Genomic DNA, 55193 nt, shown 5'->3' on the forward strand with positions numbered 1-55193 from the left:
GCAAGGCCCGCCGTTTCCGTGTCCCCGGGCAGCACCGGGCGGGCCGGCCGTACCGCCCCGATCGCAAGGCCCGCCGTTTCCGTGTCCCCGGGCAGCACCGGGCGGGCCGGCCGTACCGCCCCGATCGCAAGGCCCGCCGTCCCCGTGTCCCCGCGTACCGCGGGCAGTGCCCACCGCGGGACCTCGAACGCCGGCGCCGCCGCTGCGGTGACCGGGCGCACCACCACCAGGCCCGCCGTCCCCCGGCCCGCGTGCTCCGCCGGGACGGCCGCTCCCATGACCTCCACCGGAAGGGCCACCGCCCCCGTGTCCCCGCGTACCACCGGGAGGGCCGCCGCATGACGGTGACCGCGCCCGACAAGAGCCCCGTCGCCGAGCTGCCCAAGGCCGGCGCCACCCGGCTGGTCGACCGCGTCTTCAAGATGCGCGAGCTGGCCATCCTGGTCGTCTTCCTGGTGATGATCGCCATCACCCAGGCCGGCAACAGCGAGTTCCTGTCCGAACAGGGCATCAAGGACCTGCTGCTCAACGCGACCATCCTGGTGCTGGTGGCCACCGGCCAGTCGCTGGTCGTCATCACCCGCAACGTCGACCTGTCGGTCGGCTCCACCCTCGGCATCAGCGCCTTCGCGGCCGGCACCTATCTGCAAGGCGGTGGCAACGCTGTCATCGCCGTCGTCCTCGCCGTCCTCATGGGCGTCGGCTTCGGCCTGCTCAACGGTCTGCTGGTCAGCCTCGGCCAGGTACCCGCGCTGGTCGTCACGCTCGGCACGCTGTACATCATCCGCGGCATCGACTCCATCTGGGTCGGCTCCCGCCAGATCACCGCGGCCGACCTGCCCGGCGGCTTCGTCGACTTCGGCGCCGGCGGCATCTCCGCGGTGCCCTACCTCGCGCTGATCGCCCTGGTGGTCGTGGTGGCAACGGCGTACTACCTCAAGCAGTTCGGCAGCGGACGCGAGCTGTACGCGCTCGGCTCCAACCCGGAGGCCGCCCGGCTGGCCGGCATCCCGGTGCGCAAGCGCATCCTGGCCGCCTACACCTTCTGCGGCGCCCTCGCGGGCCTCGCGGGCGCCCTGTACCTGGCCCGGTTCGGCAACGTCGACTCCGGCACCGGCAACGGCTACGAACTCACCGTGGTCAGCGCGGTCGTGGTCGGCGGCGTCGTCTTCACCGGCGGCTCCGGCAGCGTCTACGGCGCCGCCCTCGGCGCCCTGCTGCTGACCAGCATCAACAGCGTGCTGCCCGCCCTCGGGGTCAGCTCGGTCTGGGTGATGGCGATCAACGGCATCCTGCTCATCCTCGCCATCGCGGTCGACCGGATCGTCGCCCTGCGGGTGGCGACCGCCCTGAAGAAGAGGAACGCCCGCCATGGCTGACTCGTCCCTCACGCGCGCCGTCCGCTGGGACACCGTCGTCGGCGCCCTGCTCGTCGTGGTCGTCCTGCTGTCCTTCGGTTTCGTCGACGGCTTCGGCAACTCGCTGAACCTGTCGTTCCTGATCGGCAACACCCTGCCGATCGCCCTGATCGCGCTGCCGATGACGCTGCTCGTGGTGGCCGGCGAGATCGACCTCTCCGTCGCCTCCACGGCCGGGCTGTCCGGCGCGGTGATGGGCGCGCTGTGGAACCAGGGCCTGACCATCGAGACGATCATCCCGATCTGCCTGGTCCTCGGCGTGCTCTGCGGCCTGGTCAACGGCCTGCTGGTGACCCGGCTCGGGTTGCCGTCGCTGGCCGTCACCATCGGCACCATGGCCGCCTACCGGGGCATCGCGCAGATCGTGCTCGGCTCCGACGCGGTCACCGACTTCCCCTCCCAGTACCTGGACTTCGCGGCCGGCCGGATCGGCGACACCTTCATCCCGTACGCCCTGCTGCCCTTCCTGGTGCTGCTGGCCATCGCCGTGGTCGCGCTGCACGCCACCCCGTTCGGCCGGGCGCTGTTCGCCATCGGCGCCAGCGAGGAGGCCGCCCGGTTCGCCGGCATCCGGGTCAAGCGGCAGAAGCTGCTGCTGTTCACCCTCACCGGCCTGCTGTCCTCCCTCACCGGCATCTTCTGGGCCCTGCACTACGCCAGCGCCCGCTACGACAACGCCACCGGCCTGGAACTCTCCGTCGTCGCCGCCGTCCTGCTCGGCGGCATCGACTTCGACGGCGGCAAGGGCACTCTCGGCGGCGCGATCGCCGGTGTGTTCCTGCTCGGCGCGCTCCAGAACGTGATGAGCCTGAAGGACGTCTCCGCCCAGTCGCAGATCGTCGTCACCGGCGTCCTGCTCGTCCTGTCCGTACTCGGCCCCCGGGTCGCACGCCAGATCGCCGTCGCGCGGGCCGGACGCCGAGCCGCCTCGGCGCCACCCCTGTCGAAGACGCCAGCCCCCACGTCGTGAACACCCCCGTTCCAAGGACTAAGGACCCCGCCATGCGCAAGTCGTCGATCCGCCGTACCTGTGCGGCCCTGGCCGCCGTCACCTCCCTCGCCCTCGCGGTCACCGCCTGCGGCGGCACCACCAAGAAGGACGTCGCCGACGAGGGCGGCTCGGCCGCCGCGGCCGGCAAGGCCGACCCGAACGCCGCCACCAAGAAGGGCCTGACCGTCGGCTTCCTGCCCAAGCAGGTCAACAACCCCTACTTCACCGTCGCCGACAAGGGCGGCGAGAAGGCCCTGAAGGAGCTCGGCTCCAGCTACAAGGAGGTCGGCACCTCCAGCGGCACCGACACCGCCGGCCAGGTCTCCTACGTCAACACGCTCACCCAGCAGCAGGTCGACGCGATGGCCGTCTCCGCGCAGGACCCGGGCGCCCTGTGCACGGCGCTCAAGCAGGCCATGAAGAACGACATCAAGGTCGTCACCTACGACTCGGACGCCAACCCCGAGTGCCGCAACGCCTTCATCTCCCAGGCGTCCGCCGACGACCTCGGCCGCACCCAGGTGCAGCTGCTCGCCGACCAGATCGGGGGCAAGGGCGAGATCGCGATCCTGTCCGCCGCGCAGACCGCGACGAACCAGAACGCCTGGATCGAGATCATGAAGGACGAGCTGAAGGACCCGAAGTACAAGGACATCAAGCTGGTCAAGGTCGCCTACGGGGACGACGACGCGCAGAAGTCGTTCCAGCAGACCCAGGGCCTGCTCCAGGAGCACCCCGACATCAAGGGGATCATCTCCCCGACCACCGTCGGCATCAAGGCCGCCGCCCAGTACCTGTCCGGCTCCAAGTACAAGGGCAAGGTCAAGCTGACCGGCCTCGGCACCCCCAACGACATGCGCAAGTACGTCAAGAACGGCACCGTCGACGAGTTCGAGCTGTGGGACCCGGCGAAGCTCGGCGAGCTGGCCGCCCGCACCGCCGTCGCCCTGTCCTCGGGCCAGATCACCGGCAAGGAGGGCGAGACCTTCAAGGCAGGTGACATGGGCGAGTACACCATCGGCGCGGACGGCGTGATCAGCCTCGGCAAGCCGACCGTGTTCAACGCCGAGAACATCGACCAGTACAACTTCTGACAGCTCGTCAGTTCCGTTGGGAGGAGCGGTACTTCATGCAGCGCGTCTGTTTCCTGCTCAAGGTCCGCAAGGACAAGCTCGCCGAGTACCGCGAACGCCACGCCGCCGTGTGGCCGGAGATGCAGGACGCTCTCTCGGCCACCGGCTGGCACAACTACTCCCTCTTCCTGAGAGACGACGGCCTGCTGGTCGGCTATCTGGAGACCGAGGACTTCGCGGCCGCCCAGGCCGGTATGGAGGCCACCGAGGTCAACGCCCGCTGGCAGGCGGAGATGGCCCCGTTCTTCGAGTCCCTCGACGGCGCCCGCCCGGACGAGGCGATGCGCCCGCTCACCGAAGTGTTCCACCTCGCCTGACCCTCCCCCCCCACCCCCGGAGCCCCGCATGAGACGACGCACCCTGCTGGCCGGTGCCCTCGCGGCCCCCGTCCTCACCAGCACCGGAACCGCCCACGCAGCCACCCCCGGTCCCTCCGTCACCCGCACCGGCACCACCACACTCGACCCCCAGGCCCTCTACTTCGTCTCCTACGACGGCCTGGTCAACAACAACTCCTTCCAGAAGAACGCCCTGCTCACCTACAAGGGCCACCAGTACGCGGCCTGGTACACCGCCGACCGGAACGCGGTCGTCGCCCGCCGCGCCCTGCCCGGCGGCCCCTGGGAGACCGTCCGCATCGGCCACACCCTGCGCTACGACGACTCCCACAACGTCATCAGCATGGGTGTCTCCCGCACCGACGGCCGCCTCCACCTCAACCTGGACTCGCACAGCGACGGCTTCACCTACGTCAAGTCCGCCGCCGGACTCCTGGACGCCCCGGCCACCACCAGCTGGACCGCGAGCCGCTTCGGCACCCCGGGGTCCACCCTCGACGGCCTCGCCCTCACCAGCCAGTTCACCTACCCGCAGTTCGTCGCCACCCCCGAGGGCCGGCTCCAGCTCAGTTACCGGGCCGGCGTCTCCGGCAACGGCCGCAACGCGCTGGCCGAGTACGACGGCACCAAGTGGACCGCGCTGGGGGAGTGGAGCGCCTCGACCGGCACCTACACCAGCGAGCACGGCAGCTCCACCGCCCGCAACATGTACCTGCACGGCATCGACTACGACCGGCGCGGCCGGCTGCACGCCTTCTTCACCTGGCGCGAGCAGAACGCCGCCGTGATGTGCTCACCGGGCGGCCTCACCAACCACGACACCGGCTATGTGTACTCCGACGACCGGGGCCGCACCTGGCGCAACGACGCGGGGACGGTCGTCGGCACCACCGGCAGCGGCGACCTGGTCTCCGTCACCGACCCCGGCCTGGTCGTGGACCCGCTCAATCCCGACCACTCGCTGATGAACCAGGAGAGCCAGGCCACCGACTCGGCCGGCCGGCCGCACGCGGTCATCTCCTACGTGCCCGGCCGCTTCGGCCAGTGCACCACCGCCTACGCCGCCGACCGCGTTGCCCACGGCCGCGCCTTCCACCTGCGCAAAACCGCCGCCGGCAACTGGCAGAAGACCGAGATCCCGGTCCCGCTGAACTCCAGCCAGCGCACCCGGCTGCTCCTCGACCGCTACGACAACGCCTACGCGGTCCTCCCGTACGGCCGGATCGCCGCCACCTCCACGGCCTCCGGACACACCGACTGGCGACTCCTCTTCGACGGCGCGGACCTGAACGCCTTCGGCGAGGTCCTCGTCGACGAGACCCGGCTGACCCAGGACGGCGTGCTCTCCGTCCTCTACCAGGAGCGGTCCACCGGCACCACGCCCTCGCCGCTGCGCGTCGCCGACTTCCGGCTGCCCGTGTGACGTCCCGCCCGCCCGGGGCGGCGACGGTAGTGTGAAGGTCTTCCGGCCGCCGCCCCGCGTCCCCCGCGCGTTCCCCTAGTTCGACCCTGGAGGTCCCTCCCCGATGGCCCAGTCGGTGGGTATCAAGGACGTCGCCCGTGCCGCCGGAGTCTCCGTGGGCACGGTCTCGAACGTCATCAACCGCCCGGACACCGTCGCCACCGAGACCCGGGCGCGCGTGCTCTCGGCGATCGACCGGCTCGGCTACGTCCGCAGCGAGTCCGCGCGCCAACTGCGGGCCGGCCGCAGCCGCATCATGGGCCTGCTCGTCCTCGACATGGGCAACCCCTTCTTCGTCGACGTCGCCCGCGGCGCCGAACGCGCCGCCCGCGACGCCGGGCTCGGCGTGATGGTCTGCAACAGCGCCCAGAACCCCGGCGAGGAGGCCGAGTACCTCTCCCTCTTCGCCGAACAGCGGGTGCGCGGCGTGCTGCTCACCCCGGCCGAGGCCACCGGCCGCAACATCGACACCTTCCGGCGGCACAACATCCCCTTCGTCCTGGTCGACCGGGTCGCCGAGGGCACCACCGAGTGCTCCGTCTCGGTCGACGACATCGCGGGCGGCGCGCTGGCCGTGCGCCACCTCGCCGACGCCGGACACCGCTCCATCGCCTACGTCAGCGGTCCGCCCGGCCTCAACCAGGTCCGCGACCGCCGCACCGGCGCGCTGCGCGCCCTCACCGAGGCCGGTCTCGGCCCGGACGCGCTGCGCGAACTGCCCACCGAACGGCTCGACGTCGCCGCCGGGCGGGACGCCGGCGCCCGCCTGCTCGGCCTCGCCGACCGGCCCACCGCCGTGTTCTGCGCCAACGACCTGCTCGCCCTCGGCGTCCTGCAGGCCATGTACGCGGCGGGCGTCCAGGTCCCCGACGACCTCGCCATCGTCGGCTACGACGACATCGAGTTCGCCGCCGCCGCGGCCGTTCCCCTCACCTCGGTGCGGCAGCCCGCCCAGACCATGGGCGCCCTCGCCGCCGACCTGCTCCTGGAGGAGACCGAGGCGGCGGCGACCGGCGCGCCGCACCAGCACCGCAAGGTCGTCCTCCAGCCGGAACTGGTGGTGCGCCGCTCCAGCCTCGCCGCCCGCTGACCGTCCGCCGCGCGAGGATCTCCGTATCCCGGGGGCGGCGGCCGCAGGACCCTGTGCTCAACTGGGAACCGATCGTCAATCCGTATGCCCCAGCAGACCGGGAGTCCTCGTTGAGCGTCAGCTACCGCCAGCCCGGCGTCGTCCTCACCGACCGCCGCTTCACCGTCCCCCTCGACCACGCCGACCCCGGCGGGGAGACGATCGAGCTGTACGCCCGTGAGGTCGTCGCGAGCGACAAGGCGGACCGGGACCTGCCCTGGCTGCTCTACCTCCAGGGCGGCCCCGGCTTCGGGGCGAATCGTTTCATCGGCCGGCCCGCCTGGCTCGGCCGGGCCCTGAAGGAGTACCGCGTCCTCCTCCTCGACCAGCGCGGCACCGGCGCCTCCACCCCCGCCAACCGGCAGACCCTCCCGCTGCGCGGCGGCCCCGCCGCACAGGCCGACCACCTCACCCGCTTCCGTACCGACTCCATCGTCCGGGACTGCGAGGCGATCCGCCCCCAGGTCACCGGCGGCGCCCCCTGGACCGTCCTCGGCCAGAGCTTCGGCGGCTTCTGCACGGTCGCCTACCTGTCGCTGGCCCCCGAGGGCCTGGCCGCCGCCCTGATCACCGGCGGACTGCCGTCGCTCGACGCGCACGCCGACGACGTCTACCGGGCCGCCTACCCGCGCATCGAGCGCAAGGTCGCCGCCCACTACGCCCGCTACCCCCAGGACGTCGAACGCGCCCGCCGCATCGCCGACCACCTCCTCACCCACGACGTGGTGCTGCCCGGCGGCTACCGGTTCACCGTCGAGGCGTTCCAGTCGCTGGGCATCATGCTCGGCGGCGGCGAGGGCAGCCACCGCCTGCACTTCCTGCTGGAGGACGCCTTCGTCCCCACCCCCGGCGGCGCCGAACTCTCCGACGCCTTCCAGGAACAGGTCCAGGGCCTGCTGTCGTTCGCGGCCAACCCGCTGTACGCCGTGCTGCACGAGGTGATCTACGCCCAGGACGCCCGCCCCACGAACTGGTCCGCCGAGCGGGTCCGCGCCGAGTTCCCGCGCTTCGACGCGGCCAAGGCCCTCGCGGGCGACGAGCCGCTGATGTTCACCGGTGAGACCATCCACCCCTGGATGTTCGACTGCGACCCGGCCCTGCGCCCGCTGCGCGAGACCGCGGATCTGCTCGCCACCCGCACCGACTGGACGCCCCTCTACGACCCCGCCCGGCTCGCCGCCAATGAGGTGCCGGTCGCCGCCGCCGTCTACCACGACGACATGTACGTCGACACCGGCCACGCCCTGGCCACCGCGCGCGCCGTCCGCGGGCTGCGCACCTGGGTCACCGACGAGTTCGAGCACGACGGCGTCCGGGCCGGCGGCCCCCGCGTCCTGGACCGGCTGCTCGCCCTCGCCCGCGACGAGGCGTGATCCGCGACGAGGCGTGATCCGCGACGAGGCGTGATCCGGGGCGAGGAGTGCTCCGGGCGTGGTGTGCTCCGGGGGTGTGATCCGGGCAAGGCGCGATCCGGGGCGCGCTGTCAGTGGGCCCGGCTAGTCTGCGGAGCATGACCGAGCCGACGACGACTGACGCGCGACTGGAGCCCATGCCCGGCGACTGGCGGCGCGCCCTCGCCGTCGTGGCCCACCCGGACGACCTGGAGTACGGCTGCTCGGCGGCGATCGCCGCCTGGACCGACGCGGGCCGCGAGGTCGCCTATGTCCTCGCCACCCGCGGCGAGGCGGGCATCGACACCCTGCCGCCCGCCGAGTGCGCCCCGCTGCGCGAGCGCGAGCAGCGGGCCAGCGCCGCCGTGGTGGGCGTGACGGAGGTGGAGTTCCTCGACCACCGGGACGGCGTCGTCGAGTACGGCCCCGCGCTGCGCCGGGACATCGCCGCCGCGATCCGCCGGCACCGGCCCGAACTGGTCGTCACCCTCAACCACCACGAGGAGATCCTCGGCGGGACGTACTGGAACACCCCGGACCACGTGGCCGTCGGCCGGGCCACGCTGGACGCGGTGGCCGACGCCGGCAACCGCTGGATCTTCCCCGAGCTGACCGACGCGGGCCTGGAACCGTGGCAAGGGGTCCGCTGGATCGCCGTCGCCGGTTCCGACACCCCGACCCACGCGGTGGACGCCACGGACGGCCTGGAGCGCGCGGTCCGCTCCCTGCTCGAACACCGCACGTACATTGAGGCGTTGACCGACCAGGACCCGGAGGAATACGTGCGCGGATTCCTGCTGCCGTACGCGCGGGAGGTCGGACAGCGGTTCGGCGGCCGGCCGGCGGTCGCGTTCCAGGTGTTCGCCCGATGACCGGCGCGGACACCCCGGAGCACCTCGCCCGCCGGTTCGAGGAGCACCGCGGGCGGCTCGGCGCGGTGGCCTACCGCATGCTCGGCTCACTGGCCGAGGCGGAGGACGCCGTGCAAGAGACCTGGCTGCGCCTGGCCCGCACCGGCGCCGACGGCATCGGCAACCTGGGCGGCTGGCTGACCACCGTCACCGGCCGCGTCTGCCTGGACATGCTGCGCTCCCGCGCCGCCCGCCGCGAGGAGCCGATGGCCGAGGACGGCGGTGCGTTCGTGCCGGACCCGGTGCTCGGGCCGCTGCCGGCCGGCGACCCGGAGCAGCAGGCGCTGCACGCCGACTCGGTGGGCCTGGCGCTGCTGGTGGTCCTGGAGACCCTGGAGCCCGCCGAGCGGCTGGCGTTCGTGCTGCACGACATGTTCGCCGTGCCGTTCGACGACATCGCCGCGGTCGTCGAGCGCACCCCGGCCGCCACCCGGCAACTGGCCAGCCGGGCCCGCCGCCGGGCCCGGGCCGCGGCCCCCGGCGCCGACCCCGACCTCGGCCGGCAGCGCAAGGCGCTGGAGGCGTTCATGGCCGCCAGCCGGGCCGGGGACCTGGAGGCGCTGGTCGCCGTCCTGCATCCGGACGTCGTGCTGCGGGCGGACGCCGGCGCCTCCCTCTCCCGGCTGGTGCGCGGCGCCCGGACGGTGGCCGAACAGGCCAGGTCGTTCCGCCAGGACGCCCTTGAGACCCGTTTCCTGCTGGTCAACGGCGCGGTCGGAGTACTGGCCCGGCGGGCCGGACAGCCACTGTCGCTGCTGACCGTCACCGTCGTCGACGACCGGATCACCGAGCTGTACATCCTGGCCGACACCGACCGCCTCGACCGCCTGGAGCTGACCGCCGCATAATCCGACCGGCGTCGAACGAATGTTCCGTATGCTGGCCGCCATGCGGAACGACACGGCCGAGCGGCCGTCCCTCGGGGAACTGCGAGGCGACTGCGCCCGGTGCTTCGGCCTGTGCTGCGTCGCCCTGCCGTTCGCCGCCTCGGCCGACTTCGCCCTCGACAAGGAGGCCGGCCGGCCCTGCCCGAACCTCGCCGCCGACCACCGCTGCAGCATCCACGACCGGCTGCGGCAGCGCGGCTTCACCGGCTGCACGGTCTACGACTGCTTCGGTGCCGGGCAGCGGGTCTCCCAGGTCACCTTCGGCGCGGCGGACCGGCGCACCGCCGCGATGACCGAGGTGTTCCCGCTCGTGCGGCAACTGCACGAACTGCTCTGGTACCTGACCGAGGCGCTGACCCTGCCGGCCGCCCGCCCGCTCCACGACGACCTGCGCCGGATGCGGGACCGGACGGCGGAGCTGGCGGCCGGCACCCCGGCGGAGCTGGCGGCGCTCGACGTGGCGGCGCACCGCCGTGCGGTCGACCCGCTGCTCGACCGTGCCGGCCGGCTGACCCGGGCCAGACTCGCCCCGGGCCGGAAGCAGAACCGCCGGCGCGCCGACCTGCTGGGCGCCCGGCTGCGCGGCGCCGACCTGCGGGGTGCCGACCTGCGCGGCGCCTGCCTCATCGCCGCCGACCTGACCGGCGCCGACCTGCGCGGCGCGGATCTGATCGGCGCGGACATGAGGGACACCGACCTGACCGACGCGGACCTCACCGGCGCGTTCTTCCTGACCCAGCCTCAGACGAACGCGGCCCGGGGGAGTGCCGGCACCCGGCTGCCGGACTCGGTCACGCGCCCGGCACACTGGGCGGCGGACGCCTGACGCTCGCGGCCGGCCTCCGCCCGCCGGCGTCAGTCACCCACCCGATGCCGCACCGGACAGCGGGCCTCCGGCCCTTCCGGCCCTTCCGGTTCCCGGGCCGGCACGGGAACCGACGACATCTCGGACGCGGCGGACGCGGCGGACGTGGTGGACACGGCGGCCTGCGCGGTCCGGCGCTCGGGCCGCAGCCGCAAACCCGCCGGCATCAGGGTCAGCCGTTCCGTCACCCGCAGCCGGTACGCCGGGTCCGGCCGCAGGTCGTAGCGGCGCAGCAGCAGCCCGAGGACCAGCGTCGCCTCGTGCAGCGCGAACTGCCGCCCGACGCAGGCCCGCGCGCCGGTCCCGAACGGCTTGAAGGTGTGCGGCGCCCGGGAGCGCACCGCCGCCGCCTCGAAGCGGTCCGGGTCGAACCGCCCGGCGTCCGGCCCCCACACCTCGGGATCGCGGTGCAGCATCGGCGTGAGCACCAGGGCCCACGCGCCGCGCCGCATCGGATGGACCCCGCCGAGCACCGTGTCCGCGCGGGCCTCCCGGGCGAACGCGGGCGCCGTCGGCCACAGCCGCAGCGACTCGTCCAGCACCCGGCGGACGTACCGCAGTTTCGCCACCTGCTCGTAGCCCGGCGCCGCCGCGTCGCCCCACACCCGGTCCACCTCGGCCCGGGCCCGGTCGGCCACCTCGGGATTGCGGGAGAGGTAGTGCAGGGCGAAGGAGAGCGCGCCCGAGGTCGTCTCGTGCCCGGCGACCAGGAAGGTGATGACCTGACGGCGCACGTTCTCGGCCGACAGCCGCTCCCCGGTGTCGGGATGGGCGGTCTCCAGCATCCGGTCCAGCAGGTCCCCCGCGCCCGACCCGGACCGGCGGGCCCGCACCAGGTCGTCGACGGTGCGGTTGAGGTGGGCGATGTCGGCCGCGTTGCGGCGGCTCGCGCGGCGCAGCAGCCAGGGAGTGAGCGGGGCGGGCACCGTGTTGCGGCGCTGCGCGAAGGTGAGCGCGCCGACCATCGCGGTCACGAAGGGATGCGGCCGGGACCGCTCGAAGGACCCGAAGTCGTGCCCGAACCCGGTGCGCGCGATCGTCTCCAGCGTCAGCTTGGTCATGTCCCCGGGCACGTCGACCGTCCGGCCCGCCGCCCCGGCCCGGTCCCAGTGGGCGATCAGCCGGTCCGCCACGGCCAGCATCATCGGGTGGTAGCCCGCCATGGCCTCCCGGCTGAACCCCGGGGCCAGGACGTCGTGCGCGAGCTGCCAGTTGGGTTCGTGGTTGTACGCCGTGAACAGCCCGTCCCCGGCGACCGGACGCAGATTGGCCACCCCCAGGCCGACGTGCTTGGCGAACCGCGCGTCGTCCGCCAGATCGGCCGCGAGCGCCGCGCCCCACACGAACACGAACTCCTTGCCGAAGGCCCGCCGCCGGAAGATCGGCCCCAGCAGCTCCGCCTGGCGCATCGTGTCCTGGAGCGGAGTGCTCCGGCTCGCCCCGAGCACATCCCCGAGCAGCGGGACCCGGTGCGGCGGACCGGGTATTCGCCGCAGCTCGGGCCAGCCCAGCTCGGCACTGCGGAACCCTTTCGGCAGGCCGTCCCTCGTCTCCGCCATGACGCGATCTCCGTGGTGAGTGAGCGTGTTGTACTCCGGTTCAATAAGGCGCCGCCTCAGTCTCGACCCGTTGTTGAACCGGCGTCAAGTAAAGTGCGGGCATGGCCGCCGACCAGGGCACGCGCATCCGCCGCCGGCTCAGCACCGAGGAGCGCCGGGAGCAACTGCTGTCGGTGGGCGCCCGGTTGTTCTCCGAGAGCCCCTACGACGACGTGTGGATCGAGCGGGTCGCCGAGATCGCGGGCGTCTCCCGAGGGCTGCTCTACCACTACTTCCCGGCCAAACGGGACTTCTTCGCGGCGGTCGTCGAGCGGGAGAGCGCGCGGATGCTGCGGATGACGGCGGCGGTGCCCGGCGTCCCGGTGCGCGAACAGCTCGCGGCCGGCCTCGACGCCTATCTGCGCCACGTCGAGGAACACGCCCACGGCTACCGGGCCTTCCACCGCGCCGACGCCGCGGGCGACCCGGCCGTGCGCCGCGTCTACGGGCAGGCGCTGGACGCCCAGCGGCGGCAGATCCTGGCCGCGCTGGCCGCCGACCCCGGTTTCGGCGCGGCGTTCGCGGCGCGGCCCGACGTGCGGCTGGCGGTGCGCGGCTGGCTGGCGTTCACCACCGCGATCTGCCTGGAGTGGCTGCGCGAGGGCGAGCCGTCCCGGGAAGCGGTGCGCGACCTGTGCGCCCGCGCGCTGTTCGGCGCGCTCGCGCCCTGACACGGTACGCCGCGCGTCCTGAAGGTCTCGTAAAGATCACGCGCCGTGGTTGGCGCGCACCCCGATCTTCGGTAGGTTAGGTGAGGCTTACCTAAGAGGAGGTTGGGATGGCAGACAGCCAGACCTGGACCGCCGCGCCCGCGGCTGCCGAGCGTGCCCGGTCGATGCTCGCCGCCGCGTGGTCCTGCGCGGTGACCGCGGAGGGCGGACGCGAGGAGCTCGTCGGCGCGCACACCGTCGCGGACGACGGCCGGGTGCTGCTCCAGGTGCCCGAGGACAGCGCCCTGCTCGGCGCGGCGATCTGCGCGCCCCGGGGGGAGCCGTCGGCCGTCCTGGAGTTCGCCGACGTGGCGCCCGTCCCGGTCCGCGGCCGGATCCGGGCCCGGCTGTGGATGGCCGGCTGGATGGCCGTCGAGGAAGGCCAGCTGGCCTTCCACCCCACCCGCGTGGTGCTGCGCGAACCGGCCGGCTCCGCGGTGGTGGACCGGGACGAGTTCACCACCGCGAAACCGGACCCGCTGGCCACGGCCGAGGCCCGGCTGCTGACCCACCTCGCCGACTGTCACGGCGACGCGGTGGAGCGGCTCACCCGGCTCGTCGACCCGGACAGCCTGCACGGCGTCGTCCGGGTCCGGCCGCTCGCCGTCGACCGGCACGGACTGACCCTGCGCATCGAACGCGCCGGCGCCCACGGCGACGTACGCCTGCCGTTCCACGCCCCCGCCGACGACGTCTCGCAGCTCACCGAGCGGATGCACGCGCTGCTCACCCAGGCGAGCGCCACGGCCTGCCCGCGCGCCCTCCAGCGGCAGCGCACGGAGGGCGACGGGTGACACGGGGACGGGTGGCACGGCGACGGACGAGCCGGCGACGGACGAGTCGGCCGGCCGGTCCGCCGGTGACCTGAGCGCCGTAGCGCGGCCGTGGCTCAGGCGGAACGCCGGCCGGCGGCACCCCGCCGGCGCGCCGGTCGCCCGCGGCGCAGCCGGTCCCGCAGCCCGGTCAGCCGGGGCAGCCGTTCGCGCTGCTCCCGGGTGTGCCGGTCCAGTTCCTCCAGCAGCCGGCGCGACCGGTGCTCGGTGTCCATCTCGTCGATGATGCGGTTGACCTCGGTCAGCACCGCGCCGTGCAGCTGCCACTGCCGGGCGTCGCGCTGCACCTGGGCCAGCAGCAGATGGGCGAGCCGGTCCCGGGTCACCGCCGCCTGCCGCAGTTCGGCGGTCAGCCGCTCCTCCGCGGACTCGGCGTTCTCGCTGGCGCTCGTGGTCACCAGCACCGCGAAACTGACCACCGCGTCGCCGATCTCGGACAGCAACTGCTGCACGGTCCCGCCGGTCTCCGCCGGGAACAGCGGCTCGGGCTCGCGCTCCTTGGCCAGGTCGGTGAGCGTACGGGCCAGCACCCGCAGCACGACCGTGCAGATCTCCAGCGTGTCCAGTCCGGTGCGCAGCACCACCCGGTGCAGCAGCCCCTCGCGCACCCGCGGGTTGAACCGCAGACTGTCCTCCGCCTGCCGCAGGTCCTCGTCCACCTCGGAGATGTCGTGGTCGAGGTCGCGGGCCTCGTGCAGCCGCGCCGCCGCCTGAAGGAACGGGGTGTTGTCGGCGGCCTCCTCGCCCACCCGCAGCATCAGCTGCCGCAGCCGCCGCGCCAGATCCTCGATCGACGCGCCGGCCTGCTCCACCCACACCGGGGGAGCGAGCACCAGGTTGAACGCCAGCCCGACGATCGCCCCGATCAGCGTCTCCACCACCCGGGCCCAGGCCAGCGCCCCGTGCGCGGTCACCCCGAGCACCAGCATGGCGCTGATCGCCACCTCGGCGGTGAACTCGTGCGCCCGCACCAGATGCCCGACCCCCAGCGCCGCCACGATGATCAGCGCCAGACTCCACCAGCTCAGCCCCACCACCGAGCTGAAGACGATGGCGACGAGGACTCCCGCCACCACGGCGTTGACCCGTCGGATGCTCATCTTCAGCGTGGCGTACAGGGTCACCTGCACGACCAGCAGCGCGGTGAGGGGAGCGGTGAGCGGCGCCGGCTCGGGACTGAGCCGCACCGCGATCACATAGGCGATCGACGCCGCGGCCGCCGAACGGAACGCCTGCACCACCACGGGGTCCCGGTGCGCCGTCTTCAACGACCGGACCAGGGCCGCCGACCTCTCACGTACATCCAGCATGATCGGAAGGTAACCGCAGGCGCGCGACTCACTCCGCTCCCACGCGCCACGCGGGCCGCCCGTAATTTCCCGGCCGACTTAGTTCAGGATATGAATTAAGGTATCTTGCAGGTCGGGTACGAGATCTGCGGGGGGTCGGAGGGAGCCACATGGCGGGGCGGAACGGGCGCACGGTACGCGACCTCAGAAGGGCCAACCGGACGGCCGTCCTGCAACGGCTCTACTTCGACGGCCCGCTCAGCCGCTTCGAACTGGGCCCCGCGACCGGGCTCAGCTCCGGCTCGGTCAGCAACGTCGTCGCGGACCTGGTCGGCGACGGACTGGTCGAGGAGGCCGGCAGCGTCGACTCCGACGGCGGCCGCCCCCGCACCCTGCTGCGGGTGGCACCCGGCAGCGGCCACCTGATCGGCGTGGACGTCGGCGAGACCCGGGTCCGCGTCGAACTGTTCGACCTGACCCTCACCGAACTCGCCCGCGCCGAACGCCCGCTGACCCCGCAGCGCTACGACGTCGAGGTGGTGGTCGGCCACATCCGGGACGGCATCGCCGAGGTGCTCGGCGCCGCCGACCTGGAACCCGGGCGGCTGCTGGGCGCCGGGGTCGGCGTGCCCGGCATCGTCGAGCACACCCCCGACCGCGGCGCCGTGGTGCACGGCCAGACCATCGGCTGGGACGCGGTCCCGCTGGAGGCGCTGCTGCGGGCCGGCTCCCCGCTGCCCGACACCGTCCCCTACCTCATCGACAACGGGGCCAAGACCCTCGGCCAGGCCGAGATGTGGTTCGGCGCCGGACGCGGCGCCCGCACCGCGGTCGTGGTGCTCTTCGGCTCCGGCGTCGGCGCCAGCCTGGTCACCCCCGACGTGGAGCAGGGCCGGGCGGTGGAGTGGGGGCACCTGACGGTACGGGTCAGGGGGCGCCGCTGCCGGTGCGGCGCGCTGGGCTGCCTGGAGGCGTACGCGGGCGCCGAGTCGCTGCTCGCCCGCTGGCGCGAGGCGGGCGGCCGGGTCCCGCCGGCCGGCGCCACCGACGACGAGGAGACGGCGCTCACCGCGATGCTCGCCGCCGCCCGTCCGGCGGGACAGGACGCGGCGGACCCGGTCGCGCTCGCCGTCCTGGAGGAGACCGCCGAGTACCTGGGCGCCGGCCTGTCCGACCTGATCAACCTCTTCCAGCCGGAGCGGATCATCGTCGGCGGCTGGGCCGGCCTCCAGCTCGGCACCCGCTTCCTGCCCGCCGTCCGCCGCCACGCGCGCTCCTACGCGCTGCGCCACCCGGCCGGGAAGGTCACCATCGACCTGGGCCGGCTCGGGCCGGACGCGGTGACCGTCGGGGCCGCGATCCTGCCGCTGGCCGGCTTCTTCGCCCGCGGCGGCCGCCGCCCCGAACCGGTGCCGGAGTACCCCCTGCCGGCCTGGCGCACGGCGCTGAGCGAGCGGGCGCCGCGCTGAGGTTTCGCCGGCCGGCCCGGAGGTACCCGGCACCGCTCGTACCAGCACGGACGCCCGCGTGCGGAACGCGGACCGACCGGAGGGAGAGCGCCGTGACCGACCACCGTGCCGAGGGACCCGGCGAAAACGGTTCCCCCGTGCCGCGCGACATGCCGGACCAGCAGGCCGACGCGGGGGAGGACCCCTGGGAGGTCGCCCCCGGCCTCGCGGCCCGCGAGGACGCGGCGGCCGACGCCGGTGCCGCCGAGGACGGGGCGACCGGTGCCGACGGGGCCGCCGCCGACGTACCGGACACCGACGAGGCGGGCACCGGCCGGCAGGGCGCCCCGCACTCGGGAGCGGTCCACCCCGAACACCCCGTACCGGACGAGTCGTCCGGCTGAGAGGCGGGCGCCCACCCGGCAGGGTCAGCCGGCCCTGCGCCCCCGCAGCGGCGGCGTCGGACCACCGGCGCCCTCCCGGAAGCCGCGCAGGAACTCCGCCAGCACCTCGGGGGCCGTGCGCTCCGGGCGCCAGCCCAGTTCCGCGCGGGCCCGGGTGCAGTCGAGCAGCGGCAGCCGCAGTACCGCGTCGAACAGGTGCGGCGAGGCCGGCAGCAGCCGCAGCCCCCAGGCGGCGGCGATCGCGGACCGTGCCGCCGACCGGGGCAGCCGTACCCGGCGCGGGGTGCCGACCAGCTCGCCGAGCAGCTCCGCGTCGACCGGCGGGTCGGTCGCCAGGTTGAACGGCCCCCGGGCGTCGGGGGAGCGCACCGCGAGCCGGTAGGCGTTCGCGGCGTCGTCGGTGTGCAGCGCCTGCATCCGCAGGCCGGGGATGTCCGGCAGGAACGGCAGCAGGTCCGGGCGGGCCAGCGGGCCCGGCAGGTACCTGCCGCCGAAGATCCGGCGCTGTTCGCTCGCCGCCTGCCGCTTGAACAGGAACGCGGGCCGCATCCGGACCACCCGGATGCCGGGATGGTCGCGTTCGAAGACGTCCAGGGCCCGTTCCAGGTACGCCTTCTCCCGGCAGTACGCCGCGTCGGGCCAGCCGTGCGTGGGCCAGGACTCGGTCACCGCGCGGTCCTTCGGACCCGGCGAGTACGCGCCGACCGACGAGGCGTGCACCAGCGCCGGCACCCCGGCCGCCGCCACCGCCTCGAACACCCGCAGCGAGCCGAGGACGTTGGTGCGCCAGGTGGTGGCCGGGTCGTGGGTCGGCTGGAAGGCCCAGGCCAGATGGACCACCGCGGCGGCGCCCGCGAACAGGCCGGTCAGGTCGGCCCGCTCGGTGGCGAGGTCGACGGCGGCCCACTCCGTCTTCGCCGGTGACCAGTCGGGCACCCGCCGGGCCAGGCCCAGCACCGATTCGACCGCCGGATCCTCCGCGAGGAGCCGCACCACACTGGTGCCCACGTTGCCGGTGGCCCCCGTGACCACGATCCTGCTGCCCGTTTCGCCGTTCACCTTGCGCTCCTCTCGGCAGCCCGTCCGCCTGCGGAGGCCACCGGGTACCCGGCCCGCGCGCGCCCGATGCACGCGCCGCCCGCTGCCCGCCGCCCCGGCCGGGGCGGCTCAGGCGGCGAAGGCGTGCACGCCGGTCAGTTCCGCCGACAGCCGCCACAGCCGGGCGGCCTGCTCCGGGTCCACGGCCCAGTCCCGCACGCCGGAGCCCGCGCCGTCGGCCGGGGCCGGCTCGGCGATGTCGCAGTCCTCCAGGTAGACGCCGCCGAGCCCGGCCAGCCGCGGCGACGTCGCGGCCCACACCTGGGTCGCCGCGCCCTGCTGCGGTGTCTTGAAGGCGTCCGGGTCGGCCGGCCGGCCGTCCTCGTCGATCCAGCCGAGCGCCACCATCTCCGCCGTGGGCAGATGGCGCTGGAGCGGGGTGAGGATGCCGCCGGGGTGCAGCGCGAAGGCCCGTACCCCGCGGTCTCGGGCGAGCCGGTCGAGGTGCACGGCGAACAGCACGTTGGCGGTCTTCGCCTGTCCGTAGGCCCGCCACTTGTCGTACCCGGTGCGCCAGTGCACGTCGTCCCAGCGGATGCCCGAGGCGTGGTGGCCGCGCGAGGAGACCGAGACGACCCGGGCGCCGCCCGCCTCGAGGGCCGGCCACAGCCGGTTGACGAGCGCGAAGTGCCCGAGGTGGTTGGTGGCGAACTGCGCCTCCCAGCCGGGCCCGACCCGGGTCTGGGGGCAGGCCATGATCCCGGCGCTGTCGATGACCATGTCGACGGTCCGTCCGCCGGCGAGGAACCGCTCGGCGAAGGCGCGCACGCTGTCCAGATCCCCGAGATCCAGCTCGTCCACCTCGGCCCCGGCCAGGCCCGCCAGCGCCTCCCGCGCGGCGGCCGGGCGCCGCGCGGGCACCACGACCCGGGCGCCGGCCCCGGCCAGTGCCCGGGTGGTCTCCAGGCCGATGCCCGAGTAGCCGCCGGTGACGATCGCCAGCCGGCCGGTCAGGTCGAGGCCGGCGAGGACCTCGGCGGCGGTGCTGCGGGCCCCGAAGCCCGAACCGATCCGGTGCTGTGGGGTGTGCTGCGAAGTACTCATGCCCGGCACGCTACGAAGTGGAGTGCTCTCGAAGTCAAGCGGCGGCCCGGCAGGGGCGGCCGCCGGGCAGCGGAAAGCCCCGACCGGACGGGGGGATCACGGTCGGGGCGGTCTGAGGTGCGGGCACGGATGGCGGTCGCCTCTCGGCGGGGGGCTCCACAGGGCTTCAGCCGAACGATCTTCCCTGTGGGCGATGGGTGAGGCCCGGGGACACTGTTCCATCCGTACCCACGCTCTCTTCAACGGCGCGGCGCCCGGTGGTGTTCCGCGCTCTGTGCCGCTTTGGGGTGATCCGCGTCACCCGGTCCGGTGCCGTCCGCGGGCTCGCCGTCCGGCATCGTCCCGGCCCAGAGGTTCTCGGCCTGGAGCAGCAGGGTGCCCAGTACCGCCGCCGTCTGCGAGCTTCGCCGGGCGTGCTCCCGCAGCCCCTCCTGGAGCCGCCGGTGCAGGTCCTCCATCGCCTCCCGGGTGGGCTGCCCCGGACCGGAGGTCCCGTCGCCGCCGCCGAGCCGGTCGGCCTCCACCCGGCAGGCGTCGCCGATCAGCTCCAGCAGCCGGGCGTACAGCCGCAGCACCGGTCCCTCGGGCGGGGCGGGCGTGCGGTGCTCGTCGGCCGTCACCGCCAGTGTCCGGGTCAGCGCCGTGACGTTGTCGGCGAGGTGGCCCCACCGCCGGTCCTCGTCCTCGGGCGGCACGGCCGACGCCGGCGGCACCCGGTGCAGGGCCCGCAGCGGTCCGTAGGTCAGCCGCAGGCTCTCCCGGCTCCAGGCGCGGGCGGAGCGCAGCGCCTCGACCCGGTACCGCAGCCGGACGGCGGCGCCGGTCCAGTCGGCGGCGCTCTGCTCGTCCCACTCCTCGCACAGCCCCTCGGCGACGGTGTGCAGGACCTCGCCGGTCTCCCGGGCGAGCAGCGCGAGGTTCTCCCGCACGTCCCGCAGATGGACCGGCGGCAGTACCAGCGCGTTGACGGCGACGCCGATCACCGCGCCGAGCGCCGCCTGTCCCAGCCGGTGGGCGACCGCGTACTCCGAGACGGTCCCGGAGGCCAGGATGAACACGGCGGTGGTGGCGGTGTAGATGCCCTGGGCGCCCAGGCGCGGCCAGTTGGCGAGCAGCATCAGCGGCGGCAGCGAGACGGCGAGCGCCACCGTGGTGTTGTCGGTGAGCTCCTGCGCCCCCGACGCCACCAGGGTGCCGACGCAGATGGCCGCGAACTGCTGGCCGGCCTGGCGCACCGAGCTGTAGACGGTGGCCTGCACCAGCACCACGGCCACCCAGGGCGCCATCAGCGCCATCGGGTCGTCCATCCACACGCCCGCCACCAGCCAGGCCAGCAGCCCCGCCCCGGCCGCCTTCAGCGACTGTTTGACCAGGTCGCGTTCGCGGCCCGGCGCGCGCACCGCGGCCGCGCCGGTGCGGCCGGCGGCGGCCGCCTCCCGGCGCACCGCGTCCACGAACCGTACGGCTCCCTCCCTCGGCCCTGTCATGATCCACCGGCTGTCCGCGGGAACGGCACGCTCACCTCAGCGGACTTCCGGCCAGCTCCTTCAGCAGGGCGGCGGGACCGTCGTAGACCGCCTCCGCACCCGCCTGCACCAGGTCGGCGCGCGGGATGCCGCCGCTCAGCACGCCGACACAGCGCACCCCGGCCCGGCGGCCCGCGGTCATGTCCCAGACGGTGTCGCCGACGAAGACGGCCCGGTCGGCGGGGACCCCGGCCAGTTCCAGGGCGTGCCGCACCGGCTCGGGCGCGGGCTTGCCCGCGTCGACGTCGTCGGAACCGGCGGTCGCGGTGATCGCCTCGTCGGCGTCGATGGCCCGGCGCAGGGCGCCCAGCTCCGCGTCGCCCGCCGAGGTGGCCAGCACCACCCGCCAGCCGTCGCCGGCCAGCCGCCGCAGCAGTTCCCCGGCGCCGGGCAGCGCGGGCAGCCGGTCGAAGTACTGCCCGTACAGCGCCTTGTGCGCGGCGCTCAGCTCGGCGTCCTGGCCGGGGTCCCGGTCCGCGCCCAGCAGATGGGCGACGAGATCGGTGGACGGCAGGCCCACGGCGCGGTGCACGGCGTGCATGGGCACGTCGTGGCCCGCCTGCCGGAACGCCTCCCACCAGGTGACGACATGCAGGTGATTGGTGTCGGCGAGAGTGCCGTCCACGTCGAACACGGCCGCGCGTTCCATGCACCGGTCCCTTCCTCGGTAGCTGAATCGACCGGCGGGTACCACGTCAGCCGTCCGCCACGCCGGGCGGAACGCGGCCCTCGCGGGTCCAGGCCAGCAGGTCCGCCCGGGACCAGGTGGTCACCACCCGCTCCGGCGGCACCCCGCACTCCTCGGCCCGCGCGCAGCCGTGGATCTGCCAGTCCAGCTGGCCGGGGGCGTGCGCGTCGGTGTCGACGGAGAACAGCACGCCCGCCGCCACCGCCCGGCGCAGCAGCCGCCGGGGCGGGTCGAGCCGCTCCGGCCGGCTGTTGATCTCCACCGCCGTGCCGCTCTCGGCGCACGCCGCGAACACCGCGTCCGCGTCGAACTCCGACTCCGGCCGGCCCCGCCCGGTCAGCAGCCGCCCGGTGCAGTGCCCCAGGATGTCGGCGTGCGGATCGCGTACCGCGGCGACCATGCGGCGGGTCATCGACCGGGCGTCCATCCGCAGCTTGGAGTGGACGGAGACGACCACCACGTCCAGCCGGGCCAGCAGTTCCGGCTCCTGGTCGAGCGAGCCGTCGTCGAGGATGTCGCACTCGATGCCGGTCAGCAGCCGAAACGGCGCCCAGGTCTCGTTCAGCTCCGCCACCACGTCCAGCTGCTCGCGCAGCCGGTCCGCCGACAGGCCGCGCGCCACGGTCAGCCGGGGGGAGTGGTCGGTGAGCGCCGCCCACTCGTGCCCGAGGGCCGCCGCGGTGCGGCCCATCTCCTCGATCGGGCTGCCGCCGTCCGACCAGTCGGAGTGCAGATGGCAGTCGCCGCGCAGCAGCGCCCGCAGTCCCTCGCCGCCCTCGGCGAGCGGCGCGTCCGCCTCGCCCGCCAGCTGCTCCAGGTAACCGGGCACCCGTCCGGCCAGCGCCTCCCGCGCCACCTGCGCCGTCTTCGGCCCGACCCCCTTGAGCGACTCCAGCGAACCGGCGTCCGCCCGCTGCCGCACCTCGTCGGCGGGCAGCGCGGACAGCACCCGGGCCGCCGTGCGGAAGGCCCGGACGCGGTAGGTCGGCGCCTGGGACCGCTCCAGCAGGAACGCGATCCGCTCCAGCGCCTCGACGGGATCCATCGGGTCTGCCGCATCCATCGGACGAGCCACCTCCTCGCCCCCAGGGTTCCCCGGCGACGGGTGGCCCGCACGGCGGACCCGGCGGTTTGTCCGCACCCGGCCCGGGTACTGCGACGGCCCGTCGCTCCCGCCACCGAGGAGGCCGCCATGTCCCCTGCCACCCGCGTCGCCGTGATCACCGGCGCCGACTCCGGCATCGGCCGGGCCACCGCCGTACGCCTGGCGCGGGCGGGCCTGGACATCGGCATCACCTGGCACACCGACGAGCAGGGCGCCGAGCGCACCGCCGAGAAGGTCCGGGCGCTGGGCCGGCGGGCCGAGACCGCCCAGGTCGACCTGACCCGGCTGCCCGAAGCCGCGGACACGGTGGACGGGCTGTGCGAACGCCTCGGCCGGGTGGACGTCCTGGTCAACAACGCCGGTACGGGAACGGCGACGCCCTTCCTCGACCTGGGCCTGGACGACCTGCGGCAGGTCCTCGACGTCGACCTGGCCGGACCGTTCCTGTGCGGGCAGCGGGCGGCCCGGCGCATGATCCGGCAGGGCGGCGGCGGCCGGATCGTCAATGTGACGTCCGTGCACGAGCACCAGCCGCGGGTGGGCGCCGCGCCGTACTGCGCCGCCAAGGGCGGCCTCGGCCTGCTCACCCAGGTGATGGCGCTGGAACTGGCCGAGCACGGCATCACCGTCAACGCTGTCGCCCCCGGCGAGATAGCGACGCCGATGACCGGGCAGGAGGACACCGACCCGCACACCGAGCACCGTCCCGGCGTACCGCTGGGCCGGCCCGGTGACGCCCGGGAGGTCGCCGCCGTGATCGCCTTCCTCGCCGGGCCCGACGCCTCGTACGTCACCGGCGCGTCCTGGAGCGTGGACGGCGGCATGCTCCGGATGGGTCCGATGGCCGGGTCGCATCTGCCGAGCGACGCCTGGCGGCGGCCCTGACCAGGGCGAACGTCCCAGGGAGAGGCCCGGGGGAACGAACCGGCGGCCGGGAGGGCCCCGGCCGCCGGTTCGTTCTAGGCTCGATACATGACCGAAAGCGTGAGCCCGCACATCGCCCGGCCGCGGATCCTGGTCCTGGGCGTTCAGCCGGCCGTTCCGCCGTTCCGGATCGTGGAGATCGACGGGCAGGTCGTCGGTGAGGCGAGGGCCGTCACCGACGTCCTGCGGGCCGCCGCCGCGTACGGCATCACGGTCCACGACCTGGACGACCCGGAGGTGGTCCGCTGGGTCGGCGGCGACAAGTTCACCTGGACGACCCGTTAGGCGAGGTGTTCAGGAGGTCGTCACCGACACATGGTCGACCACCAGTCGCTGGGGGAAGACCGTGGAGCCGTCCGGGTCGCCGGGCCAGTAGCCGCCGACCGCCAGGTTCAGGATCAGGAAGAACGGCTTGTCGAACACCCACTGGTTGCCGCCCAGGTCGGCGGGGGTGCGGGTCTGGTAGACGGTGCCGTCCACCGACCAGGTGATCGAGCCGGGCGCCCAGTCGACGGCGAAGGTGTGGAAGCCGTCCGCGAACGCCGCGCCGCCCGGCAGGGTGTAGCCCGCGCCGATGCCCGCCGAGCCGGAGTAGCCGGGGCCGTGGAGGGTGCCGTGCACGGTCGAGGGCTCGAAGCCGACGTTCTCCATGACGTCGATCTCGCCGGAGGCCGGCCAGCCGACCTGGCCGAGGTCGTCGCCGAGCATCCAGAACGCGGGCCACATGCCCTGTCCGCGCGGCACTTGCATCCGGGCCTCGACGTGCCCGTACTGGGCGCTGAACTTCCCGGACGTGTTCAGCCGGGCCGAGGTGTACTCGCAGGTGCCGTACCAGCACTGGTAGCCGCCCGGGTTCTCGCGCCGGGCGGTGATCACCAGATGGCCCTGGCCGTCGAGGGCGGCGTTGGCGTTGCCGGCCGTGTAGTACTGCCGCTCGTGGTTGCTGACGTTGTCGCCGGTCTCGAGCTGCCACTTGGCGGAGTCGGCGGCCTGCCCGGCGGGGCCGTCGAAGGTGTCGGAGAAGGTCGCGGCGGCGGACGTGACGTCGGGGTCGTCCGCCCGCGCGGGTCCGGCCGTGAGGGCACCGGACAGCAGCGCGGCGCTGAGGGCGGTGAGGAGGCATCGGCGGAGTACACGTGGTGGGGTCACGGCTCTCCCTTTCCGAGCGTGGGGGATGAGTGCCTCCCGATCCAACGGGTGCGGCGCGAGCATGTCAATACGATGGTACGGACCATTCCGCTTCCCGCGCGCTTTCGCCGCGTTTCCCTCACGCGGGTGAGCGGCGCGCGTGCACCCGGCTCATCCGGCGCCCCAGCAGCAGGTAACCCAGCAGCGCGCCACTGGTGTTGAGGATGACGTCGTCGATGTCGAAGGCCCGTCCGGTCACCATCGAGCCCTGCGCGAACTCGACGAGCAGCATGACCACGGCGGTCAGCAGCAGCACCCGCAGCGGCCCGCGGGTGCGCGGGGCGACGACCGGCACCAGCACCCCGAACGGCACCCCGAGCAGGATGTTGCCGCCGATCTGCTTGACCGCGTCGCGCAGCGCGGGCTGCCCCAGGTACTGCCGCAGCGAGCTGCCCGGGTGCAGATTGGTGTGGGTCAGCGCCTCCGAGGCGGGCGAGGGGTGCAGGGTGAGCCGGGCCAGTACGACGGCGAAGGCCACCATGAAGACGAACGCGCACACCACCGCCAGCAGGCGCAGCGGCCAGGGCACCGCGTGCCGCCTGCGCGGGGCGGTCGCGGGTTCGTCCGGGGTCTTCGCGGCGCGGGGGCGCAGCGCGAAACGCGACCGTGGGGCGGCGGCGCGGGTCATGAGGTCCTCCGGTGTTCAGCGGGGCGGGGACGGTCGGGCGCTCACTGCGGGTAGGTGACCCGGACCTCCTTGAAGCCGAGCGAGCGCAGCAGGTTCTTGAGCATCTGGCTGGTGTTGGTCTCGGCGCGTTCGGTCAGCCCGCTCTCCTTCGCGGCGTCTGCGATGTGCCGCACCGCGAGCTTCTGGACGGCCTGTTCGCCGTTGGGGTTGTCGGAGAACAGGTCGCCGAGGCGGTCGAGCAGCCCGCGCTGCTTGGAGACGGCGTAGGAGCGCTCGGGGTCCAGGGCGGGCTTGCCGAGGGCGGCGTGCGGCAGCCGGAGGGTGGCGGACGTACGGTCCTCGTTCACCCGCACGTCGTCGTCGCCGACCTTGCCGAGGTCGACGTAGGCGTCGACCGAGCCGGCGCCGACGTACAGGGTGCGCGAGCCGCGGACCGCGTCCGGCAGGAACTTGGTGTCCTTCTCCAGGTCGACGACGACCTGGAAGTTGCCGGAGGCGGCCTCGAACCGGCTGATGTCCTGGATGGACTCCAGTAGCGCGGGGCCCGAGCGGTCGTGGGTCTCGGTGCCGAACAGGTCCTTCAGGCCCGGGAGCACGCTCAGCCGGAGCCCGGCGAACAGCACGACGAGCACCAGCGCGACGGCGCCGACGGCCTTGGCCCAGCCGGGTACGCGCCGAGGCAGGCTCCTGTTGGGAGTCGTCATGGCGACGGCCCTCCTTCCTACTCACCACATGCCCCCCACTTCCCTTGCCAGACCGGCGAGTTGGCGGACACCGGGAAGCACGGGGGCACGGACGGCGCGCAGGCGCCGCCGACCTGCGGTCGGGGCGGGAAGGGGCGCGGCGGCGCGGCCGGAACGGACCGCGCGGCAGCCGGCGCCGGGCGGCGTCAGCAGAGGGCCCGGCGGGCCGCGCCCGCCGTTACGGCAGCCGCGGTCCGTTCACCACGTCGTCCACCGTCGGCCGCGGCGGCAGCAGCCGGGCCAGGCCGGTGACGCGCAGGACGCGCAGGGTCAGGGCGTGGGTGCACACCAGGTGCAGTTCACCGCCGCGGTCGAGCACCCGCTGCCTGGCCCGGGCCAGCAGCCGCAGCCCCGAGCAGTCGAAGAACTCGATGCCGCCGAGGTCGAGCACGACCCGGGCCCCGGGGACACCGGTGACCCGGTCCAGGAGCGGGGCGATCTCCGTGGCCACGGCGATGTCGATCTCGCCGTGGAACTCCAGCACCGTGTGTCCCCGGTCGTCGTGGACGCGCAGTTGCCGGGTGAGCGGTGCGGGGTTCTGCCGCACGGTCACATCACCTCCCGCCTGCCTTCCATAGTTTCCCTCATTCGAAGGGATCTGAGCATGTTCGATTGACATATGTCATCGGTTTCTCATGCCCATCCGGTGAACGGCGGGCGGGCGGCGGCTCAGTCCACCACCAGGACCAGCTTGCCGGTGGTGCGGCCGCGTTCGCCGAGCGCGTGCGCCTCGGCCGCGGCGGCCAGCGGGAAGGTCCGCTCGACGGCGGCCCGCAGCGAGCCGGACTCGGCCAGCGCGGCGATCTCCCGCATCCCGCCCCGGTCGGCGTCGACCAGCATCCGCGCCGCCCGCACGCCGAGCCGCTCCGCCTCCCGGTACAGCTCGTCCGGCCCGACCGGCAGGATCGACACCACGATCCCGCCCGGCCGCAGCACCCCGAGCGAACGGGTCAGGGTGTCCCCGCCGATCGTGTCCAGGACCACGTCGACGTCCTTGACCGCCGCGGCGAAGTCGGTCTCCCGGTAGTCCAGCGGTTCGTCCACGCCGATCGACCGCAGGAAGTCGTGCTTGGCGGCGCTGGCCGTGCCGATCACGTGGGCGCCCCGGGCCTTGGCGATCTGCACCGCCACGTGCCCCACCCCGCCGGCCGCCGCGTGCACCAGCACCCGCTGCCCCGGCCGCACCTGCGCCCGCTCCACCAGCGCCTGCCACGCGGTCAGCGACACCAGCGGCAGCGCACCGGCCTGTACGTGGTCGATCCCGGCCGGCTTGTGCCAGAAGCCGCGGGCCGGGGCGGCGACGTACTCGGCGTGGGAGCCGTGGCCGTACGGGTACGACAGCATGCCGAAGACCTCGTCGCCCGGCCGGAACTCCGCGACGCCGATCCCCGCCGCCTCGACCGTGCCGGAGACGTCCCAGCCCAGGACGAACGGCGGCGCGCCGAGGAAGCCGCCGTTCGCGCGGTGCTTGAAGTCGGTGGGGTTGAGACCGGCGGCGCGGACCCGCACCAGGATCTCGTTGGGGCGGGGCGCGGGACGCTCCAGCCGTACTTCCGTCAGCACCTCGGGGCCGCCGAGGGCGTCCTGGCGGATGGCTCGCATGGTGGTCGCATCGGTGTTCACATCGCTCATGGTCACCCAGCCTGCCGCGCTCCGCCCGTCCGGGAAATGGCAAGATAGTCATTCTCCGTTAAGATCGTGCCATGTCGCACGCGCAGCGCCCGGAACGGGTCGTGGTCCTCGCCCTCGACGGCGTCTACCCCTTCGAACTGGGCATCCCCAGCCGCGTCCTCGGCGCCGCCGACGGCCGGTACGAGGTGCTGACCTGCACCGTCGACGGCCGCCCGGTGCGCACCGCGGCGGACTTCACGGTCACCGCCGCACACGGCCCCGAGGCGCTGGAGACGGCCGGCACGGTGGTGATCGCGGCCGTCACGCCGTCCCGGATCAGCGCCGCCCTCACCGACGCGGCCACCGCCGCCCTCGCGCGCGTCCCGCCCACCGCCCGTCTGCTCTCCATCTGCACCGGCGCCTTCGTGCTGGCCGCGGCCGGCCTCCTCGACGGCCGCCGGGCGACCACCCACTGGCAGCTCACCGACGTCTTCCGCCGCACATTCCCGCAGGTCACCCTCGACCCGGACGTGCTCTTCGTGCACGACGGCCGCATCCTCACCTCGGCCGGCGCGGCCTCCGGCGTCGACGTCTGCCTGCACCTGATCCGCGAGGACCACGGCAGCGAACTGGCCAACGCCGTCGCCCGGCGCTGCGTCGTCCCGCCGTTCCGGGACGGCGGCCAGGCGCAGTACATCGAACAGCCGGTGCCGCGGACCGGCGCGGCGAGCACCGCCGCCACCCGGGCCTGGGCGTTGGAACGGCTCGGCGAGCCGCTGACCCTCGCGGACCTCGCGGCGCACGCCGGGATGAGCCCGCGCACCTTCGCCCGCCGGTTCGACGACGAGGTGGGCATCAGCCCCGGCCGCTGGCTGATCCAGCAGCGCGTCGCCCGCGCCCGGCACCTGCTGGAGGCCAGCGACCTGCCGGTCGACCGGATCGCCGGCCAGGTCGGCTTCGCCACCGGCGCCTCGCTGCGCCAGCACCTGCACGCCTCGATCGGCGTCTCGCCGGGCGCCTACCGGCGCACGTTCCGCGCGGCCCGCTGACCGCCGGCCCGGCCGACTGAATCGGGCGGGCGCGGATATCAGCTAGGTACAGGGCGACGGGGCAGCACCGTCCCGCGCCCCGGACCTTCGGAGGAAGAAGATGACACTGGTGAATGCGGGCGTCGTGGTGCTCGACTGTGCCGAGCCCGAGACGCTCGCGGAGTTCTACAAGGAACTGCTCGGCGCACAAGAGACCGACATCGGCGCCAACCGGATCGAGATCGCGGCGGCCGACGGCTTCCGCATGGCGTTCCGCCGGGACGTCAACGCCACCCCACCGAGCTGGCCGCGCCCCGAGAACTCCCTCCAGGCCCATCTGGACTTCCTGGTCGACGATCTCGACGAGGTAGAACGGGCCATCGTCGGGCTCGGCGGGCGTCCCCTGGAGACGAAGGACGCGCCGGGTCCGCTGGAGGAGCGCGGCTTCTCCGACCCGGCGGGCCACTCCTTCACGCTGCGCCGCGCCACCTCCACGGCGCCCAAGCAGAACTGACCCCCCGCGTCAGTCCCGGCCGCCCGACCCCTGGACCGGCCAGACCCCGGTGGACCGTTCGATGGCCTTGGCCCCCGAGCGGTCCACCGCGCTGCGCACCGCCGCGAAGATGGCCCCCTGGATCGCGGCGGCCAGCAGGATCTCACCCCAGCCGCGGTCCGGGTCCAGGGCGTCGGGGGCGTCGTCCTCGTGCCGGATCAGCTTCCACGTCTTCTGGAACGCCATCCCGGCCAGCGTGCCGCCGGCCCAGCCCAGTACGAAGCCGACCGGCTTGTAGGCCAGGGGCAGCTTCTGCTTCTTCTTTCCCACGGTTCCTCCTCGTTGCAGGGATCGGGTACGCGGTTCAGGGCCTGCCGCGCGCCGGTACTTCCTCGCCCGCCGGGACCGGCCCCGGCGGGGTGCCGTCGCCGAACGGCCGGCCGCCCAGCTCCTCGCGGTGGTGCGGGGTGAGCCAGCCGGCCAGATCGGGGCCCAGCGGCACGATGCCGGTCGGATTGACGCCCGTGTGCACCTGGTAGTAGTGGCGTTTGATGTGGTCGAAGTCGACGGTGTCGCCGAAGCCCGGCGTCTGGAACAGGTCGCGGACGTAGGCCCACAGGACCGGATTCTCCGTCAGCTTCCAGCGGTTGCACTTGAAGTGGCCGTGGTAGACGGCGTCGAACCGGACCAGCGTGGTGAACAGCCGGATGTCCGCCTCCGTGATGGTGTCGCCGACCAGATAGCGCTGCCGCGCCAGGCGCGGCACCAGCAGCTCCAGCCGCCGGAACACGCCCGCGCAGGCGGCCTCGTACTCCTCCTGGCCGGTGGCGAAGCCCGCCCGGTACACACCGTTGTTGACGTCGTGGTAGACACCCGCCATCACCTCGTCGATCTCGTCCCGCAGTTTCCCGGGATACAGGTCGGGCGCGCCCGGCCGGTGCAGGGCGGTCCACTCGGTCGCCAGGTCCAGGGTGATCCGCTGGTAGTCGTTGGTGACCAGGGCGCCGCTCGGCACGTCCACGACCGCCGGCACGCTGACCCCGCCCGGATACCCCGTCTCCCGCTTGTCATAGGCCTCGCTGAGGAAGCGGATGCCGAGCACCGGGTCGCGGCCGTCCGGATCGAGGGTGAACCGCCAGCTGCGGTCGTCCTGGACCGGGTCGGCGACCGCCAGCGACAGGGCCCGCTCCAGGCCCAGCAGCCGCCGGGAGACCAGCGCCCGGCTCGCCCACGGGCAGGCCCGGCTGACCACCAGCCGGTACCGCCCGGCCGCCACCGGCCAGCCGCCTTCGCCGTCCGCGGTGATCCGGTCCGCGAAATGGCCGCGGGAGCGTTTGAACGCCTTCCTGCCGTACGCGCTGTTGCCGGGCTCCCCGGCGCCCTCGCTCATGGCCCTCTCCTGTCTGCCGCACGGATGCCCTGGTGGACTGCCCTGGTGGACGCGTTCCCAGTTTTCGCCTCCCGGCACGGGCGGGCCACCCGCGAGGGGGTGTGATCCGGGCCGGCCGGGGGCAGTCGGCGAAGGGTGACTGGGACAACTACGCAGCAGACGAGCACACCGCAGCCGACCGCCCGGCCGGGCGAGGGACGCGAACCGGAACACGGCCAGGCCGACCGGCGCACCCGGATCACCGTACTGGTGGCGCTGGCCGCCAACCTGGTGATCGCGGTGGCCAAGGCGGTCGGCGGCGTCATCGCCGGCTCACCGGCCCTGCTGTCGGAGGCGGCGCACTCCGTGGCCGACAGCCTGAACGAGGTGTTCCTGCTCGCCGCCCTGCGCCGCAGCCGCCGCCCGGCCGACCGCCGGCACCCCTTCGGCTACGGCAAGGAACGGTACTTCTGGTCGCTGCTCGCGGCCGTCGGCATCTTCGTCATGGGCGGCTGCTTCTCCGTCTTCCAGGGCATCGAGGCGCTGCGCACCGGCGCCGAGGAGGAACTGAGCGGATACGTCGCCGGTCTGATCGTGCTCGGCGTCGCCCTGCTGGCCGAGGGCGGCTCGCTGCTGCGCGCCCTGCACCAGGTGCGCCGGCAGGGCGGCGGGCTGAGCGACCCGGCGCTGCGCACGGTCGTCGCCGAGGACGGCACCGCGGTGCTCGGCGTGACCCTCGCCATGATCGGCATGGCGCTGCACATGGTCACCGGCCAGGTGGTGTGGGAGGCGTCCGCCTCGCTCGCCATCGGCGCGCTGCTCGGCTACGTCGCCTACCGGCTCGGCCGCGACGCCCGCGACCAGCTGATCGGCGAGGCCGCCGACCCCGAGGCCACCGGCCGGATCCGGGCGCTGCTTCAGGCCCAGCCGGAGATCGACAGCGTCGAGGCCCTGTTCACGATGAAGACCGGCCTGGACTCCACCCTGGTGGCCGCCCGGATCGACCTGGTGCCCGGCCTGGACAGCGAGCGGGTCGAGGAGGTCGCCGTCCGCATCAAGCGGTCCCTGGCCCACACCGTGCCGGAGGCGGGGCAGATCTTCCTGGACGTGACGGACGCCCAGGACGCCCAGGAGACACAGGACGCCCAGGAGGCCCAAAAGACGCGGGAGGCACACGAAAGCCCCGCCGCGACGGGGGAACGCGGCGGGGCCTGACCCACGGGTGCCCGGCGGCGGCCGGTTCATGCGCGGGCGCGGAAAAAAATTACCGGAGAGATTCCCGACCGGTACTCAGGAGCCGTCGGCCGGCTCCAGCACGAACACCGGAATCTCCCGGTCCGTCTTCCGCTGGTAGTCGGCGTAGTCCGGGAACGCCGCGACGGCGCGCTCCCACCACTCGGCCTTCTCCGCGCCGGTGATCTCCCGGGCCGTGAACTCCCGCTTCACCGGCCCGTCCTGGAGCTCCACGTGCGGGTCGGCCTTGATGTTGAAGTACCACACCGGGTGCTTCGGCGCCCCGCCCAGCGAGGCGACCACCGCGTACCGCCCGTCGTGCTCCACCCGCATCAGCGGCGTCTTGCGCAGCTTGCCGCTCTTCGCGCCCTTGGTGGTCAGCAGGATCACCGGCAGCCCGGTGTCCCGCAGGGTCGTGCCCTCGGTGCCGCCGGACCGCTCGTACAGCTCCACCTGCTCCCGCACCCACTGCGTCGGGCTGGGTTCGTACTCGCCCTCAAGAGGCATCTGCATCCGTCCCATCGTCGGTCGTACGGCTCACTGCGCCGAGGTCCAACACCACCCGGCACATGATTCATTTCTACCGCGTGCCGCACCCGATCCACGCGAGCCGATCTGGCCGGATGTCGCGTCGCCGCCCGGACCCCCCGGGCATCTAATGGTCTGTCATGCCGGACCCGACCGAACCCGTCGCCTTCCCCCAGGACCGGACCTGCCCCTGTCGCCCGCCGGCCGGCTACGACCGGCTGGCCGCCACCCGGCCGCTGGCCCGCGTCACCCTCTACGACGGCCGCCCGGTCTGGCTGGTCACCGGGCACGCCACCGCCCGTCGGCTGCTGGCCGACCAGCGGCTGTCCACCGACCGCACCCGCCCCGGCTTCCCCGCCACCTCCGCCCGGCTGGCCGGGACCGCCGCCCGCCGCAGCGCGCTGCTGGGCGTCGACGACCCCGAGCACCGGGCCCAACGCCACCAGGTGCTCCCCGAGTTCACCCTGCGGCGGGCCGCCGCCCTGCGCCCGCGCATCCAGCGGATCGTCGACGAGCACCTCGACGCGCTGACCGCCCAGGGCCCGCCCGCCGACCTGGTGACCGCGTTCGCGCTCCCGGTGCCGTCCCGGGTGATCTGCGCACTGCTCGGCGTCCCCTACGCCGACCACGACTTCTTCCAGGAGCAGTCCCGGCTGCTGCTGCGCGGTCCCACCGCAGCCGACGCCCTGGACGCCCGCGACCGCCTGGCGAAGTACCTCGGCGACCTGGTGGACCTGATGGCCCACCGGCCCGCCGACGCCGGCGGCACCGGCCTGCTGCACGCTCTGGCGCACCGCCCCGGCCGGGACGGCGCCGGCCGGGACGACCTCGTCGCCCTCGCGATCATCCTGCTGGTCGCCGGCCACGAGACGACCGCCAACCTGATCTCCCTGGGCACCTACACCCTGCTCCGCCACCCCGAGCGCCTCGCCGAACTGCGCGCCGACCCCGCCCTGCTGCCGGGCGCAGTCGAGGAACTGCTGCGCGCCCTGTCGATCACCGACGGCCTGCTGCGACTGGCCCTCGCGGACATCGAGACGGACGGCGAGACCATCCGGGCCGGCGACGGAGTCGTCTTCGCCCTCTCCCTCATCAACCGGGACCCGGCGCTCCGCCCCGACCCGGACACCCTCGACTGGCACCACCCGGCCCGCCACCACCTCTCCTTCGGCTCCGGCATCCACCAGTGCCTCGGCCAGCACCTGGCCCGCGCCGAACTGGAGATCGCCCTCGGCACCCTGGTCCGCCGGTTCCCCACGCTGCGGCTGGCCGCCCCGGCGGCGCAACCGCGCTGCAAACCCGGCGACACGATCCAGGGGATGCTGGAACTCCCCGTGGCCTGGTAGGAGGCTGTCGGACCATGCGCATCGACATCGACAAAGACGTCTGCATCGGCGCCGGGCAGTGCGCCCTGACCGCCCCCGACGTGTTCACCCAGGACGACGACGGCTACGGCACCGTCCGCCCCGGCCGCGAGCACGGCGCCGGCAGCCCGCTGGCCCGGGAGGCGGCCCGAGCCTGCCCGGTGAGCGCGGTCACCGTGACGGACCCGGTCTGAGGGAGGTCACCTCCCCGGCCGCCCGCTGAGTACGCTTCCCGGATGACCGAACCGGACCGGGAACCCTTCCTTTACGTGGTCGTCTGCGCCGCCGGGAGCGCCGCGGGCGTCGGTGCGCTGATCGGCGCGGCGCGGCGCCGGGGGTGGGCGGTCGGGGTGATCGCCACCCCGACCGCCGCGCACGACGGCTTCCTCGACCTCGCGGCCGTCGAGGCGCTGACCGGCCGCCCGGTGCGGGCCCGCGCGCGGCGCCCCGGCGAACCGCGCCCGTTCCCCGCGCCGGACGCCGTGCTCGTCGCGCCCGCCACCTTCAACACCCTCAACAAATGGGCCGCCGGCATCGCCGACACCCTGGCCCTGGGCGCCCTGTGCGAGGCGTACGGCCTGGGCGTGCCCATCGGCGTGCTGCCCTGCGTGGGCGACGCGCTGGCCGCCCACCCGGCCTACCGGGAGAGCCTTGCCCGGCTGCGCGCGATGGGCGTCCGCTTCGGCGAGCCCGGCACCGGCGAGGTCCCCTGGGAGCGGGCGCTGGACCTGGTGACGCGGCCGGCTCAGGACCGGTCGCAGCCCACCGCCGGCCCCACCAGCATCCCGCCGGTGAACACCTCCTGACCGCGCGGCATCCAGTACCCCAGCTTCGACACCACCGTCGAACAGGCCGCCTTCAGGGTGACCCGGACCCGCACGGTGGACGGCCGGCCCGGCTGGAGGTCGGTGAACGCGCAGTCCAGGGAGTGCCGCAGCCGCTCGGTCGACGGGTGCCGGCCCACCAGCGGGTTGACGCAGCGGGCGTCGTCGGTGGCCAGCTCCACCCCGGAGTGCGCCTCCCCGATCAGACCGAAGCGGGCACTGCCGTCGCCCGCGTCGCTGTCCCGGTGGACGGTGTAGGTGAGCGTGGTCGTGGCGCCCGGCCGCAGCACCCGGCGGTCGACCTCGACCCGGTGGGTGGGGACCGGCTCGGGCGCGGTCAGCCGGAGGGTGGCGCGCACCGTGCCGCGCAGGTCCACGCCCGCCGGCTCGGAACGCGCGTGCACCCGCGCGCTGATCTCGTACGTCCCCGGGCCCGGGTAGGCGGCGTCCGCGCCGGGCAGCGCACCCGAGGCGACCGTCGTCCCGCCCCGGCGCGCGGTCCAGGTGCCCGAGGTCAGACAGGCGTACCGGGTGCCGGTCCGGGAGCCGGCCGCGCAGGTGGCGGGGGCCGAGACGGACAGGCCGCGCGGGCCGCCGCCCGCGCACAGGCTGACCGCGACCCGCTGCCCGTGCTCGCCGCGCAGGGTGCCGGCCGGGGCGCACAGGGTCGCCGCCGACTCGGCTCCGGGGCGCGGCGCGGGGCCCGGCCGGCCCCAGGCGGACGGGACGAGGGACAGGCACAGCACGGCGGCACCGGCCAGGATCGGGACACTTCTCGGACGGGTCGGCACAACTTCCTCCGGTGGTGAAGCGACGGGATGCTGCGCCGAGGATGCGCGAGCCCGCCCGCACCCGGGCCGCTCCCACGCCGGACGGTCACCTCAAGGCCGTAGGCTCGGCGTGGAAGATCACTCGTCCTGAAGGCGGGAGCAGTACGGATGCAGTACGTGAAACTCGGTTCGACGGGCCTGGACGTCTCGCGGATCTGTCTGGGGTGCATGACCTACGGCGTGCCCGAGCGGGGCCCGCACGAGTGGACCCTCGACGAGGACGCGTCCCGCCCGCTGATCCGGCAGGCGCTGGAGGCCGGGATCACCTTCTTCGACACGGCCAACGTCTACTCCGACGGCACCAGCGAGGAGTTCGTCGGCCGGGCCCTGGCCGAGTTCGCCCGCCGGGACGAGATCGTGCTCGCCACCAAGGTGCACGGCCGGATGCGGCCCGGACCCAACGGCGGCGGCCTGTCCCGCAAGGCGATCATGACCGAGATCGACCACAGCCTGCGCCGCCTTGGCACCGACTACGTGGACCTGTACCAGATCCACCGCTGGGACCCGCACACGCCGGTCGAGGAGACGATGGAGGCGCTGCACGACCTGGTCAAGGCGGGCAAGGTGCGCTACCTCGGGGCCAGTTCGATGTACGCCTGGCAGTTCGCCAAGGCCCAGCACGCCGCCGAGCGGCACGGCTGGACCAGGTTCGTCAGCATGCAGAACCACTACAACCTGATCTACCGCGAGGAGGAGCGGGAGATGCTGCCGCTCTGCGCGGACCAGGGCGTCGGCGTACTGCCCTGGAGCCCGCTGGCCCGCGGTCGGCTCACCCGCGACTGGGGCACCGCCACCCGGCGCAGCGAGAGCGACAACTTCGGCGGCGCCCTCTACCAGGAGGGCGACCGCGCCGTCGTCGAGGCGGTCACCCGCATCGCCGGCGAGCGCGGCGTGCCGCGCGCCCAGGTGGCGCTGGCCTGGCTGCTGCGGCAGTCCGCGGTGACCGCGCCGATCGTCGGAGTGGGCCGGCCCGGTCACCTGGAGGACGCGGTCGCGGCGGTCGGACTGGAGCTGAGCGACAAGGAGGCCGAGGAACTGGAGCGGCCCTACACACCGCACCCGGTCGCCGGCCACTAGAGCGACCGCTCAGGGGCCGGTGCCGGGGGACAGGGCGCCGAGCGAGACCTCGGACTCGTTGCCGCTCACCGGGACCTCGCCGGCCTTCCAGGTCACCTCCAGGGCGTCCCGCTCGTCCGGCGGGGTGACCAGCAGGGTCGCCGGGGCGGCGGTGCGCGCCCCGCTGATGTCCGGGCTGGCGAACGACAGCGGGGCCCAGGCGCTTCTGCCCGGGGCCAGCGTGACGGTGCGCGGCGAGGCGGGGTCGCGCGCCGGGTCCGGGCCGAGCTGCTTGCCGGACGCGTCGGTGAACGCGGCGCCCGGATAGCCGTACAGCGTGCAGATGCGCGACGAGGTGTTGGTCAGGACCACCGGGAAGTTGCGCTGGCCGGCGCCCGGGTCGACGCGGCCCACCGAGGCCCGCAGCTCGGTGGTGCGGCAGCGGCCGTCGGTGCGCGAGGAGGCCGACGCGGACCCGGCGGTGTCACTCGGTACGGCGGTCGCCGACGGGCTGCCGGGAACCTCCGTGCCGGGCGACGCGGTAGTGGTCTCCCGCGCCGTCGTCGAGGCCGTCGTCGGGGCGGCCGTCGGGGCGGTCGGCGTCGACCCGTCCGGCGCCGTCCGCGTACCGCTGTCGCCGCCGCAGGCGGTCAGCGCGCCGAGCAGGGCGACCGCGCCCGCGAGCAGCGCCGTCCGGCGCACCGGCCGGTATGTGTTCGCCATCGCTGCCTCACACTCCTGGGGATTCGTCACGACCGGACCCGGGTTCGTTCCGTACGTCCTGTCTGTCCGGATGTCCCGTGCGCGGGGCGCGGAAACCGCCGATCACTCCTCGTCCAGCAGCGCCAGCTCCGCCCAGATCGTCTTGCCCTCGGTGGTGTGCCGGCTGCCCCAGCGCTGGGTGAGCTGGGCGACCAGCAGCAGGCCGCGGCCGCCCTCGTCCCAGGTCTTGGCGCGGCGCAGGTGCGGGGCGGTGTGGCTGGTGTCGGACACCTCGCAGATCAGCGTGGTCGCGTCGTGGATCAGCCGGAGCCGGATCGGCGGGGCGCCGTACCGGATGGCGTTGGTGACCAGTTCGCTCACCACCAGCTCGGCGGTGAACGACGCCTCCGTCAGCGACCAGGCGGCCAACTGGTCCAGGACCTGTTTGCGGACCGGGGCGACCAGCGCCGGGTCGGCGGGGATGTCCCAGGTCGCCACCCGGGACGGCGGCAGGCCCCGGGCGCGGGCCAGCAGCAGCGCCACGTCGTCGGCGGCGCCGCCGGCCGGCAGCAGGGTGCGCAGCACCCGGTCGCAGGTCTGGTCCAGGGTGCCGGACGCGGCCGCCAGGGTCTCGCACAGCAGCGCGATACCGGCGTCGCCGTCCCGCTCCCGGCTCTCGATCAGCCCGTCGGTGTAGAACGCCAGCACCGAGCCCTCGCTCAGGTCCAGCTCGGCCGACTCGAACGGCAGCCCGCCCAGGCCCAGCGGCGGCCCGGAGGGCAGCTCGACCTGCTGGGGCGGTCCGTCCGGCGGGACCAGGACGGGCGGCGGATGACCGGCCCGGGCCAGCGTGCAGCGCCGGGAGACCGGGTCGTAGACCGCGTACAGGCAGGTGGCGCCGACCTCGCCGGTGCCGTCGCCGCCGGACTCGTCGGACAGCCGGACGACCAGGTCGTCGAGGTGGGTCAGCAGTTCGTCGGGGGCCAGGTCGATGTCGGCGAGGGTGCGCACGGCGGTGCGCAGCCGGCCCATGGTCGCCGACGCCTGGATGCCGTGGCCGACCACGTCCCCGACCACCATCGCGACCCGCATCCCGGACAGCGGGATGACGTCGAACCAGTCGCCGCCCACGCCGGCCCGGGCGGCCGGCAGATAGCGGGAGGCGGCCTGCACCGCGGCGGTGGGCGGCAGATGGCGGGGGAGCAGGCTGCGCTGGAGGGTCAGCGTGGTCTCCCGCTCCCGGGAGTAGCGGCGGGCGTTGTCGATGCAGACGGCGGCCCGCGCGCTGACCTCCTCGGCCAGCAGCACGTCGTCGTGGGTGAAGGGCTCCGGGCGCCGGAAGCGGGCGAAGACCGCGACCCCGAGGGTGGTGCCGCGGGCCTGGAGGGGGACGGTCATCGTGGAGTGGATGCCGTATTCCTCCACCCGCTGGAAGCGGACCTCGTCCCAGGTCCGCCAGCGCTCGGTGTCCCCGGAGGGCACCGCGGCCACGATGGTGCGGCCGGTGACCAGGGACTCGGCCTGCGGGGAGCCGGCCGGGTAGTCGTCGAACCGGCCCGGCTCGGCCACCGCCTCCGGACAGCCGGGGGTGATCGACCGGTGGGCGGCCCGGCGCAGGGAGACCGGCGGGACCGGCTTGCCCGGCTGCTCGCCGCCGTGCTCCCCGGGGTCGAGCAGGTCGACGCTGACGAAGTCGGCCAGCGCCGGGACGCAGACCTGGGCCAGCTCCTGGGCGGTGCGGGTGACGTCGAGCGTGGTGCCGATGCGCACACTGGCCTCGTTGACCAGCTGGAGCCGCTCGCGGGCCAGGTGCTGCTCGGTGAAGTCGTGAACGCTCACGCAGATGCCGCGGACCCGGCCGTCGGGGCCGGTCAGCCGCGCGACGCGGGCCAGCCACGCCTGGGCGTGCTTCTTGCCGGCGACCCGCTGGAACGTCTCCACCTCGTGCTGCTGACCGGTGGCCAGTACCCGGCGGAGGTTCTCCTCGTACTTGAGGTACTCCGGCTCGCTGTCGATGTCGGTGAGCCGCAGCCCGATCAGGTGTTCGGGCGGCAGTATCATCAGGCGGGCCATCGCGTCGTTGACGCCGTACAGCCGCAGTTGTTCGTCGAAGACCAGCATGGCGCAGGGGGACTGGGTCAGCGCCAGGTTGACCAACGGGTCCTGTGCCGGGTCCGGCTGTCTTTCCAGGGCCGCGACCGCCAGCCAGCCGTCCGGGTGGCCGTCGTCCGGCCGCCGGCGGTGGGCGAGCACCCGGGTGGACACCAGGTGCCCGTCGCGGTGCCGCAACTTCAGCATGCCGTGCCAGCGTTCGTCGCGAGGGCCCGGCAGGGTGCCCTGGCCACCGCCGGCCAGCAGGTCGGCGGCGGGCCTGCCCACGACCCGTTCCGGCGGGTGGCCGAGCAGCCTGTGCGCCCCCTCGTTCCAGTGCAGTACCACGCCGGTGTCGTCGATGACAGCCCGGGCCGTGGCGGCATCGTCGTACGGGTTGACCGGGCTCATCGTCGCCACTCCATCGCGCACACTCACAGTGAACGGTGTGTCACTTGGGTTACAGAGTAGTGCGTCACAGGGCTCGTGCGGACCCGAACTGCTGCTGTGCGGCACCCGGTGGGCGCACGGGGCGTTCAACCGGCGCGACGCGTGCGGCAGGTGCGGCAGAAGTGCGCCTCCGCCCCCTTGACGGGCTGCTGTGACACATCGACAGAATCTGTTTGTTCACGATCAATTGTGAGTACTTCTGGGCCCTGATGAGGGAGAGCCATGACAGTCACACGCAGATCGGTCCTGCTCGCCTCCGCGGCGGCGCCGGCCGCCGGGACGCTGCTGGGCGCGCCCGCGGCCTGGGCGGCGGACGCGGCGGAAGACGCTCCCGGCCGCCGCGTGCTGGCCCTGCGCGACGGCTGGCGCTTCACCCTGGCCGATCCGGTGGGCGCCGCCGAACCCGACGCGGAGGCCGCGGCCCCCGGGTACGACGACTCCGCCTGGCGGGAGGTGGCCGTTCCGCACGACTGGAGCATCGAACAGGCGCCCACCACCGAGCACGGCACCACCAGCGGCACCGGCTTCCTGCCGGGCGGCCTCGGCTGGTACCGGCTGGCCTTCACGCTGCCGGCCGCGCTCACGGGCCGGCGGATCTCGGTGGAGTTCGACGGCGTCTACATGGACGCGTACGTGTACTGCAACGGCACCGAGGCGGGCCGGCACCCGTACGGGTACACCGGTTTCGCGCTCGACCTCACCGGCCTGGTGCACACCGACGGCGCGACCGAGAACGTCCTCGCGGTCCGGGTCCACAACCGGCTGCCCAGCAGCCGCTGGTACTCCGGCAGCGGCATCTACCGCGAGGCCCGGCTCGTCGTCACCGAACCGGTGCACGTCGGCCGCTGGGGCACCCGGGTCACCACCCCCGAGGTCACCGACGAGCGGGCCGTCGTCCGGGTGGCGACCACGGTGGCCAACGCGTCCGGCGCGGCCCGCGAGGTGGAGGTCCGGTCGGCGGTCCTGGACCCGGACGGCCGTACCGTGGCCCGCGCCGCGACCACGGTCACCGTCGGCGCCGACGGGCGCACCGAGACCCACGAACTGACCGTCGCCCGGCCCCGCCGCTGGGACTTCGCCACCCCCGACCGGCACACCCTGCGCACCGAACTGCGGGTCGGCGGCCGGACGGTGGACACCTACGACACCGGGTTCGGCGTCCGCACCGTCCGGATCGATCCCGAGGAGGGCTTCCACCTCAACGGCGTCCACACCAAGCTGAGGGGCGTCGACCTGCACCACGACCTGGGCGCGCTCGGCGCCGCGGTCAGCGCCGACGCGGTCCGCCGACAGCTGGAGATCATGAAGTCGATGGGCGTCAACGCCCTGCGCACCTCGCACAATCCGCCCGACCCGGCGGTGATCGACGGCTGCGAGGAACTCGGCATCGTCCTGCTGGTCGAGGCGTTCGACTGCTGGCGCACCGGCAAGAACCGCTGGGACTACGGCCGGTTCTTCGACGAGTGGTGCGAGCGGGACGCCGGCGAGATGGTGCTCGCCGCCCGCAACTCGCCCGCCGTGGTGATGTGGTCGATCGGCAACGAGGTGCCCGACTCCACCGCCACCGCCGGTCTGGCCATGGCCGACCGGATCATCGGCGCCATGAGGGCCGCGGACGACACCCGGCCGCTGGTCATCGGTTCCGACAAGTACCGCTCGCTGCCCGCGCGGGGCTCGGCGGCCGACCTGATGCTGGCCAAGCTGGACGGGCTCGGCCTCAACTACAACACCGCCAAGTCGGTCGACGCGCTGCACGCCGCCTACCCGCACCTGTTCCTCTTCGAGTCCGAGTCGTCCTCGGAGACCTCCACCCGCGGCACCTACCAGGAGCCCGAGCACCTCAACACCGGCGAGAACCACACCCCCGGCGGACGGGCCACCTCGTCCTACGACAACAACCTGGCGTCCTGGACCATGAGCGGCGAGTACGGCCACAAGAAGGACCGGGACCGCAAGTGGTTCACCGGGCAGTTCCTGTGGTCCGGCATCGACTACATAGGGGAGCCGACGCCGTACGACGTCTTCCCGGTGAAGGCGTCCTTCTTCGGCGCCGTCGACACGGCGGGCTTCCCGAAGGACATGTACCACCTGTTCCGCAGTCAGTGGACCGGTGAGCCGATGGTCCACCTGCTGCCGGCGACCTGGAACCACGCGGCGGGCGACACCGTCGAGGTGTGGGCCTACGCCAACGTGGACACCGTCGAGCTGTTCCTCAACGGCCGCTCGCTCGGCGTCCGGGAGTTCGACCGCAAGAAGACCGTCGACGGCCGCTCCTACCTGGAGACCACCGAGGCCACCGGCGACGACAAGACCTTCACCGCCGGCCCCTACCCCGGCAGTTACACCAGTCCCAACGGCAGCGCGGGCAAGCTCCACCTGGCCTGGCGGGTGCCCTACGCGCCGGGCGAGCTGAAGGCCGTCGCCCGCCGGGGCGGGAAGACGGTCGCCACCGATGTGCTGCGCACGGCCGGCGAGCCGACCGCGGTCCGGCTGACGCCCGACCGGAAGTCCCTGGCGGCGGACGGCCGTTCGCTGGTCTTCGTCACCGCCGACGTGGTCGACCGGCACGGCACGGTGGTACCCGGCGCCGAGCACCTGATCACCTTCGACGTGGCCGGCGGGTCGATCGCCGGACTCGACAACGGCCGCCAGGAGAGCGCCGAGCGCTACCAGGCGAGCACCCGCACCGCCTTCCACGGCAAGGCGCTCGCCATCGTCCGGGCCGGCACCCGCGCCGGGACGCTGACGGTGACCGCCCGCGCCGAGGGCCTGCGCACCGGCACGGCCGCCGTGCGGGCCGAGCGGGCCGCCGACCGCGCCGCCACGCCCGCGCCCGGGTTCGCCGCCGAGCACCCGGCGCCCGTGGCGTACCCGCACGCGGACGCCAGTTACTCCGGCCGCCCCGACACCCTCCCGGCCGCCGTGCTCGACGGGGACCCCGCGACCGGCTGGTCCAACGGCTTCGTCAAGGCGGCCACCGCCCTGCTGCCCGCCTTCACCGGCGCCCGTCCCGAGGACTGGATCTCGGTCGACTTCGGCCGCACCCGCCGCTTCGACCGGATCGAGGTCTCCTTCACCACCGACGCCACGCACGGCCTGCCCGCCGCCGTCGCGGCCGAGGTGTGGAACGGCCGGGCCTGGCGGCCGGTCCAGGACGCCCGCACCGACTGGGCCACCGCCTCCGACACGCCCACGGCCGTCACCTTCGCGCCGGTCCGCGGCTCCCGGGTCCGGCTCACCCTGACCAGCCGGTACCCCGGTGAGGCCCGGGGCGCGGTCCGGATCAGCCGGCTGGCGGCGCCGGCCGCCTGACCGGCCTCCGGCACCGGCAACACTGCCACGGTACCGTCCGGCGACCAGCCTGACCTGGTGCTATTTACGGGTCAGTACCCGAGCGGTACCGTGGAGGCATGCCAGCCTTGAACGTGGAGTTCAGTGACCGCGAACTCGAGGACCTGCGTCAGATCGCCAAGGAGCGCGGTACGTCGATGAAGGCCCTGGTCCGCGAAGCCGCCGCCGCCGACATCGCGCGGCACCGGGCGCTCCAGGAAGGGGCGGAGGCGTTCCGCCGCTTCTTCCAGGGACACGCCGCGGAGTTCGCCGCCGCCTTCCCCGACGACGAGCCGCCGGCCCGGGGCGAGGGGCGGGCCGCCTGACACATGGCATCCGTCCTCCACATCGACGTGCCCTGGCTGCTCCAGCGCCACGAGGAAGTGCTGCCGGACCAGCCCGTCATCAACGACTTCTCCGCACTGGTGGCCGCCGTCGCCCGGCACCGGGTCGACCCGCCCCGGCTCGGGGTGGACTCCGACCCGGCCTGGCGGGCCGCCGCCCTGCTGCACACCCTCGCCGTGCTCAGACCGCTGCCGTCGGCCAACGCCCGGTTCGCCTGCGCGACCGCCGTGGCCTACATGTTCGTCAGCGGCGCGGGCATCGATCCGCCCTACGGCGCGCTGGTCGACCTGGCCCGCGACCTGATGTCCGGCACGGCCGACGTCTACCGCGCGGCCGACCGGCTGCGGTCCTGGCAGATCTGACCCGACCCGGACCTGACTTTTCTTCAAGTGTGCAGGTTTCGCAAGTAACTTGTTGGCCTCAGGTGTTCGTGCCAGAGTGATGCCCCCGTGCGGGGGGTGACGGCCGGGTGACGCACGCGCCCTGATGGTCCGGGTCCGCTTCACCGTCGGTGCGCGCTCCCCGCTGTGGCTGTCGCCCGCGCGTGGGAAGGAAAACCCCTCAGTGCCCACCCCCCACCCCCCTCGTCCGCTCCGGCCCCCGTCCGGCGGGGACCCGGGGGAGTCCGACGACGCGCTCGCCGCCCGGCTGCGGGAGCGTCCGGAGAGCGTGGCCGCCCCGGCCGCCGCGCTGCTCACCGCGCGGCACTGGCGGCCGGCGCACGACTACGCCGCCATCTGCCTCGCCACCCCGGCGGACCTCGCCGCCATGGTCACCGCCGCCGCCTTCCGCAAGATCCTGGACCGGCTCGCGCAAGGCGACCCGGCCGGAGCGCTGCGCCCCCGGCTGCTGGTGGCCGTACGCGACACGGTCCGGCAGTGGTCCGCCGACGAGGCGATCACCGCGGCCCTGCCGGACCTGCTCAAACCGGCGGGCGGACGCGGCATGCGGGCCGCCAGGTCGCCGACCCCGGAGAGCCGGACGCTGGCCGCGCGGGCCTTCGAGTCGCTCCCGGCGACCGCCCGCTGTCTGCTGTGGCACACCGAGGTCGAGGCCGAACCGGTGCGCGTCCCGGCCGGGCTGCTCGGCCTGGACCCCGAAACGGCCGCCGTCGCGCTCACCCAGGCGCGGGAGACGTTCCGGGAGGCGTGCGTGCACGCCCATCTGCAGTTCGCGCCCACCCCGGACTGCCGGTTCCACAACCGTCTCCTCGACGTCCCGATCCGCCGCGGCACCACACTGCTCCCCGACGTCCGTGAACACCTGGAACACTGCCGGCACTGCCGGCACGCGGCCGAACAGCTCGCCCTGGTCGAGAAGGGACCGGCCACCCTCATCGCCGAGGCGGTACTCGGCTGGGGCGCCCGCCGCTACCTCGACTCCCGGCCCGGCCGCGCCGCCCCGGGCCCGCGCGCCGGGGACCCGGCACGGCACCGCGGCCGGCGCACCGGCCTGCTGGCCCGGATCCCGGTGCCCGGCCCGCTGCGCCGGCCGGGCTCGGTCCGGTCGGTGCTCCGCGGCGTCGGCGCCGCCTCGGCGGGCGTCCTGGTGACCGCGCTGGTGGTCAACAGCTGGTCCTACGACGGCAGCGGCGCCGGCCCGGCCGCCTCCACCGGCACCGCCGACCGCGACACCTCCGCCGCCGCGCCCGCGCCCACCGGGGCCGCCGGACCGCCGGACGGTCCGGTCGCCACCCGGCTGCGCAACGAGGCCGCCGGCCTGTGCCTGGACGTCCCCGGCGGACCGCGGGCCGGCGCGGGCGCCCGGCTGACGCCCTGCACCTCGCAGGAGACCCAGCAGTGGACGTACGAGGACGACGGCCTGCTGCGCTCGGTGGCCGACCCCGGGCTGTGCCTGGACTCGCGGGCGGACGCCGGCGTGGTCGTCCTGGGTACCTGCGCCGACGAGGGCACCGCCCGCGGCAACGACGTGCGCTACGCGCTGACCACGGACGACGAACTGGTGCCGCGCCGGGACCCGCAGCTGGCGCTCGCCGTCACCGCCGCCGCGTCCGGCGCGGACATCGTGGTCAAGCTGCGCGACAGCTCCACCGGGCAGCGCTGGCGCACCGACCCGGCCCCGACCTCCCCGACGTTCTCCGGGTCGGTGTCGATCGCCGGGCGGGAGGATCCGGCGGCGCGTTCGGTCGGACTGGCCGGGCGGTGATCAGCCGGCCCCCGCCGTGCCGTCGACGAGGTCGGCGGGGCCGGGGCCGGCCGCGCAGGCGTGTCCGGACAGGGCGAGGGTGAGGTCCAGTTCGGCGAGCAGGCACCGGATGACGTGCTCGACGCCCGCCTGCCCGTCCAGCCCCAGGCCGTAGACGTACGGGCGGCCCAGGAGGACGGCCCGGGCGCCGAGCGCGAGGGCCTTGAAGACGTCGTCGCCGGAGCGGATGCCGCTGTCGAACAGCACGGTGAGCCGGTCCCCGACGGCGTCCGCCACCCGCGGCAGCGCGTCCGCCGCGGCGACGGACCCGGCCACCTGCCGGCCGCCGTGGTTGGACACCACCACGCCGTCCACCCCGGCGTCGGCGGCGAGCCGGGCGTCGTCCGGGTGCAGTACGCCCTTCAGCACGATCGGGCCGTCCCAGTGCTCGCGCAGGAAGGCCAGGTCCGGCCAGGTCTTGGCGGGGTCGGCGAACATGGAGACGAAGTGCAGCACCGCCGCGTTCGGGTCCTCGTGCACCGGCTTGGCCAGACCCGCCTGGAACGCCGGGTCGGAGAAGTAGTTGGCGGTGCCCACGCCGTGCAGGAACGGCAGATACGCCTGGTCCAGGTCGCGCGGGCGCCAGGACAGCAGCGGGGTGTCCAGCGTGACGAACAGCGCGGTGAACCCGGCCGCCCTCGCCCGGGCCAGGAAACTGCGGGCGACCTCGCGGTCTTTCGGCCAGTACAGCTGGAACCAGCGCTCGGCGTCGCCCATCGCCGCGGCGACCTGTTCCATCGGCGTGCTGGACGCGGAGGAGAGGACGAACGGCACCCCGTGCGCGGCGGCGCCCCGGGCGGCGGCGGACTCCGCCTCCGGATGCATGATCGACAGCACCCCGACCGGGGCGAGTGCCAGCGGGGCGGGCAGCTCGCGGCCCAGTACCCGCACCGACAGGTCCCGCTCGTGCACGTCCCGCAGCATCCGCGGCACGATCCGGCGCCGGGCGAGCGCGGCGCGGTTGGCGCGGGCGGTGGAGCCGTCGCCCGCGTTGCCCGCCACGTAGCCGACCGGGCCCGGGCCCAGGCGCTGCTCGGTGAGCGCCTCGAGGCGGGTCAGATCGGTGGGCAGCCGGGGCACGGCGCCGGTCATCCCGTTCAGGTAGATCTCGTACTGGAAGTCCGCCCAGTGCTTCGCCATCCGTACGTCCGCCTCTCGTCGTCACCGCTGGGGCGGCCCGACGATACTCGCCAGTAACGAAAAGGTCTTCACCGCCGGGACCGGTGGCTGGTGTCGCACCACGGGAAGCGGCGGCTGCGGCGGCAGGTGCACAGGGCGACCCGGAACCGGTCGGAGGACACCGTCGTACCGTCCTCCAGTTCGATCTCCACCGGCCCCTCGACCAGCAGCGGGCCCGTGCGCTGGACGGTGATCCGGCGCGGCGCGTCAGACGGGGAGTTCGGCACGGACGACCACCAGCTCTTCCTCGTTGTCGGTCGGGGACAGCAGACCGCGCCGGCGCAGCCAGGCCTCCCGGCCGCGCACCACGGGCCCGAAGGCGATCCGGCGCCGCCGGGTCACCGCGGTCTTGAGACCGGCGGCCCGCAACTGCCCGATGGTGCCCTCGGGGTCGCTGAACGCCGACTGCACCAGCAGCAGCACCCCGCCGGGCCGCAGCCGCGCGGGCGCCTGCCGGCAGATCCGGTCCAGCAGCAGCCGGCCGTCGTGGCCCGCGTCCCAGGCCCGGGCCGCGCCGCGCGGCCGCCGGGGCCCGCCGGGCGCCGGCACGTACGGCGGGTTGGCCAGGATCAGGTCGAAGGTCTCGCCCGGCACGGGCGTGAACAGGTTCCCGTGCCGGACCCGGAGCGGCACTTGGGCCCGCGCGGCGTTCACCCGGGCCGTGCACACCGCCCGCCAGGACACGTCGACCGCGGTGACCCGGGCACCCCGGCGCGCGGCGGCCAGCGCCAGCGCCCCGGTCCCGGTGCACACGTCGAGCACCGTCGCGCCGGCGGCGAGCGGCTCGTCGGTCAGCGCGTCGCACAACAGCTCAGTGTCTTCTTGCGGGGCGTACACACCCGGCAGCACCAGAGGACTCACGCGTCCCCAGTACCCCGCTGGTCAGGAAGTATGGGCCGGGCCTTCGTCCAGCGAGGCGCGCAGCGAGGAGCGGCCCGCCCGCCACTCGGTGAGCAGCCGGGCGGCGAGCAGGTCCTCGACGTGTCCGGTGGCGTCGATGCCGAAGACCACGTCGGCGGCGAGCTGCGGCTCCTCCTCCAGCAGGCCGCCGATCACCTCGTGCCGCACGACCTGCTCGTGCACCGCGTCGGCCTCGACGTGCTCGTCGTAGAAGTGCTCGGCGGCCGGTCCGGCGCCGGTGCGGCGCATCGCCTCGGCCAGCCGCCGCGAGCCCGGCGAGGAGGTGATCTCGACCGCCGCGAAGTGGCCCACCAGGGCGCCGCGCAGCGACCGGTGCAGTCCGAACAGGGACATCATGTTCACGGTGGCCAGCGTCTCCGCGGCCGCCGCGTCCAGATAGTGCCCGTACGTGGTGTCCAGGCCGAGGTCGGTCATCAGGTCGGCGAACAGGCGGGCGTGCACCCGGTCGGCGCGGCCGCCGCCGTACTCGTCGAACTCCACCGCCGCCATCCCGGCCTTCGCCCGGCCCCACAGCCGGGGCAGCACCCAGGCGTGCGGGTCGGCCTCCTTCAGGTGGTACAGGGAGCGCTGGGCGGCGTACTCGCGCAGGTGCCACAGCTCGCCCTTGTCGCGCAGGAAGTGGCTGACGCCGGTGCCGTCGACGGGTTCCACCAGCAGGTCGGCGACGGCGTCCTCGACGGTGTCGTGGACCTGGGTGCCGGCTCGCAGGGCGGCCAGGAAGCGGTCCTCCAGGGCGGCGCGGAAGCGGAGGAGACCGGGGTCCCACTCCTTCTCGGGGTCGACCTCGGCGAAGCCCCGGTAGTGCAGTTCGTAGCACTGGTACAGGGCGAGCTGGAGGTCGTCGCCCCAGGCCGGGACGGACTCCACGGCCTCGGCGCGGGGGAGGGGATGGCCGGTGCCCCGCAGGTGGTCGCGGACGGCCGCGGAGAGGGGGCCTCGGGGGGACGGCAGGGACGGTTCTTCGCGGTCGGTGTGCATGGGGTGCGGGTACCCAGGGGGGTGGGTGGCATCCGTATCAGGGGTGGGTGCGGGTTCGTCGTGGCTGGTCGTGCAGTTCCCCGCGCCCCTTACGGCACTGCAGCGCCGCTTTCAAGGGGCGCGACCAGCCCCCGCCGGCCCGCATCCGCCGTACGACGATCAGGCCCCCTCTTCGTCGCGCCCCGACTGCTCCTGCGCCCCCACGTTGGGCGAGGTCGCGTCACCGGCCTCGCCCCGGTGCCGCCGCTCCGACGCCGCCTCCGGGTCCCGCGTCTCCGCCTCCTCGATCTCCCGCATGACCTCTTCCAGCGCCGTCTCGGGCTTCTCGTGCTCGTCGTCCTTCGCCATGGAGGGGCTCCTTTCTCGGACTGCTTGCGTCAGTGCGTGCCGGCCGCGATGCGCAACGGCACCGGCCCCGGGGGCGCGGCCCCCTCGTCGTCGCTGTGCCGGACGACCTGCGCCCACCAGGACGGGCCGTCCTCGATGTGCCGCAGCAGCACCCCCTCGCGGATCGCCCACGGGCAGATGGTCACCGTGTCCAGGCCGGTCAGCTTCATCGCCGTGTGCGCGATCACCGCGCCGGCCAGGCTCTGCGCGGCGCGCGGCGCGGAGATGCCGGGCAGCCGGGCCCGCTCGGCGGCCGGCAGCGCGGCCAGCCGGTCGATCGCCGTCCGCAGCTCCGGACAGTGCAACTGCCGTTCCACGAACGGCCCCTGGCGGCCGGGCGCGGCACCGCACAGCCGGCCCAGCTGCTGGAAGGTCCGGGAGGTGGCCACGGCGGTGCGCGGTCCCTCCCAGCGGATCCGGGCCGCCGCGTCCCGCAACTGGTGGCGCACCCGGCGCCGCAGCGCCCGTATCCGCTCCGGGTCCGGCGGGTCCTGCTCGCCGAAGAACTCGTGGGTCAGCCGGTTCGCGCCCAGCGGCAGCGAGGCCACGAAGTCGGGCAGCCGGCCGCGGCCGAAGGCGACCTCCAGGGAGCCGCCGCCGATGTCGAGCAGCGCCAGCGGTCCGGACCGCCAGCCCATCCAGCGCCGCGCGCCGAGGAAGGTCAGCTCGCCCTCCACCTCGCCCGGCAGGGTGCACAGGGCGACGCCGGTGCGGGCGCGCACGGTGCGCAGCACCTCCTGCCGGTTGGGCGCGGCCCGGACCACCGCGGTCGCGAACGCCAGCGGGTCGGCCGCGCCCCAGCGGGACGCGGTCCGGCTCGCCGCGGCGACCGCCTCGACCAGTCGCTCGACCGCCTCCTCGGGGATCGGACCCCCTGGTCTCACCTGCTCCGACAGGCGCAGCCGCCACTTGGCGGTGTGCACCGGCAGCGGTATCCCGTCCTGGGCGTCCGCCACCACCAGCCGGACCGTCTTGGACCCCACGTCCACCACGCTGATTCGCATGCTGCCGCAGGTACCCAGTTACGGAGCGGATCAACGTCGGTCACCCGGAGTTGGCCTGCTGCACACCCCTCGACGGCCGGTCCGGTCAGGCCAGCTGGCGCCGCACCAGTTCGCGCAGCCGGCCGCCGGTGTCCGCGAGCAGCACGGACGGCGGTCCCTGCTGGACCACCCTGCCGTCCTCCATGACGATCACCCGGTCGGCGTCCAGCACGGTGGACAGGCGGTGCGCGATGACGATCCGGGTGGCGTCCAGCGCCTTGGTGGACTCGATCACCGTGCGCTGGGTGGCGTTGTCCAGGGCGCTGGTCGCCTCGTCGAAGAAGAGGAGCCGCGGCCGCCGGATCAGCGCCTGGGCGATCATCAGCCGCTGCCGCTGCCCGCCGGAGACCGACCCGGCGCCGGAGACGATGGTGTGCAGGCCCATCGGCATCCGCCGGATGTCGTCGGCGAGCCCGGCCAGCTCGGCCGCCGCCATCGCCTCCTCGGGGGTGTACGGCTCGGTGCCGCAGATGACGTCCAGGATCGACCCGGTGAACGGCTGGGCGTGCTGGAGCACCACCCCGCACTGCCGCCGCACCGCCGACTGGTCCAGCGCGGCCAGGTCCTGACCGTCGTAGAGGACACTGCCGGACAGCGGGCGGTCGAAGCCGATCAGGAGTCTGAGCAGGGTCGACTTGCCGCAGCCGCTGGGGCCGACGACCGCCACGAACTCGCCGGGCCGCACCGCGAAGGACACGTCGTCCAGGACCAGCGGACCGTCGTCGGTGTACCGGAACGACAGCCGGCGCGCCTCGATCGCCCCGGTCAGCGGCCCCGGCCGGGTGCTCGCGGTACGCACCTCGGGGGCCGCCGCCAGCACCGGCCTGATCTCCTCGAACAGCGGCAGCGCGGCCACCGCCGACACGAAGGCGCCGGTCAGCTGGGTGACCGAGGTCAGCAGCATGGTCACCGAGGTGCTGAAGGTCAGGAACTCGGCCGCCGACATGGAGCCGCGCGCCGGGCCCGCCAGCAGCATGAACATCAGCAGCGTGCACAGCGGCAGATAGACCGCGCCGAGCACCGCGTTGAGGTTCTTGATCTGCCCGGCCCGCCGCTGGAGCTCGCGGCTGCGCGCGAACTGCCCGGCCCAGGCGGCGTACGCGTAGTTCTCGGCCGCCGCCACCCGCAGCTTGGGCAGGCCGCGCAGGGTCTGGAACGCCTGGTTGTTCAGCTTGTTGCCGAGCACCACGAGGCGCCGCTGCCAGCGCACCTGCCACAGCCCGAGCCCCAGGAAGACCGCCGCGACGACGACCAGCATGCCGAGCGCCGCCAGCGCCATCGGCACGCTGTACCAGAGCAGCAGCCCGAGGTTCATCGCGCCGACGGTCACCGACTGGGCCACCGTCGGGCCGACCCCGGCGAGCAGCCGGCGGATCTGGCTGATGCCCATGGCGGCACTGGCCAGTTCGCCGGTGGAACGCTCGGTGAAGAACTTCGTCGGCAGCCGCAGCAGCCGGTCCCACACGGCCGGCTGGAGGGTGGCCTCGATCCGGCCCTCCAGCCGCAGCACGGTCAGGTTCTGGAGCAGGGTGAAGGCCGCCGCCACCACCCCGCTCAGCAGCACCGCCAGACAGACCTGCGCGATCAGGTCCGTCCGCGCCCTGGGCACGTACTCGCCGAGCACCTTGCCGGTGGCGACCGGCACCAGCGCCCCGATCGCCACCGTGACCAGCCCGGCGAGCAGCAGCCGCAGCAGATCGCCGCGGGTGCCCCGCAGACAGAACCGCAGCAGCCGCAGCGGACCGGGCCGGCGCTCCGGCAGCGGCCGGTAGAACATCACCGCGCGCGGCTCGAACTCCCCGGCGTTCACCTTCTCCACCGGTGTCTCCCGGCCGGTCGCCGGATGCACGGCCACATAGCCGCCGCGCCGCCACAGCAGCGCCACCGGCGCCCCGGACAGCGCCCGGCGCCCCACCAGCGGCCCGACGTCCTCCCGCCACCAGCGCCCCGCCAGCCGGACCGCCCGGGTCCGGATCCGGGCGGCCAGCGCGATCCGCTCCACCTCGTCGAGCCGGTCGCCCCCGGTGCCGCCGGACGCGGGTCCGGCCAGCGCGATCCCGGCGGCCCGGGCGACCAGTTCGCAGGCCGCGTACGCGGCGTCCGCGTCGGCGGCCGTCGCGCGCCGCCCGGAGCGCTTGCCGAGAGCGGCGAGCAGGGTGCGGTCGGCCCGGACCCGCACCGCCTCGCCGGCCTCGATACCGGCGGCGGTGCGGGTCTCGTGAGTGTGCTCCAGCTGCTCGATCCAGCGGTCCAGCGTGGCCAGCAGCCGGTACTGCTGGTCCACCAGGGACTGCCACAGCGCCGGGTCCATCAGCAGGTCGGCGGCCGCCTGCGCGCCGTACGCGGCGCCGTAGCGCACGCTGCCCGGCGGGACCTGCATCCAGAACACGTCGTCGTCGCCGACCGCAGCCGCCCCGTCGCCGGCCAGCGGCGCCTGGAAGAGGACGGACAGGCCGCGGCCGACGCCCAGGGCGAGGGCGTACTCCAGCGGACTCGTCGTCGGCGGCACGTACTGCGGGGTGCCGCAGGCGTCGTAGGACCAGGTCTGGGGGCCGGCCGGCTGGTACAGCTCGCGCAGGCCGACGCGGCGTACCACGCAGTCGCGCAGCGGGCGGGCGACGAGGGTGTGCCGCGGGCCCGCGACCGGGCCGAGCAGCAGGGAGCCCGCCGCCAGCCGGCCGAGGTGGTGCCAGGTGCCCTGCTGCTCGGCGTCCACCGCGAACAGGTCCACCGCGCCCGCCGCGACCAGCCACAGCACCTGCGGCCCTTCCAGGTCCAGGCGGCCGGACCCGGCGCGGTCCACCGGCGTGCCCAGCGTGCCGAGCGCGCCCAGGACGACATCGCCGCCGTGTACGTCGGTCATCTCACCGCTCCCCGACCAGCGCCGCGTACGTGCCGCCGCGCGCCACCAGTTCCTCGTGCCGGCCGCGCTCCACGACCGTGCCCCGCGTCAGGACGACGATCTCGTCGCTGTCCCGCACCGTGCTCAGCCGGTGCGCGATCACCACACAGGCACAGCCCCGGCGGCGCAGGTTGTCCATCACCACCAGCTCGGTCTCCGCGTCCAGCGCGCTGGTCACCTCGTCGAGCACCAGGATGCTGGGCCGGCGCACCAGGGCCCGCGCGATCTCCAGCCGCTGGCGCTGTCCGCCGGAGAAGTTCCGGCCGTCCTGCTCGACCCGGCTGCGGATGCCGCCCGGCCGGCGCATGACGACGTCGTACAGCGCCGCGTCCTTCAGCGCCGCCACCACCGCGTCGTCCGGCACCGACGGGTCCCACAGCGCCACGTTGTCCCGCACGGTGCCCTCGAAGAGGAACACGTCCTGGTCGACGAAGGAGACGGAGGCCGCCAGCGCGCCGCGCGGGATGTCCGCGAGGCGCCGCCCGTCGATGCGGATCACGCCCTCCCACGGGGTGTACAGGCCCGAGATCAGCCGGGACACCGTGGACTTGCCGCTGCCGGAGCCGCCGACCAGCGCCACCTGCTGCCCCGGGCCGACGGTCAGGTCGAAGCCGGTGAGCAGCGGTTTGTCGAGCGGGCTGTAGCCGAAGGAGACGTTCTCCAGCTCGATGTGGCCGCGCAGCCGGCGCGTCGACTCGCCGGCGCCCGGACGGCCGTAAAGCGGGTCGGCGTCGAAGTTCTCCACGTCCTTGAGGCGGGCCACGTCGGCCGCGAAGTCCTGGATGCGGCCGGCCACGCCGTTCAGCCGGGTCAGCGGCGCGGTGAAGCGGGTGACCAGTGCCTGGAAGGCGACCAGCAGCCCCACCGAGAGATGGCCCTCCACCGCGCGCAGCCCGCCGATCCACAGGATGAGCGCGCTGTTGCAGGTGGCCAGGGCCGGCGCCACCACGCCCAGCCAGGCGCCCGGCACCCCGAGCCGCTGCTGCTCCTCCAACGTGGTGGCGTGCTGCCCGGCCCACTTGCGGAAGTAGCCGTCCTCGCCGCCGGTCGCCTTCATCGTCTCGATCAGCTGAAGACCGGTGTACGCGGTGTTGGTCAGCCGGGCGGTGTCCGCGCGCAGCTTCGCCGTACGGGTCGCGCGCAGCTTGACCACCACCCGCAGCGCCACGATGTTCAGCAGTGCCACGCCGACGCCGACGAAGGTGAGCTGCGGGTCGTAGGTGTACAGCAGCAGCGCGTACAGGACGACCACCACCGCGTCCACGCCGGCCGCCGCCAGGTCCCGGGACAGGGTCTCGGCGACCGCGTCGTTGGACTGGAGCCGCTGCACCAGGTCGGCCGGGCCGCGCTGGGCGAAGAACGTCACCGGCAGCCGCAGCAGATGCCGCAGGAAGCGGGCGCTGGAGAGGGTCGAGGAGATCAGCCGCCCGCGCAGCAGATTGCCCTGTTGCAGCCAGGTCAGCACCACGGTGAGCAGCACGCACGCCGCCATCGACGCGAACAGCACGCCGAGCAGCGAGGTCCGGCCGCCGATCAGGAACATGTCGACATAGGTCCGGCTGAGCGCGGGCACCGCCGCGCCGACCAGCACCAGCAGCAGACTCGCCAGCACCGCGGCCGGCAGGGTGCCCGCGGTGCCGCGCAGCCGGGCCGGCATCGCCCCGAGGACGCCGGGTCGCCGGCCGCCGGTGCGGAAGCCGGGGCCGGGCTCCATGGTCAGGACCACGCCGGTGAAGGAGCCGTCGAACTCCTCCAGGGTGACGAACCGGCGGCCCTTGCCGGGGTCGTTGATGTGCACGCCGCGGCGGCCGAAGCGGCGGCCCGTGCCGTCGTAGACGACGTAGTGGTTGAACTCCCAGAACAGCACCGCCGGGGCGGTGACCTCGGCGAGCGCGGCCAGGTCCATCTGCATGCCCTTGGCGGTCAGGCCGTAACTCCGCGCCGCCTTCAGCAGATTGCTGGCGCGCGAGCCGTCGCGGGAGACGCCGCAGGCGATGCGCAGCTCCTCCAGCGGGACGTACCGGCCGTAGTGGCCGAGCACCATGGCCAGGGAGGCGGCGCCGCACTCCACGGCCTCCATCTGGAGCACGGTGGGCGTACGCACCGTCCGCGCCCGGCTTTTGGGCACCCGGCGTTTCGGCGGGGCGGCGCGGCGCCGGCCCCGGTGCCCGGTTGTGGTGCTCATGGCAGCAGCCAGTCGACGGGGTGCTGGCCGGCCAGCCGGACCGAGCCGGTGCCCAGGGTCAGCGAGGACAGCGCGAACGGCGGTCCGTCCTCGGACGACCAGGCGTACCCGCTCTCGGTGGCGGCGGACCGGTCGAGGCTGACGGTCACGGCGACCGGCCTGCCGTCCTGGGTGAACTGCTCGCCGAGCCGGCTGTCGCCGAGGAAGGCGGAGATCTGCTGCGCGGACTGCGCGGCCCGGTCCACGGCGGTCACCCGGCCGCGCAGCACGCCGTACTGCTGGGCCGGCACCGACTGGAGGGTCAGGTCGACGGCGGCGTGCGCGGGGATCGCGGCGGCGTTCTCGGCGGGGACGTACACCGTGGCGTAGAGCGGGTCGTCGGCGTGCG

The 55193-nt window shown here is 74.2% G+C and carries 54 protein-coding genes and 1 pseudogene (1 of these 55 running past the window's edge); 27 read left to right on the top strand and 28 right to left on the bottom strand.

The genetic code is table 11. The features are described from left to right. On the bottom strand, nucleotides 1–278 hold a 278-nt coding region (locus ACTT8P_RS10920), incomplete at its 3' end, for a hypothetical protein (RefSeq protein ID WP_442831370.1). A gap of 60 nt (nucleotides 279–338) precedes the next feature. On the opposite strand from ACTT8P_RS10920, the gene ACTT8P_RS10925 reads away from it, so the two are divergent. The 10 genes from ACTT8P_RS10925 (at nucleotide 339) to ACTT8P_RS10970 (ending at nucleotide 10486) form a co-directional block, all read left to right on the top strand. Further along, entirely contained in the window at nucleotides 339–1379 is a 1041-nt protein-coding gene (locus tag ACTT8P_RS10925) for an ABC transporter permease (protein ID WP_442831371.1), read from the top strand. After that, entirely contained in the window at nucleotides 1372–2388 is a 1017-nt protein-coding gene (locus tag ACTT8P_RS10930; RefSeq protein ID WP_442831372.1) for an ABC transporter permease, read from the top strand. Before ACTT8P_RS10925 ends, ACTT8P_RS10930 begins: the two co-directional genes overlap by 8 nt. 32 nt (nucleotides 2389–2420) lie before the next feature. After that, nucleotides 2421–3503 carry a rhamnose ABC transporter substrate-binding protein gene (gene rhaS / locus ACTT8P_RS10935; protein WP_442831373.1) on the top strand — a complete coding sequence of 361 codons (1083 nt, stop codon included), beginning with the start codon at nucleotides 2421–2423 and terminating at the stop codon, nucleotides 3501–3503. A gap of 35 nt (nucleotides 3504–3538) precedes the next feature. Continuing rightward, a complete protein-coding gene (locus tag ACTT8P_RS10940) occupies nucleotides 3539–3859 on the top strand; it encodes an L-rhamnose mutarotase (protein WP_442831374.1) in 321 nt (106 codons plus the stop codon). Between the two features lie 28 nt (nucleotides 3860–3887). After that, the gene (locus tag ACTT8P_RS10945; RefSeq protein WP_442831375.1) at nucleotides 3888–5303 is read left to right on the top strand and encodes a BNR repeat-containing protein; all 1416 of its coding nucleotides are present in this window, start codon (nucleotides 3888–3890) and stop codon (nucleotides 5301–5303) included. A gap of 103 nt (nucleotides 5304–5406) precedes the next feature. After that, on the top strand, nucleotides 5407–6432 hold the full coding sequence (locus ACTT8P_RS10950) for a LacI family DNA-binding transcriptional regulator (protein ID WP_361170395.1): 1026 nt from the start codon (nucleotides 5407–5409) through the stop codon (nucleotides 6430–6432). Nucleotides 6433–6542: 110 nt separating this feature from the next. Further along, nucleotides 6543–7844, top strand: coding sequence for an alpha/beta fold hydrolase (locus ACTT8P_RS10955; protein WP_442831376.1), 1302 nt, complete (start codon nucleotides 6543–6545; stop codon nucleotides 7842–7844). A gap of 137 nt (nucleotides 7845–7981) precedes the next feature. Next, nucleotides 7982–8734 carry a PIG-L deacetylase family protein gene (locus ACTT8P_RS10960; protein ID WP_442831377.1) on the top strand — a complete coding sequence of 251 codons (753 nt, stop codon included), beginning with the start codon at nucleotides 7982–7984 and terminating at the stop codon, nucleotides 8732–8734. After that, nucleotides 8731–9621 carry a sigma-70 family RNA polymerase sigma factor gene (locus tag ACTT8P_RS10965; RefSeq protein WP_442831378.1) on the top strand — a complete coding sequence of 297 codons (891 nt, stop codon included), beginning with the start codon at nucleotides 8731–8733 and terminating at the stop codon, nucleotides 9619–9621. Before ACTT8P_RS10960 ends, ACTT8P_RS10965 begins: the two co-directional genes overlap by 4 nt. Before the next feature lie 40 nt (nucleotides 9622–9661). After that, nucleotides 9662–10486, top strand: a complete 825-nt coding sequence (locus ACTT8P_RS10970) for a pentapeptide repeat-containing protein (RefSeq protein WP_442831379.1) — start codon at nucleotides 9662–9664, stop codon at nucleotides 10484–10486. 29 nt (nucleotides 10487–10515) lie between these two features. Here ACTT8P_RS10970 and ACTT8P_RS10975 read toward each other — a convergent pair whose 3' ends face one another. Further along, the gene (locus ACTT8P_RS10975; protein WP_442831380.1) at nucleotides 10516–12084 is read right to left on the bottom strand and encodes a cytochrome P450; all 1569 of its coding nucleotides are present in this window, start codon (nucleotides 12082–12084) and stop codon (nucleotides 10516–10518) included. A gap of 101 nt (nucleotides 12085–12185) precedes the next feature. Between ACTT8P_RS10975 and ACTT8P_RS10980 the strand changes: the two genes are divergently transcribed. Further along, nucleotides 12186–12794: a TetR/AcrR family transcriptional regulator gene (locus ACTT8P_RS10980; protein ID WP_442831381.1), complete on the top strand. Its 609-nt coding sequence runs from the start codon at nucleotides 12186–12188 to the stop codon at nucleotides 12792–12794. A gap of 107 nt (nucleotides 12795–12901) precedes the next feature. Next, nucleotides 12902–13627: a DUF2470 domain-containing protein gene (locus ACTT8P_RS10985; protein WP_442831382.1), complete on the top strand. Its 726-nt coding sequence runs from the start codon at nucleotides 12902–12904 to the stop codon at nucleotides 13625–13627. 95 nt (nucleotides 13628–13722) lie between these two features. Here the strand turns inward: ACTT8P_RS10985 and ACTT8P_RS10990 are convergent, their stop codons facing one another. After that, on the bottom strand, nucleotides 13723–14976 hold the full coding sequence (locus ACTT8P_RS10990; RefSeq protein WP_442831383.1) for an FUSC family protein: 1254 nt from the start codon (nucleotides 14974–14976) through the stop codon (nucleotides 13723–13725). Nucleotides 14977–15125: 149 nt separating this feature from the next. Between ACTT8P_RS10990 and ACTT8P_RS10995 the strand changes: the two genes are divergently transcribed. Together ACTT8P_RS10995 and ACTT8P_RS11000 are read left to right on the top strand one after the other, a co-directional pair. After that, nucleotides 15126–16424 carry an ROK family transcriptional regulator gene (locus ACTT8P_RS10995; protein ID WP_442831384.1) on the top strand — a complete coding sequence of 433 codons (1299 nt, stop codon included), beginning with the start codon at nucleotides 15126–15128 and terminating at the stop codon, nucleotides 16422–16424. 92 nt (nucleotides 16425–16516) lie between these two features. Next, nucleotides 16517–16807, top strand: coding sequence for a hypothetical protein (locus ACTT8P_RS11000; protein WP_442831385.1), 291 nt, complete (start codon nucleotides 16517–16519; stop codon nucleotides 16805–16807). Between the two features lie 24 nt (nucleotides 16808–16831). Here ACTT8P_RS11000 and ACTT8P_RS11005 read toward each other — a convergent pair whose 3' ends face one another. From ACTT8P_RS11005 to ACTT8P_RS11025, 5 genes are all read right to left on the bottom strand, one after another. Then, nucleotides 16832–17866: an SDR family oxidoreductase gene (locus tag ACTT8P_RS11005; protein WP_442831386.1), complete on the bottom strand. Its 1035-nt coding sequence runs from the start codon at nucleotides 17864–17866 to the stop codon at nucleotides 16832–16834. A gap of 108 nt (nucleotides 17867–17974) precedes the next feature. Next, nucleotides 17975–18949 carry an SDR family NAD(P)-dependent oxidoreductase gene (locus tag ACTT8P_RS11010; protein WP_442831387.1) on the bottom strand — a complete coding sequence of 325 codons (975 nt, stop codon included), beginning with the start codon at nucleotides 18947–18949 and terminating at the stop codon, nucleotides 17975–17977. Between the two features lie 239 nt (nucleotides 18950–19188). Then, on the bottom strand, nucleotides 19189–20436 hold the full coding sequence (locus ACTT8P_RS11015; RefSeq protein WP_442831388.1) for an FUSC family protein: 1248 nt from the start codon (nucleotides 20434–20436) through the stop codon (nucleotides 19189–19191). Nucleotides 20437–20467: 31 nt separating this feature from the next. After that, the gene (locus ACTT8P_RS11020; RefSeq protein ID WP_442831389.1) at nucleotides 20468–21124 is read right to left on the bottom strand and encodes an HAD family hydrolase; all 657 of its coding nucleotides are present in this window, start codon (nucleotides 21122–21124) and stop codon (nucleotides 20468–20470) included. A 46-nt stretch (nucleotides 21125–21170) separates the two neighbouring features. Then, on the bottom strand, nucleotides 21171–22208 hold the full coding sequence (locus tag ACTT8P_RS11025) for a PHP domain-containing protein (protein WP_442831436.1): 1038 nt from the start codon (nucleotides 22206–22208) through the stop codon (nucleotides 21171–21173). Nucleotides 22209–22355: 147 nt separating this feature from the next. Between ACTT8P_RS11025 and ACTT8P_RS11030 the strand changes: the two genes are divergently transcribed. Further along, nucleotides 22356–23153: an SDR family oxidoreductase gene (locus ACTT8P_RS11030; protein ID WP_442831390.1), complete on the top strand. Its 798-nt coding sequence runs from the start codon at nucleotides 22356–22358 to the stop codon at nucleotides 23151–23153. An 87-nt stretch (nucleotides 23154–23240) separates the two neighbouring features. Further along, the gene (locus tag ACTT8P_RS11035) at nucleotides 23241–23477 is read left to right on the top strand and encodes a hypothetical protein (protein WP_442831391.1); all 237 of its coding nucleotides are present in this window, start codon (nucleotides 23241–23243) and stop codon (nucleotides 23475–23477) included. A 12-nt stretch (nucleotides 23478–23489) separates the two neighbouring features. On the opposite strand, the pseudogene ACTT8P_RS11040 reads toward ACTT8P_RS11035, so the two are convergent. The 5 genes and pseudogenes from ACTT8P_RS11040 to ACTT8P_RS11060 all read right to left on the bottom strand — a co-directional run. After that, a pseudogene (locus ACTT8P_RS11040) lies at nucleotides 23490–24341 on the bottom strand (glycoside hydrolase family 16 protein); the annotation flags it as partial. Nucleotides 24342–24459: 118 nt separating this feature from the next. Continuing rightward, nucleotides 24460–25008: a VanZ family protein gene (locus ACTT8P_RS11045; RefSeq protein WP_442831392.1), complete on the bottom strand. Its 549-nt coding sequence runs from the start codon at nucleotides 25006–25008 to the stop codon at nucleotides 24460–24462. A 41-nt stretch (nucleotides 25009–25049) separates the two neighbouring features. After that, nucleotides 25050–25712, bottom strand: coding sequence for a DUF4230 domain-containing protein (locus ACTT8P_RS11050; protein ID WP_442831393.1), 663 nt, complete (start codon nucleotides 25710–25712; stop codon nucleotides 25050–25052). Nucleotides 25713–25929: 217 nt separating this feature from the next. Then, on the bottom strand, nucleotides 25930–26298 hold the full coding sequence (locus ACTT8P_RS11055) for an anti-sigma factor antagonist (RefSeq protein WP_442831394.1): 369 nt from the start codon (nucleotides 26296–26298) through the stop codon (nucleotides 25930–25932). Between the two features lie 122 nt (nucleotides 26299–26420). Beyond that, nucleotides 26421–27383, bottom strand: coding sequence for an NADP-dependent oxidoreductase (locus ACTT8P_RS11060; protein WP_442831395.1), 963 nt, complete (start codon nucleotides 27381–27383; stop codon nucleotides 26421–26423). A gap of 71 nt (nucleotides 27384–27454) precedes the next feature. Here ACTT8P_RS11060 and ACTT8P_RS11065 point away from each other — a divergent pair, with 71 nt between their 5' ends. Together ACTT8P_RS11065 and ACTT8P_RS11070 are read left to right on the top strand one after the other, a co-directional pair. After that, entirely contained in the window at nucleotides 27455–28411 is a 957-nt protein-coding gene (locus tag ACTT8P_RS11065) for a GlxA family transcriptional regulator (RefSeq protein ID WP_442831396.1), read from the top strand. A 100-nt stretch (nucleotides 28412–28511) separates the two neighbouring features. Further along, nucleotides 28512–28904 (top strand): VOC family protein, encoded by a 393-nt coding sequence (locus ACTT8P_RS11070; RefSeq protein WP_442831397.1) that lies wholly within the window; start codon nucleotides 28512–28514, stop codon nucleotides 28902–28904. Between the two features lie 9 nt (nucleotides 28905–28913). On the opposite strand, the gene ACTT8P_RS11075 is transcribed toward ACTT8P_RS11070, so the two are convergent. Continuing rightward, nucleotides 28914–29213, bottom strand: a complete 300-nt coding sequence (locus ACTT8P_RS11075; RefSeq protein ID WP_442831398.1) for a DUF4235 domain-containing protein — start codon at nucleotides 29211–29213, stop codon at nucleotides 28914–28916. Between the two features lie 34 nt (nucleotides 29214–29247). Then, a complete protein-coding gene (locus tag ACTT8P_RS11080; protein ID WP_442831399.1) occupies nucleotides 29248–30273 on the bottom strand; it encodes a glutathione S-transferase family protein in 1026 nt (341 codons plus the stop codon). 237 nt (nucleotides 30274–30510) lie between these two features. On the opposite strand from ACTT8P_RS11080, the gene ACTT8P_RS11085 reads away from it, so the two are divergent. Further along, nucleotides 30511–31467, top strand: a complete 957-nt coding sequence (locus tag ACTT8P_RS11085; protein WP_442831437.1) for a cation diffusion facilitator family transporter — start codon at nucleotides 30511–30513, stop codon at nucleotides 31465–31467. A 75-nt stretch (nucleotides 31468–31542) separates the two neighbouring features. On the opposite strand, the gene ACTT8P_RS11090 is transcribed toward ACTT8P_RS11085, so the two are convergent. Then, entirely contained in the window at nucleotides 31543–31992 is a 450-nt protein-coding gene (locus ACTT8P_RS11090; protein WP_442831438.1) for a nitroreductase family deazaflavin-dependent oxidoreductase, read from the bottom strand. A 161-nt stretch (nucleotides 31993–32153) separates the two neighbouring features. Between ACTT8P_RS11090 and ACTT8P_RS11095 the strand changes: the two genes are divergently transcribed. Genes ACTT8P_RS11095 through ACTT8P_RS11105 form a run of 3 tightly spaced genes read left to right on the top strand, consistent with a single transcriptional unit; the run spans nucleotide 32154 to nucleotide 34183 of the window. After that, the gene (locus ACTT8P_RS11095; protein ID WP_442831400.1) at nucleotides 32154–33359 is read left to right on the top strand and encodes a cytochrome P450; all 1206 of its coding nucleotides are present in this window, start codon (nucleotides 32154–32156) and stop codon (nucleotides 33357–33359) included. A 14-nt stretch (nucleotides 33360–33373) separates the two neighbouring features. Next, a complete protein-coding gene (locus ACTT8P_RS11100) occupies nucleotides 33374–33571 on the top strand; it encodes a ferredoxin (RefSeq protein WP_442831401.1) in 198 nt (65 codons plus the stop codon). A 42-nt stretch (nucleotides 33572–33613) separates the two neighbouring features. After that, nucleotides 33614–34183, top strand: a complete 570-nt coding sequence (locus tag ACTT8P_RS11105) for a flavoprotein (RefSeq protein WP_442831402.1) — start codon at nucleotides 33614–33616, stop codon at nucleotides 34181–34183. Here the strand turns inward: ACTT8P_RS11105 and ACTT8P_RS11110 are convergent. Then, nucleotides 34123–34992, bottom strand: coding sequence for a hypothetical protein (locus tag ACTT8P_RS11110; protein ID WP_442831403.1), 870 nt, complete (start codon nucleotides 34990–34992; stop codon nucleotides 34123–34125). The two genes, ACTT8P_RS11105 and ACTT8P_RS11110, sit on opposite strands and share 61 nt — an antisense overlap. 147 nt (nucleotides 34993–35139) lie before the next feature. Here ACTT8P_RS11110 and ACTT8P_RS11115 point away from each other — a divergent pair, with 147 nt between their 5' ends. Then, nucleotides 35140–36108: an aldo/keto reductase gene (locus ACTT8P_RS11115; RefSeq protein ID WP_442831404.1), complete on the top strand. Its 969-nt coding sequence runs from the start codon at nucleotides 35140–35142 to the stop codon at nucleotides 36106–36108. Between the two features lie 9 nt (nucleotides 36109–36117). On the opposite strand, the gene ACTT8P_RS11120 is transcribed toward ACTT8P_RS11115, so the two are convergent. Further along, nucleotides 36118–36810 carry a DUF4232 domain-containing protein gene (locus tag ACTT8P_RS11120; RefSeq protein WP_442831405.1) on the bottom strand — a complete coding sequence of 231 codons (693 nt, stop codon included), beginning with the start codon at nucleotides 36808–36810 and terminating at the stop codon, nucleotides 36118–36120. A 102-nt stretch (nucleotides 36811–36912) separates the two neighbouring features. Beyond that, a complete protein-coding gene (locus ACTT8P_RS11125; RefSeq protein ID WP_442831406.1) occupies nucleotides 36913–39291 on the bottom strand; it encodes a SpoIIE family protein phosphatase in 2379 nt (792 codons plus the stop codon). Nucleotides 39292–39552: 261 nt separating this feature from the next. Between ACTT8P_RS11125 and ACTT8P_RS11130 the strand changes: the two genes are divergently transcribed. The 4 genes from ACTT8P_RS11130 (at nucleotide 39553) to ACTT8P_RS11145 (ending at nucleotide 45171) form a co-directional block, all read left to right on the top strand. Then, nucleotides 39553–42642, top strand: coding sequence for a glycoside hydrolase family 2 TIM barrel-domain containing protein (locus ACTT8P_RS11130; RefSeq protein ID WP_442831407.1), 3090 nt, complete (start codon nucleotides 39553–39555; stop codon nucleotides 42640–42642). A 98-nt stretch (nucleotides 42643–42740) separates the two neighbouring features. Then, complete coding sequence (locus ACTT8P_RS11135) at nucleotides 42741–42986, top strand: hypothetical protein (protein ID WP_442831408.1); 246 nt, start codon at nucleotides 42741–42743, stop codon at nucleotides 42984–42986. A gap of 3 nt (nucleotides 42987–42989) precedes the next feature. Beyond that, nucleotides 42990–43367: a toxin Doc gene (locus ACTT8P_RS11140; RefSeq protein ID WP_442831409.1), complete on the top strand. Its 378-nt coding sequence runs from the start codon at nucleotides 42990–42992 to the stop codon at nucleotides 43365–43367. Nucleotides 43368–43569: 202 nt separating this feature from the next. Continuing rightward, a complete protein-coding gene (locus ACTT8P_RS11145; RefSeq protein WP_442831410.1) occupies nucleotides 43570–45171 on the top strand; it encodes a ricin-type beta-trefoil lectin domain protein in 1602 nt (533 codons plus the stop codon). Here ACTT8P_RS11145 and ACTT8P_RS11150 read toward each other — a convergent pair whose 3' ends face one another. From ACTT8P_RS11150 to ACTT8P_RS11190, 9 genes are all read right to left on the bottom strand, one after another. Next, entirely contained in the window at nucleotides 45172–46350 is a 1179-nt protein-coding gene (locus ACTT8P_RS11150) for a lactate 2-monooxygenase (RefSeq protein ID WP_442831411.1), read from the bottom strand. A 68-nt stretch (nucleotides 46351–46418) separates the two neighbouring features. Next, entirely contained in the window at nucleotides 46419–46616 is a 198-nt protein-coding gene (locus tag ACTT8P_RS11155) for a CDGSH iron-sulfur domain-containing protein (protein ID WP_442831412.1), read from the bottom strand. Beyond that, nucleotides 46597–47250, bottom strand: a complete 654-nt coding sequence (locus ACTT8P_RS11160; RefSeq protein ID WP_442831413.1) for a HemK2/MTQ2 family protein methyltransferase — start codon at nucleotides 47248–47250, stop codon at nucleotides 46597–46599. The genes ACTT8P_RS11155 and ACTT8P_RS11160 overlap by 20 nt, the downstream gene beginning before the upstream one ends. Before the next feature lie 21 nt (nucleotides 47251–47271). After that, the gene (locus tag ACTT8P_RS11165) at nucleotides 47272–48288 is read right to left on the bottom strand and encodes an iron-containing redox enzyme family protein (protein ID WP_442831414.1); all 1017 of its coding nucleotides are present in this window, start codon (nucleotides 48286–48288) and stop codon (nucleotides 47272–47274) included. A gap of 159 nt (nucleotides 48289–48447) precedes the next feature. After that, on the bottom strand, nucleotides 48448–48636 hold the full coding sequence (locus ACTT8P_RS11170) for a hypothetical protein (protein WP_442831415.1): 189 nt from the start codon (nucleotides 48634–48636) through the stop codon (nucleotides 48448–48450). Nucleotides 48637–48665: 29 nt separating this feature from the next. Then, the gene (locus ACTT8P_RS11175) at nucleotides 48666–49679 is read right to left on the bottom strand and encodes a Ppx/GppA phosphatase family protein (protein ID WP_442831416.1); all 1014 of its coding nucleotides are present in this window, start codon (nucleotides 49677–49679) and stop codon (nucleotides 48666–48668) included. Nucleotides 49680–49764: 85 nt separating this feature from the next. Further along, the gene (locus ACTT8P_RS11180; protein ID WP_442831417.1) at nucleotides 49765–52581 is read right to left on the bottom strand and encodes an NHLP bacteriocin export ABC transporter permease/ATPase subunit; all 2817 of its coding nucleotides are present in this window, start codon (nucleotides 52579–52581) and stop codon (nucleotides 49765–49767) included. 1 nt (nucleotide 52582) lies between these two features. Then, nucleotides 52583–54805 (bottom strand): NHLP family bacteriocin export ABC transporter peptidase/permease/ATPase subunit, encoded by a 2223-nt coding sequence (locus tag ACTT8P_RS11185; RefSeq protein WP_442831418.1) that lies wholly within the window; start codon nucleotides 54803–54805, stop codon nucleotides 52583–52585. Further along, nucleotides 54802–55193, bottom strand: the final stretch of a protein-coding gene (locus ACTT8P_RS11190) for an HlyD family efflux transporter periplasmic adaptor subunit (protein ID WP_442831419.1). 415 nt of this gene lie beyond the right edge of the window; the window shows 392 of its 807 coding nt (coding positions 416–807); its start codon lies off the right edge, out of view; the stop codon is at nucleotides 54802–54804. Before ACTT8P_RS11190 ends, ACTT8P_RS11185 begins: the two co-directional genes overlap by 4 nt.

Source organism: Streptomyces sp. JW3 (assembly GCF_052216785.1).
Taxonomy (GTDB): domain Bacteria; phylum Actinomycetota; class Actinomycetes; order Streptomycetales; family Streptomycetaceae; genus Streptomyces.

What these genes read in the sequence shown, in the direction of transcription:
- ACTT8P_RS11185 (WP_442831418.1), bottom strand. Translation starts at nt 54,805, where the DNA reads ATGAGCACCACAACCGGGCACCGGGGCCGGCGCCGCGCCGCCCCGCCG.
- ACTT8P_RS11080 (WP_442831399.1), bottom strand. Translation starts at nt 30,273, where the DNA reads ATGAGCGAGGGCGCCGGGGAGCCCGGCAACAGCGCGTACGGCAGGAAG.
- ACTT8P_RS11125 (WP_442831406.1), bottom strand. Translation starts at nt 39,291, where the DNA reads ATGAGCCCGGTCAACCCGTACGACGATGCCGCCACGGCCCGGGCTGTC.
- ACTT8P_RS11015 (WP_442831388.1), bottom strand. Translation starts at nt 20,436, where the DNA reads ATGACAGGGCCGAGGGAGGGAGCCGTACGGTTCGTGGACGCGGTGCGC.
- ACTT8P_RS11020 (WP_442831389.1), bottom strand. Translation starts at nt 21,124, where the DNA reads ATGGAACGCGCGGCCGTGTTCGACGTGGACGGCACTCTCGCCGACACC.
- ACTT8P_RS10985 (WP_442831382.1), top strand. Translation starts at nt 12,902, where the DNA reads ATGGCAGACAGCCAGACCTGGACCGCCGCGCCCGCGGCTGCCGAGCGT.
- ACTT8P_RS11115 (WP_442831404.1), top strand. Translation starts at nt 35,140, where the DNA reads ATGCAGTACGTGAAACTCGGTTCGACGGGCCTGGACGTCTCGCGGATC.
- ACTT8P_RS11120 (WP_442831405.1), bottom strand. Translation starts at nt 36,810, where the DNA reads ATGGCGAACACATACCGGCCGGTGCGCCGGACGGCGCTGCTCGCGGGC.
- ACTT8P_RS10930 (WP_442831372.1), top strand. Translation starts at nt 1,372, where the DNA reads ATGGCTGACTCGTCCCTCACGCGCGCCGTCCGCTGGGACACCGTCGTC.
- ACTT8P_RS11045 (WP_442831392.1), bottom strand. Translation starts at nt 25,008, where the DNA reads ATGACCCGCGCCGCCGCCCCACGGTCGCGTTTCGCGCTGCGCCCCCGC.
- ACTT8P_RS11090 (WP_442831438.1), bottom strand. Translation starts at nt 31,992, where the DNA reads ATGCCTCTTGAGGGCGAGTACGAACCCAGCCCGACGCAGTGGGTGCGG.
- ACTT8P_RS10960 (WP_442831377.1), top strand. Translation starts at nt 7,982, where the DNA reads ATGACCGAGCCGACGACGACTGACGCGCGACTGGAGCCCATGCCCGGC.
- ACTT8P_RS10995 (WP_442831384.1), top strand. Translation starts at nt 15,126, where the DNA reads ATGGCGGGGCGGAACGGGCGCACGGTACGCGACCTCAGAAGGGCCAAC.
- ACTT8P_RS11180 (WP_442831417.1), bottom strand. Translation starts at nt 52,581, where the DNA reads ATGACCGACGTACACGGCGGCGATGTCGTCCTGGGCGCGCTCGGCACG.
- ACTT8P_RS11060 (WP_442831395.1), bottom strand. Translation starts at nt 27,383, where the DNA reads ATGAGCGATGTGAACACCGATGCGACCACCATGCGAGCCATCCGCCAG.
- ACTT8P_RS11175 (WP_442831416.1), bottom strand. Translation starts at nt 49,679, where the DNA reads ATGCGAATCAGCGTGGTGGACGTGGGGTCCAAGACGGTCCGGCTGGTG.
- ACTT8P_RS11140 (WP_442831409.1), top strand. Translation starts at nt 42,990, where the DNA reads ATGGCATCCGTCCTCCACATCGACGTGCCCTGGCTGCTCCAGCGCCAC.
- ACTT8P_RS11170 (WP_442831415.1), bottom strand. Translation starts at nt 48,636, where the DNA reads ATGGCGAAGGACGACGAGCACGAGAAGCCCGAGACGGCGCTGGAAGAG.
- ACTT8P_RS11165 (WP_442831414.1), bottom strand. Translation starts at nt 48,288, where the DNA reads ATGCACACCGACCGCGAAGAACCGTCCCTGCCGTCCCCCCGAGGCCCC.
- ACTT8P_RS10975 (WP_442831380.1), bottom strand. Translation starts at nt 12,084, where the DNA reads ATGGCGGAGACGAGGGACGGCCTGCCGAAAGGGTTCCGCAGTGCCGAG.
- ACTT8P_RS10950 (WP_361170395.1), top strand. Translation starts at nt 5,407, where the DNA reads ATGGCCCAGTCGGTGGGTATCAAGGACGTCGCCCGTGCCGCCGGAGTC.
- ACTT8P_RS11100 (WP_442831401.1), top strand. Translation starts at nt 33,374, where the DNA reads ATGCGCATCGACATCGACAAAGACGTCTGCATCGGCGCCGGGCAGTGC.
- ACTT8P_RS10965 (WP_442831378.1), top strand. Translation starts at nt 8,731, where the DNA reads ATGACCGGCGCGGACACCCCGGAGCACCTCGCCCGCCGGTTCGAGGAG.
- ACTT8P_RS11030 (WP_442831390.1), top strand. Translation starts at nt 22,356, where the DNA reads ATGTCCCCTGCCACCCGCGTCGCCGTGATCACCGGCGCCGACTCCGGC.
- ACTT8P_RS11070 (WP_442831397.1), top strand. Translation starts at nt 28,512, where the DNA reads ATGACACTGGTGAATGCGGGCGTCGTGGTGCTCGACTGTGCCGAGCCC.
- ACTT8P_RS11105 (WP_442831402.1), top strand. Translation starts at nt 33,614, where the DNA reads ATGACCGAACCGGACCGGGAACCCTTCCTTTACGTGGTCGTCTGCGCC.
- ACTT8P_RS10980 (WP_442831381.1), top strand. Translation starts at nt 12,186, where the DNA reads ATGGCCGCCGACCAGGGCACGCGCATCCGCCGCCGGCTCAGCACCGAG.
- ACTT8P_RS10970 (WP_442831379.1), top strand. Translation starts at nt 9,662, where the DNA reads ATGCGGAACGACACGGCCGAGCGGCCGTCCCTCGGGGAACTGCGAGGC.
- ACTT8P_RS11035 (WP_442831391.1), top strand. Translation starts at nt 23,241, where the DNA reads ATGACCGAAAGCGTGAGCCCGCACATCGCCCGGCCGCGGATCCTGGTC.
- ACTT8P_RS11135 (WP_442831408.1), top strand. Translation starts at nt 42,741, where the DNA reads ATGCCAGCCTTGAACGTGGAGTTCAGTGACCGCGAACTCGAGGACCTG.
- ACTT8P_RS10925 (WP_442831371.1), top strand. Translation starts at nt 339, where the DNA reads ATGACGGTGACCGCGCCCGACAAGAGCCCCGTCGCCGAGCTGCCCAAG.
- ACTT8P_RS11130 (WP_442831407.1), top strand. Translation starts at nt 39,553, where the DNA reads ATGACAGTCACACGCAGATCGGTCCTGCTCGCCTCCGCGGCGGCGCCG.
- ACTT8P_RS10940 (WP_442831374.1), top strand. Translation starts at nt 3,539, where the DNA reads ATGCAGCGCGTCTGTTTCCTGCTCAAGGTCCGCAAGGACAAGCTCGCC.
- ACTT8P_RS10945 (WP_442831375.1), top strand. Translation starts at nt 3,888, where the DNA reads ATGAGACGACGCACCCTGCTGGCCGGTGCCCTCGCGGCCCCCGTCCTC.
- rhaS (WP_442831373.1), top strand. Translation starts at nt 2,421, where the DNA reads ATGCGCAAGTCGTCGATCCGCCGTACCTGTGCGGCCCTGGCCGCCGTC.
- ACTT8P_RS11150 (WP_442831411.1), bottom strand. Translation starts at nt 46,350, where the DNA reads ATGGCGAAGCACTGGGCGGACTTCCAGTACGAGATCTACCTGAACGGG.
- ACTT8P_RS11095 (WP_442831400.1), top strand. Translation starts at nt 32,154, where the DNA reads ATGCCGGACCCGACCGAACCCGTCGCCTTCCCCCAGGACCGGACCTGC.
- ACTT8P_RS11065 (WP_442831396.1), top strand. Translation starts at nt 27,455, where the DNA reads ATGTCGCACGCGCAGCGCCCGGAACGGGTCGTGGTCCTCGCCCTCGAC.
- ACTT8P_RS11050 (WP_442831393.1), bottom strand. Translation starts at nt 25,712, where the DNA reads ATGACGACTCCCAACAGGAGCCTGCCTCGGCGCGTACCCGGCTGGGCC.
- ACTT8P_RS11010 (WP_442831387.1), bottom strand. Translation starts at nt 18,949, where the DNA reads ATGAGTACTTCGCAGCACACCCCACAGCACCGGATCGGTTCGGGCTTC.
- ACTT8P_RS10990 (WP_442831383.1), bottom strand. Translation starts at nt 14,976, where the DNA reads ATGCTGGATGTACGTGAGAGGTCGGCGGCCCTGGTCCGGTCGTTGAAG.
- ACTT8P_RS11025 (WP_442831436.1), bottom strand. Translation starts at nt 22,208, where the DNA reads ATGGATCCCGTCGAGGCGCTGGAGCGGATCGCGTTCCTGCTGGAGCGG.